This is a genomic window from Puerhibacterium sp. TATVAM-FAB25 (assembly GCF_046535855.1).
Classification (GTDB): domain Bacteria; phylum Actinomycetota; class Actinomycetes; order Actinomycetales; family Cellulomonadaceae; genus Puerhibacterium; species Puerhibacterium variabilis_A.
The window spans coordinates 1-57128 of sequence record NZ_JAXUAK010000012.1 but is presented as its reverse complement, the minus strand read 5'-3'; the positions used below and the strand labels follow the sequence as shown (position 1 = coordinate 57128).

The following is a 57128-nucleotide window of genomic DNA, read 5'->3' as shown; positions in this document are numbered from 1 at the left end:
AAGGTCGAGGGCATGAACCCGACCGGGTCGTTCAAGGACCGCGGCATGACGGCGGCGATCTCCGCCGCCGCGGACCGCGGCGCCCGCGCCGTCGTGTGCGCCTCGACCGGCAACACCTCGGCGTCGGCCGCCGCCTACGCCACGCGCGCCGGCATGACCTGCGCCGTGCTGGTGCCGGACGGCAAGATCGCGATGGGCAAGCTCAGCCAGGCGATCGCCCACGGCGCGATGCTGCTGCAGGTCGACGGCAACTTCGACGACTGCCTCGTCGCGGCGCGCAAGCTCGCCGAGGCCTACCCGGTCGAGCTCGTGAACTCGGTCAACCCCGACCGCATCGAGGGGCAGAAGACGGCGGCGTTCGAGGTGGTCGACGCGCTCGGCGAGGCCCCGGACATCCACTGCCTGCCCGTCGGGAACGCGGGCAACATCACGGCGTACTGGAAGGGCTACCGCGAGTACGCCGGGTTCGACGCGGGGGCGCGGCTGCACGCCGTGGCCAGCCGCACCCCGCAGATGTGGGGCTTCCAGGCGGCGGGCGCGGCGCCGATCGTCCTCGGCCACCCCGTGACCGAGCCCGAGACCGTCGCGACCGCCATCCGGATCGGCAACCCCGCCTCGTGGAAGCAGGCCGAGGCCGCCCGCGACGTCTCCGGCGGCGTCATCGAGGCGGTGACCGACGAGCAGATCCTGGCGGCGCACCGCGTGCTGTCGAGCGAGGTCGGCGTGTTCGTCGAGCCGGCGTCGGCCGCCGGCGTCGCGGGCCTGCTGTCGCGCGCCGAGCGCGGCCTGGTCCCGGCCGGCGCGCGCGTGGCGGTCACCGTGACGGGCCACGGGCTCAAGGACCCGGGCTGGGCGCTGCGCACGGCCGACGGCGGCGAGGTGCAGCCCACCCGCGTGGGCGCCGACGTCGTCTCGATCGCCGACGCGCTCGGCCTCTGACGCCGCGCCGGCCGGACAGGCACCAGGAGACCGCATGCAGCTCGGAGCCGACCACGTCGTGGTCCGCGTGCCCGCCACCAGCGCCAACCTCGGCCCGGGGTTCGACGCGCTGGGCCTCGCCCTCGCGCTGTACGACGAGCTCGAGGTGCGCCTCGTGGCGACCGACGACGTCGTCGTGGAGGTGTACGGCGAGGGCGCCGGCGAGGTGCCCACGGGGGAGGACCACCTGGTGGTGCGCGCGCTGCGCCGCACCCTCGAGATCGCGGGCGCGCCGCAGACCGGCCTGCGCCTGACCTGCTCGAACGCCGTGCCGCACGGCCGCGGCCTCGGGTCGTCGGCCGCCGCCGTGGTCTCCGGGATCGTCGCCGGGCGCGCCCTGCTCGCCGACCCGGCGTCGCTCGACGCGACCGCCGTGCTCGAGCTCGCGACCGAGTTCGAGGGGCACCCGGACAACGCCGCGCCGGCGATCCGTGGCGGCGCGACGGTGGCCTGGACCGGCCCCGACGGGCCGCGCGCGACCGGCCTGCAGCTCGACCCCCGGCTCACGGCGACGGTGCTGGTGCCCACCTCCCGGCTGGCCACCAGCCACGCCCGGTCGGTGCTGCCCGAGACGGTGCCGCACGCCGACGCCGCCTTCACCGCCGGCCGCGCCGCGCTGCTGGTCGAGGCGCTCGCCCGCCGCCCCGAGCTGCTGCTCGAGGCCACCGAGGACCGGCTGCACCAGCAGTACCGGGCGGGGGTCATGGCGGCGTCGGCCGAGCTGGTGCGCGCGCTGCGGGCCGAGGGCTTCGCCGCCACCGTCTCGGGCGCGGGGCCGACCGTGCTCGTGCTCGCCGCCGAGGCGCGGCTGCCCGAGCTCGACGGCGCGCTGGCAGGCCTGGTCGACGCGATGGCGGGGTGGCGCGCGCTGCGCCCGGGCATCGACGTCGACGGCGCGCGGGCGCGCCGCGTGGCCGCCCCGGCCGCGCCGCGGCGGTGATATGATCGCCTGAGCCTTCGGGTACTGGCCCGCCCCGCCGACCACGCACGATCGGACGCACCGGGGCGAGACCGGACCAGGCGCACCCCCTCCGACCGGCGACGACCCCGTGCCCCGCACGTGCGCTCCCGCCATCGCGGACGGGTGCCGCGCGTCGCGCTCGAGCCGGCGGCCCCCGCCGACCTCCAGCGCGAAGGCCACGACAACCCCCGTCAGCCGACGTCGTCGTAGCACTGATGCGAGGTTTCACGCGTCCCGGCGCTCGTGCCGGACGCCCGCCCACCGGCGGCCCCGTCGACACTCCCGGGCCGCCGCGAACGAGGGGGAAGGGTCCTTCGTGACGAACACCACCGACACCCGGAGCACCTCCGGGTCCCTGAGCTCGATGCGTCTCGCCGAGCTGCAGGCAGTGGCCTCCCAGATGGGGGTCAAGGGCACGTCGAAGATGCGCAAGGGTGACCTCGTCGAGGCCATCCGCGCCGCGCGCTCGGGGGGCGGCCAGCCCGCTCCCGCCGCCGGCGCCGGCGCCCCGGCGAAGCCCGACACCGCGGCCGCGCCCCCGGCCGAGCGGCCGCAGCGGTCGCGCCGCGCGACGCGGCCCGCCGCCGGTCCGGACGCCGCGCCGTCGGCCGCCGAGGCCGCGCGGCCGGCCGAGACGGCCGCCGCGCCCGAGCGCGACACCACGCGCGACTCCGGGCGTGACTCCGAGCGCGAGCCCGGGCGCGACTCCGGGCGTCCGGCCCGCGGCGCGGACGCGCCGGTGAACGAGGCCGACCGCGCCGCGCGCCTCGCCGAGCTCGCCGAGGCCGTGGCCGCCCCGCGCTCGCGCCGCGGCCGCGACCGCCGGGACGGCGGCGCCCGCGAGGAGCAGGCCGCGCAGAGCGGCGCCCCGGCGGGCGCCCCCGCCGGTCAGCAGGGCGGCCAGCAGGGCGGCCAGCAGGCCGACCGCCAGGACGGCCAGCAGCGCCCGGCGCGCCAGGACCGCCAGGAGCGCCTGGAGCGTCGCGACGACCGGGACGAGGACGGCGGCTCGCGCCGTCGCCGCGGCCGGGACCGGGGCCGTGACCGCAAGCGCGGTCGCACCCGCGGCGGCCAGCCCGACGTCGCCGGGCTCGAGGACATCGAGGTGCGCGAGGACGACGTGCTGCTGCCCGTCGCCGGCATCCTCGACATCCTGGACAACTACGCCTTCGTGCGCACCAGCGGCTACCTGCCGGGCGAGAAGGACGTCTACGTCAGCCTCAACCAGGTCAAGAAGGCGGGCCTGCGCCGCGGCGACGCCGTCGTCGGCGCCGTGCGCCAGCCGCGCGAGGGCGAGGAGCCGCCGCAGGGCAAGAACGCGCGCAGCAAGTTCAACGCGCTCGTGCGCCTCGACTCGGTCAACGGCATGTCGCCCGAGCAGGCCCGGCAGCGCCCGGAGTTCACCAAGCTCACGCCGCTGTACCCGCAGGAGCGCCTGCGCCTGGAGAACCCCGAGGCCACCCGCCTCACGCCGCGCGTGATCGACATCGTCGCGCCGATCGGCAAGGGCCAGCGCGGCCTCATCGTCGCGCCGCCCAAGGCCGGCAAGACGATCATCATGCAGCAGATCGCCAACGCCATCACGAACAACAACCCTGAGGTCCACCTCATGGTCGTGCTGGTCGACGAGCGGCCCGAAGAGGTCACGGACATGGAGCGGACGGTCAAGGGCGAGGTCATCGCCTCGACGTTCGACCGCCCGGCGTCCGACCACACGATCGTCGCGGAGCTGGCCATCGAGCGCGCCAAGCGGCTCGTGGAGCTCGGCCAGGACGTCGTGGTGCTGCTCGACTCGCTGACCCGCCTGTCGCGCGCCTACAACCTCGCCGCCCCGGCGTCGGGCCGCATCCTGTCCGGTGGTGTCGACGCGGCGGCCCTGTACCCGCCGAAGAAGTTCTTCGGCGCCGCCCGCAACATCGAGAACGGCGGCTCGCTGACCATCCTCGCCTCGGCGCTCGTGGAGACGGGCTCCAAGATGGACGAGGTGATCTTCGAGGAGTTCAAGGGCACGGGCAACATGGAGCTGCGCTTGTCCCGCAACCTCGCGGACAAGCGGATCTTCCCGGCGGTGGACGTCAACGCGTCCGGCACCCGCCGCGAGGAGATCCTCATGTCCAAGGACGAGCTGGGCATCGTCTACAAGCTGCGCCGCGTGCTCGGCGCGCTGGACCAGCAGCACGCGATCGAGCTGCTGCTCGGCAAGCTCAAGGACACCCGCACGAACGTCGAGTTCCTGCTCGAGGTCCAGAAGACCACGCCGAGCAGCCTGTCCGACGCCCGCGCCGGCGAGACCATCTGACGGTCCGCCCGGCCGTCCGCAGCACCGGCGCGGCGGCGGCGCGATTTCCGCGCCGCCGCCGCGCTCTGGCAGAATGACCCGTCGCCGTCCGGTTCACGGCCCGCAGTCAGCGGGGCGACCCGGAGGCACCACCACGAGGAGCATCCATGAAGTCCGGTATCCACCCCGAGTACGTCGTGACGAAGGTCGTGTGCACCTGCGGCAACGAGTTCGTCACCCGCAGCACCGAGAAGGCCGGCGTCATCAGCGCCGACGTGTGCAGCGCCTGCCACCCGTTCTACACGGGCAAGCAGAAGATCCTCGACACCGGTGGCCGCGTGGCCCGGTTCGAGGCCCGCTACGGCAAGCGCAAGTAGCGTCCCCGCAGCGCCGGTGGTCCGCCCGACAACCTCTCCAGGGGCAGTCGGAGGCCGGACCACCGGCGCTGTTGCTTTGCCCGGGACCCCTCAGCCACCCACGGAGCCCACGTGACCGACCCCTTCGCCGCCGTCCGGCCGCTGCTCGCCGAGCACGCCGAGATCGAGCGCGCGCTCGCCGACCCCGCCGTCCACGCGGACGCCGGCCGCGCCCGGACGCTGGGGCGGCGGTACGCGGAGCTGAACCGCGTCGTCGGCGCTTACCGCGCCTGGGAGTCCGCGCGCGACGACGCCGACGCGGCCGCGGAGCTGGCGGACCTGGGCGGCGACGACGGCGCGGAGCTCGCCGCCGAGCTGCCCGCCCTGCGTGCGGCGCAGGAGGAGTCCGCCGAGCACCTGCGGCGCGTGCTGGTGCCCCGCGACCCCGACGACGGGCGCGACGCCATCCTCGAGATCAAGGCCGGGGAGGGCGGCGAGGAGTCCGCCCTGTTCGCCGGCGACCTGCTGCGGATGTACCTGCGGTACGCCGAGCGCCGCGGCTGGTCCACGCAGGTCCTCGAGGCCACCGAGTCCGGGCTGGGCGGCTACAAGGACGTCCAGGTCGCGATCAAGGCGCGCTCCGTCGAGGACCCGGCCGACGGCGTGTGGGCCAACCTCAAGTACGAGGGCGGCGTGCACCGCGTGCAGCGCGTGCCCGTCACCGAGAGCCAGGGCCGCATCCACACCTCCGCGGCCGGCGTGCTGGTCTTCCCCGAGGTCGACGACCCGGGCGAGGTCGAGATCGACCCGAACGACCTGCGCATCGACGTCTTCCGGTCCTCCGGCCCCGGCGGGCAGTCGGTCAACACCACCGACTCCGCGGTGCGGATCACCCACCTGCCGACCGGCATCGTCGTGTCGATGCAGAACGAGAAGTCCCAGCTGCAGAACCGCGAGCAGGCGATGCGCGTGCTGCGGGCGCGCCTGCTCGCCGCGCAGCAGGAGGCCGCGGCGGCCGAGGCGGCCGACCTGCGCCGCTCGCAGGTACGCACCGTGGACCGCTCCGAGCGGATCCGCACCTACAACTTCCCGGAGAACCGGATCGCCGACCACCGCACCGGGTACAAGGCCTACAACCTCGACCAGGTGCTCGACGGCGACCTCGAGCCGGTGATCCGCTCCGCCGTCGACGCCGACGAGGCCGCGCGCCTCGCCGCCGCGGGCGCGTGACCCCCGAGCCGGCCGCGTCGCCGCAGCCGTCGTCGCCCGTGCCGTCGTCGCCCGTGCCGACGACGGCGGGCGCCGCCGTGCGGTGGGCCGCCGCCCGCCTCGCCGCGGCGGGGGTGCCGTCGCCGCGCACCGACGCGGAGCTGCTGCTCGCGCACGCGCTCGGCACCGACCGGGGCGAGCTGCGCCGGCTGGCGGTCCTGGACGCGGCCCTGCCGGGCGACGCGCCGGCCACGTTCGCCGCCGTCGTCGACCGGCGGGCGCGGCGCGAGCCGCTGCAGCACCTCGTCGGCACGGCGCCGTTCCGCCACCTCGAGCTCGCCGTCGGGCCCGGGGTCTTCGTGCCGCGCCCCGAGACGGAGCAGGTCGCGCAGGTCGCGGTCGACGAGGCCCGCCGCCTCGCCGAGGCGCGCGGCGCGGCCCCGGTCGTCGTCGACCTGTGCACCGGCTCCGGCGCGATCGCCCTCGCAGTGGCCACGGAGGTCCCCGCGGCGCAGGTGCACGCCGTCGAGCTCGACGCGGCCGCCCACGGCTGGGCCGAGCGCAACGTCGCCGCGGTCGCCGCCGCGAGCGGGTCGGCGGTCCGCCTCGTGCGCGGCGACGCGCGCACGGCGCTGCGCGACCTCGACGGGCGGGTCGACGTCGTGGTGTCCAACCCGCCGTACGTGCCGCCGGACGCCGTGCCCCGCGACCCCGAGGTCGCCGGTCACGACCCGGCCGTCGCCCTGTACGGCCTGGGTCCCGACGGGCTCGAGGTGCCGCGCGGCGTCACCGCCGCCGCGGCGCGCCTGCTGCGCCCGGGCGGGCTGTACGTCATGGAGCACGCCGAGGTGCAGGACGCCGCCGCGCGCGCGATGGTCGAGGCCGTCCGGGACGGCGGGGGGCCCGCGTTCGGCCCGGCGAGCACCCGCTCGGACCTGGCCGGGCGCCCCCGCATGGTCGTCGCGCGCCGCCGGGGCGACGCCTCGTCCGTGCCCCCTGACGTGCCAGACTGGAGGCCGTGAGCAGCGTGCAGGACGTCACCGACCCGAACACCTGGGGGCCGGCCCTCGACGAGGCGGTCAACACCGTCTCGCGCGGCGGGCTCGTCGTGCTCCCCACCGACACCGTCTACGGCATCGGGGCGGACGCCTTCGACGCCGCCGCCGTCGCGGCCCTGCTCGCGGCCAAGGGCCGCGGCCGCCAGATGCCGCCGCCCGTGCTGGTGCCGGACACCCGCACGCTGGACGGCCTGGCCACCGAGGTGCCGGACGGGGCGCGCCGGCTCGTCGAGGAGCTCTGGCCGGGCGGGTTCACCATCATCCTGCGGGCCCAGCCGTCGCTGCAGTGGGACCTCGGCGAGACCCGCGGCACCGTCGCTCTGCGCATGCCCGACCACCCGGCCGCCCTGGCGCTGCTGCGCCGCACCGGTCCGATGGCCGTCTCGAGCGCCAACCGCACCGGCCGGCCGTCGGCGCTCGACGCCTCCTCCGCGCGCGAGCAGCTCGGCGACTCCGTCGCGGTCTACCTCGACGGCGGCACCGCCCCCGGCGGGGTGGCCTCCACGATCGTGGACGCCACGGTGACGCCCTTCCGGGTGGTGCGCGAGGGCGCGATCGGCCTCGAGCGACTGCGCGCCGTGGTGCCCGACGTGCTCGGCCCGGGCGAGGAGCCCGCCGCGGAGGCGCCTGTCGAGGCGTCCGCCGAGGGCGCCGAGCCCGCCGCGGAGGCCCCGGCCGCCGCCGGCGAGGCCGGCGAGAGTCCCGCCGGGGCCGCCGGGTGAGGGCGTACGTCCTGCTGATGCTGGTCGCGGCGGCCGTCACCTACCTCTCGACACCCGCGGCCCGCTGGCTCGCGCGCCGCACCAACGCCATCTCGGCGGTGCGCGACCGCGACGTCCACACGCTCCCGACGCCGCGCCTCGGCGGCCTGGCGATCCTGCTCGGCATCGTCGTGGCGGTCCTGGTGGCCTCGCACATGCCGTTCCTCGAGCGGGTCTTCGACGAGCCCCAGGTGTGGGGCATCGTCGGGGGAGCGGTCATCGTCGCCGTCCTGGGCTGGGCCGACGACATCTGGGACCTCGACTGGATGACCAAGCTGGCCGGCCAGGTGCTCGCGGCCGGCTTCATGGCGGTCATGCAGGTCCAGCTCGTGACCTGGCCCATCCCCGGCACGCTGACCATCCCGTCGTCGCGGGTGTCGCTGTTCGTGACCGTCCTGATCATCGTCGTCGCGATGAACGCCGTGAACTTCGTCGACGGCCTGGACGGGCTCGCGGCGGGGATCGTCGCCATCGGCGGCACCGCGTTCTTCCTGTACACCTACGGCCTGACCGCGCAGCAGAGCCCGATGGACTACTCCGACCTGTCGGCCATGACCATGGCCGTGCTCGTCGGGGCGTGCCTCGGCTTCCTGCCGCACAACTTCTTCCCGTCGCGGATCTTCATGGGCGACTCGGGGTCGATGGTGCTGGGGCTCGTCTTCGCCGGCGCCACGATCTCCGTGACGGGCCGGGTCGACCTGTCCACGTCCGGCGCGGCGAACGTGCCCGCCTTCATCCCGCTGCTGCTGCCGATCGCCGTGGTGCTGCTGCCCCTGCTGGACATGGGCATGGCGGTGGTCCGGCGCGTGGCCGCCGGCAAGTCGCCGTTCCACCCGGACCGCATGCACCTGCACCACCGGATGCTGGCGCTGGGGCACTCGCACCGCCGCGCCGTCGTCATCCTCTACGTGTGGACGGCGGTGTTCTCGTTCGGCGCCGCGGCGCTGGTGCAGTGGCACTGGACCGGCGTGCTGGTCGGGATCGCCGTCGCCGTCGTCGCCGCCCTGGCCGCCACGCTGGGCCCGCTGCGCACGCGCGGGCGCTTCCTCGACGACGACGTCGCCACCAGCGCCGCGCTGGCGGAGGCCGAGCCCGTGGCCGGCGTCGTGCCGGCGCCCGGCGCCGGACCCGCCCCGCTCCTGGTCGTGGAACCGCCTGCGACCGACCCCGCCAGCCCGGTGCCCCCGGGCCCCGTCCCCACCACCACGACCGAAGGACGCCCCCGGTGACGACCTCTCCCGACCCCCGGCCCGCCGAGCCCACCCCGGACCCGACGCACGCCGCCGGCGAGCCCGCCGCCGCCCCCGACCGCGGGGAGCCCGAGCGGCGCGTCCTGCGCACCGCGCTGCGCGACACCCTGCTGCTGCTGGCGGGTCTCGCGGTGGTCGGCGTCGTCGTCGGGGTGCTGGTCTCGGGCGCGGCCGGCGTGTGGGGCGCCCTCGTGGGCGTCGCGCTCGCGGCGTTCTTCTGCGGCGTGACCATCTGGTCCATGGCGCGCACCGTCGGCGCGAGCCCGGCGGCCACGGGCGCCGTGGTCATGGGCTCGTGGATCGCCAAGATCGTGGTGTTGGTCGTGGTGCTCGCCGTGCTGCGCGGCCAGGACTTCTACGACCGGTGGGTGCTGATCGCCGTGCTGGCCGTGGGGGCGATCGGCTCGGCGCTGCTCGACTACCGGGCCGTGCAGCGGGGCCGCGTGCCCTACGTCCAGGCCTGACCGACCCCCGCCGGGCCCGTCCCGGCGGGCCCGGCCCCGCCGCCGCTCGTGCCTTCGTTCACAAGCCCCGGTTTTCCGCCGGGGACCTGGCAAGACCGGGTCCGGGCATCCCCGAACATCCGGTAGAGTTACCGGCGAATCCATGACGGCCAGGTCCGATGGCGTGCCCGCACAGCGGCGACTCGGACCTCTGACCAACGGGAGTCCTCCTGTCCACGTCAGTGAACACCCTGCTTCTCGCCGCCGACGAAGGTGAGGGTGGTTTCCACGCGCCGACGATCGCGGACTTCTTCCCGGACGCGATCCTCTTCGAGGGCACGGTCTTCCAGATCGACCGCCACTGGATCATCCGCATCGTCGCGACGATCGCGCTGCTGACGGTCTTCATCGTCGCCGCCCGTCGCGCCCGCCTCGTGCCGGGCCGGTTCCAGGCCGGCGTCGAGTTCCTGCTCGACTTCGTGCGCGTGCAGATCGCGGAGGAGGTCCTCGGCAAGGCGAACGCCCGCCGGTTCCTGCCGATGCTGACGACGATCTTCCTGACGATCCTGGCGTTCAACCTCACGGGCATCATCCCGGGGCTGAACCTGGCCGTCACCTCGCGCATCGGCGTGCCGCTGCTGCTGGCGCTGTGGGTCTTCGTGACCTACTGGGCCGTGGGCATCAAGAAGCACGGCCTCGGCGGGTACCTGAAGAACAACCTGTTCCCCCCGGGCGTCCCGTGGCCGATCTACTTCATCCTCACGCCGATCGAGCTGCTGCAGCTCCTGGTCATCCGGCCGGGCTCGCTCATGGTGCGACTGGTGGCCAACATGGTCGCCGGCCACATCATGCTCGTCCTGTGCTTCGCGGCGACGCAGTTCTTCCTCCTCGAGGCGGACGGCGCGCTCCGGGCCTTCGGCGTGCTCACGCTGGGCGGCGGCATCTTCATGACGCTGTTCGAGCTGCTGGTCGCGTTCCTGCAGGCGTACATCTTCGCCCTCCTGGCCGCGGTCTACATCAACATGTCGCTGGAGGAGGAGCACTGACCGCTCCTTCGGGCGGCGCTCCTCGCACCACCTGAAACCCGCGACGGGCGCAGCGAAGCCCGCCGCACCCAGCCGACGTCGGTCCGACCGGGCCGACGCCAACCGGAAGGAAAGCAAGTGGACGTCACCACTCTCGCCGAGGTCTCGGGCAACCTGAACGCGGTCGGCTACGGTCTCGCCGCCACGGGCCCGGGCATCGGCCTCGGCATCCTCATCGGCAAGACGATCGAGGGCATGGCTCGCCAGCCCGAGGTCGCCGGCCAGCTGCGCGCCACCATGTTCCTGGGTGTCGCGTTCGTCGAGGTGCTCGCCCTGCTCGGTCTCGTCGCCGGCTTCCTCTTCGTGTGATGACGGCGCTGACTAGCGCCGCCGTGGTGGTGGCGCAGACGGAGGGCCCGCAGGGCATCGACCTGTTCCTGCCCGCCTCGTACGACCTGCTGTGGTCGGCCGTGGTGCTCGTCATCATCGCCTTCGCGTTCTACAAGCTCATCCTGCCCCGCATGCAGGCGGTGCTCGACGAGCGCGCGGAGAAGATCGAGGGCGGCATCGCCAAGGCGGCCCAGGCGCAGGAGGCGGCGGACCAGGCCCTGGAGGAGCAGCAGCGCCTGCTCGCCGAGGCCCGTTCCGACGCGGCGAAGACCCGCGAGGAGGCGCGCGAGGAGGGCAAGGCCATCGTCGCCGAGCTGCGCGTCAAGGCGAGCGAGGAGGCTGCTCGCATCACCGAGACGGCGCACCGCCAGATCGAGGCGGAGCGCCAGGCCGCGGCCGTGCAGCTGCGCGCCGAGGTGGGCGAGCTCGCCACCGAGCTGGCGTCCAAGATCGTCGGTGAGTCGCTGGACGACTCCGCGCGCCAGTCGCGCGTGGTGGACCGCTTCCTCGACTCGCTCGAGGCCTCGCAGACGGCGGCCGCCGCCTCGGGCAAGGAGAGCTGATGCGGGGAACGAGCGGAGCATCGCTGGCCGCGGCGCGCGAGCGCTTCGAGCCGGTGCTGCGCGACGCGGGTGACGCGGGCCTGACGCTCGGCGAGCAGCTGTTCGTCGTCGTCGACGCCCTCGACTCGTCGGGCGCCCTGCGCCGCACGCTCTCCGACCCGTCGACGCCGGGCGAGGAGAAGGCGGCCGTCGTGGCGCGCGTCCTCGCCGGCGGCTTCGACGGGCGCGTGGTCGACCTCGTGGCGGGCCTGGCCCGCTCGCGCTGGTCGGCCGAGGCGGACCTGGCGAACGCCGTCGAGCGGCTCGGCGTGGACGCGGTCCTCGCCGCGGCCGAGTCGCGCGGCGCGCTCGAGGCCGTGGAGGACGAGCTGTTCCGCGTCACGCGGGCGCTGTCGGGTGCCCGCGAGGCGCGCGAGGCGCTGTCCGACGCGTCGACCGACCCGCGGCGCCGTGCCGCGCTCGTCGACGCGCTCCTCGAGGGCAAGGCGGACGCCGCGACCCTCGTCCTGGCCCGGCGTGCGACGACCGCTCTGCGCGGCCGTCGGTTCGTCGCGGCGCTGACCGAGATCGGCGAGGTGGTCGCGGAGCGCCGCAAGCGCCTGGTGGCCTCCGTCACCAGCGCCGTCGTGCTCACGCAGGCGCAGACGGACCGGCTCGGGGCCCTGCTCGAGCGGTCGTACGGCCGTCCCGTCCAGCTCAACGTGTCCGTGGACCCGTCCGTGCTGGGCGGCCTGCGCATCCAGGTCGGCGCCGACGTCGTCGACTCCACCGTGCTGTCCCGCCTGGCCGACGCGCGTCGCCGGCTGGCCGGCTGATCCCACGAGGCACAGCCGGCCCGCGTCCGACGCGGACCCCCGGCACCGACAACGAACGTGAGGCCGCCGATCCTGCGGCCACGACAGGAGCAGAACAATGGCTGAGCTGACGATCCGGCCGGAGGAGATCCGCGCCGCTCTGGACAGCTTCGTGAAGTCCTATGAGCCCACGGGCGCGGCGACCGAAGAGGTCGGTCGCGTCACCTACGCCGCGGACGGCATCGCCTACGTCGAGGGCCTGCCGGGCGCCATGGCCAACGAGCTGCTGCGCTTCGAGGACGGCACGCTCGGCCTCGCGCAGAACCTGGACGTCCGCGAGATCGGTGCCGTCGTGCTCGGCGAGTTCGCCGGCATCGAGGAGGGCCAGGAGGTCCGGCGCACGGGCGAGGTGCTCTCCGTCCCGGTCGGCGAGGGCTACCTCGGCCGCGTCGTGGACCCGCTGGGCAACCCGATCGACGGCCTCGGCGAGATCGCGACCGAGGGCCGCCGCGCCCTCGAGCTCCAGGCGCCCGGCGTCATGGCGCGCAAGTCGGTGCACGAGCCGCTGCAGACCGGCATCAAGGCGATCGACTCGATGATCCCGATCGGCCGCGGCCAGCGTCAGCTGATCATCGGCGACCGCCAGACCGGCAAGACCGCGATCGCGATCGACACGATCATCAACCAGAAGGCGAACTGGGAGTCGGGCGACCCGACCAAGCAGGTCCGCTGCATCTACGTGGCGATCGGCCAGAAGGGCTCGACCATCGCCTCCGTGCGCGGCGCCCTCGAGGACGCCGGCGCGCTGGAGTACACGACGATCGTCGCCGCCCCGGCCTCCGACCCCGCCGGCTTCAAGTACCTGGCGCCGTACACCGGCTCGGCCATCGGCCAGCACTGGATGTACCAGGGCAAGCACGTCCTGATCATCTTCGACGACCTGTCGAAGCAGGCCGAGGCCTACCGCGCCGTGTCGCTGCTGCTGCGCCGCCCGCCGGGCCGCGAGGCGTACCCCGGCGACGTGTTCTACCTGCACTCCCGCCTGCTCGAGCGCTGCGCGAAGCTGAGCGACGAGCTGGGTGCGGGCTCGATGACCGGTCTGCCGATGATCGAGACCAAGGCGAACGACGTCTCGGCGTACATCCCGACCAACGTCATCTCCATCACGGACGGCCAGATCTTCCTGCAGTCCGACCTCTTCAACGCCGACCAGCGTCCCGCCGTGGATGTCGGCATCTCGGTGTCCCGCGTCGGCGGCGACGCCCAGATCAAGGCCATGAAGAAGGTCGCCGGCACGCTGAAGCTCGAGCTCGCCCAGTACCGCTCGCTCGAGGCGTTCGCGATGTTCGCGTCCGACCTCGACGCGGCCTCCCGCGGCCAGCTGGCCCGCGGCGCCGCGCTCATGGAGCTCCTCAAGCAGCCGCAGTACACCCCGTACCCGGTCGAGGAGCAGGTCGTGTCCATCTGGGCCGGCACCAAGGGCAAGCTGGACGACGTCCCGCTCGAGGACATCAAGCGCTTCGAGTCCGAGCTGCTCGACCACATGCGTCGCCGCACGGACGTCCTGACCACCATCGCGTCCACGGGCAAGCTGGAGTCGGACACGGAGGCCGCGCTCGCCGCCGCCGTCGACGAGTTCCGCCGTGAGTTCGTCAAGAGCGACAGCACGCCGCTCGTGGGTGGCGAGAGCGACGTCGACGTGACGGTCGAGCAGGAGCAGATCGTCACGGGCAAGAAGGCCTGACGCATGGCCGGAGGATCCCAGCGCGTCTACAAGCAGCGGATCAAGTCGACGCAGTCGCTGAAGAAGATGTTCCGCGCGCAGGAGCTCATCGCCGCGTCGCGCATCGGCAAGGCCCGTGCGCGCACCGCGGCGGCGACGCCCTTCGCGCAGGCCATCACGCGGGCCGTGTCCGCGGTGGCGACCCACGCGTCGGTCGAGCACCCGCTGACGAGCGCGCGCAACGACACCAACCGGGTGGCGATCCTCGTCGTCTCCTCGGACCGCGGCATGGCCGGGTCGTACTCCTCGGCGATCATCCGCGAGGGTGAGCGCCTGCGCGAGAGCCTCGAGCGCGAGGGCAAGCAGGTCGAGCTGTACGCCACGGGCCGCCGCGCGATCTCGTACTACCGCTACCGCGGGCGTCAGCTCGCCGGCGAGTGGTCGTACGGCTCCGAGCGCCCGTCGGCCGAGGACGCCGAGGAGATCTCGGAGACGCTCCTCGGCCGGTTCATGGCACGGGCCGACGAGGGTGGCGTCGCCGAGCTGCACGTGGTCTACACGCAGTTCGTCAACATGGTCACCCAGCGCCCTCGCGTCGCGCGGCTGCTGCCGCTCGAGGTGGTCGAGGGCGTCTCCGAGCAGGGCGACGTCGCGCCGCTGTACGACTTCGAGCCGTCGCCCGAGGTCGTGCTCGACACGCTGCTCCCGCGCTACGTGCGCAGCCGCATCTTCAGCTTCCTGCTGGACGCGGCCGCGTCCGAGCTCGCCTCGCGCCAGCGGGCGATGCACACGGCGACGGACAACGCCGAAGACCTGATCCGTACCTACACGCGGCTGGCCAACCAGGCGCGCCAGGCGGACATCACCCAGGAGATCAGCGAGATCGTCTCGGGTGCCGACGCCCTCGCCGCGTCGGCGTAGCGGACCACCGCACGCCGTCGCGCGACGACCAGACTGACACCCAGACGACCTTTTCGAAGCGAGGCAAGCAATGACCGCCACCACCGTGGAAGCCCCGGTCGAGCGCCAGAGCGGTCCCGGCGTGGGCCGTGTCGCGCGCGTGATCGGCCCCGTCGTGGACATCGAGTTCCCCGAGGACGCGATCCCCGACATCTACAACGCGCTCACGGTCGACATCGACCTCTCCTCGCAGGGCGAGGGCGAGAAGACCTTCACGCTGACCCTCGAGGTCGCCCAGCACCTCGGTGACTCGCTCGTGCGCGCCATCGCGCTCAAGCCCACCGACGGCCTGGTGCGCGGTGCGCTCGTCACCGACACCGGCGCCCCGATCTCGGTGCCGGTCGGCGACATCACCAAGGGTCGCGTGTTCGACGTGACCGGCAACGTGCTCAACCTCAAGGAGGGCGAGCAGTTCGAGGTGACCGAGCGGTGGCCCATCCACCGCAAGGCCCCGGCCTTCGACCAGCTCGAGTCGAAGACCACGATGTTCGAGACCGGCATCAAGGTCATCGACCTGCTCACCCCGTACGTGCAGGGTGGCAAGATCGGCCTCTTCGGTGGTGCGGGCGTCGGCAAGACGGTCCTCATCCAGGAGATGATCCAGCGCGTCGCCCAGGACCACGGCGGTGTGTCGGTGTTCGCGGGCGTCGGCGAGCGCACCCGTGAGGGCAACGACCTCATCCACGAGATGGAGGAGGCCGGCGTCTTCGACAAGACGGCCCTGGTCTTCGGCCAGATGGACGAGCCGCCGGGCACGCGCCTGCGCATCGCCCTGACCGGCCTGACGATGGCGGAGTACTTCCGCGACGTCCAGAAGCAGGACGTGCTGCTGTTCATCGACAACATCTTCCGCTTCACGCAGGCGGGCTCCGAGGTGTCGACGCTGCTCGGCCGCATGCCCTCCGCCGTGGGCTACCAGCCGAACCTCGCCGACGAGATGGGCATCCTCCAGGAGCGCATCACCTCGACGCGCGGCCACTCGATCACCTCGCTGCAGGCGATCTACGTCCCGGCCGACGACTACACCGACCCGGCGCCGGCGACGACGTTCGCCCACCTGGACGCGACGACGGAGCTCTCCCGCGAGATCGCGTCGAAGGGTCTGTACCCGGCGGTGGACCCGCTGGCCTCGACCTCGCGCATCCTCGACCCGCGCTACGTGGGCCAGGAGCACTACGAGGTCGCGACCCAGGTGAAGTCGATCCTGCAGCGCAACAAGGAGCTGCAGGACATCATCGCCATCCTCGGTGTGGACGAGCTCTCGGAGGAGGACAAGACGATCGTCGCGCGTGCGCGCCGCATCCAGCAGTTCCTCTCCCAGAACACGTACATGGCGGAGAAGTTCACCGGCGTCGCCGGCTCCACCGTGCCGCTGTCGGAGACCATCGAGGCGTTCAAGAAGATCGCCGAGGGCGAGTTCGACCACATCGCGGAGCAGGCCTTCTACAACATCGGTGGCCTCGAGGACCTCGAGCGCAACTGGGCCCGCATCCAGAAGGAGTACGGCGCCTGACGCCCCCGTCCGGCCGGCCGCTCGCGAGAGCGGCCCGCCGGACGCCGGACAACCCACGGCGCTCCGCCGTCCGCCGACCGGCGCGACGCGGGGCGCCGCCCCCGAGAGGAGTTCCCCTGTGGCAGAGCTGAGCGTGGACCTCGTGGCCACCGACCGCAAGGTCTGGTCCGGCACGGCCGACCAGGTGAGCGCGCCGTCGGTCGACGGCCAGGTCGGCATCCTCGCCAACCACACGCCGCTGCTCGCGGTGCTGCGCCCGGGCACCGTCAAGGTCAGCACGTCGCACGGCGAGTCCGTCGAGGTGCACGTCAGCGGGGGCTTCGTCTCCGTGGACGACAACCTGGTGACGATCGTCGCGGACGACATCGAGCCGGTGGCCCCGGCCGAGTCCCGCCTCGCCTGAGGTTCACCGCCGTGCCGTTCGCCGCCTGGGTCGCCATCGCCGTCGTCGCGCTGCTGGCACTCCTGGCGGCGACCGGCGCGTGGCGGCTGCGCGCGCTGTCCCACCGGGTCGGGTCCTTCCCGTGCCACGCGCGGGCGGCCGACCCGAGCGCAGCGTTCACCCTGGGCATCGCGCACTACGCCGTCGGGCGCATCGACTGGTACCGCTGCTGGTCGCTCGCGCCGCGGCCGGCGCGGACCTGGTCGCGCGACCGGCTCGAGGTCACCGGCCGGGTCCCGCTGGACCAGGCCGGCCAGCCCGACCAGTACCTCGTGCGCTGCCGGTACGACGGGACGGACTTCGAGCTGTCCATGTCGACCGGCGCCTACTCCGGCCTCGCCTCGTGGCTCGAGGCCGCCCCGCCCGGCCGCCGCGACCTGGTGCTCTGACGCACCCGGCGCCCGCGGGCGCCCGGCCCGCGGCCCTACCGCCGCACCCTTCCCTCACCACCCGACCGACCGCTGGAGCTTTGTGCGCCTCGTCGTCGCCCAGTGCTCGGCCCGCTACACGGGCCGCCTGACCGCCCACCTGCCCCTGGCCACCCGCCTCGTCGTCGTCAAGGCCGACGGCAGCGTGCTGCTGCACTCCGACGGGGGCTCCTACAAGCCGCTCAACTGGATGAGCCCGCCCTGCACCCTGCGGGCGGGGGAGCCGGACGACGCGGCGCGGGAGCGGGGCGTCACCGCGGTGTGGACCGTCCAGCACGCCAAGTCCGACGACCGCCTCGAGATCGAGCTGCACGAGGTGCTGCACGACTCCAGCCACGACCTCGGCGTGGACCCCGGCCTGGTCAAGGACGGCGTCGAGGCGCACCTGCAGCAGCTGCTCGCCGAGCAGATCGCCCTCCTCGGCGACGGGCACACCCTGGTGCGCCGCGAGTACATGACGGCGATCGGCCCGGTCGACATCCTGGCCCGCGACGCCACCGGCGCCACCGTCGCCGTCGAGATCAAGCGCCGCGGCGACATCGACGGCGTCGAGCAGCTCACCCGCTACCTCGAGCTGCTCAACCGCGACCCGCTGCTGGCCCCGGTGCGCGGCGTGTTCGCCGCGCAGGAGATCAAGCCGCAGGCCCGGGTGCTCGCCACCGACCGCGGGATCGCGTGCGTGGTGCTCGACTACGACGCCATGCGCGGCGTCGACGACGTCGACTCGCGCCTCTTCTGACGGCCCGGCGCCGGCCGGCTTGGCGCTGCCCCGCACCGCGCCCCGCGTGCGGGAGGATGGCGCCATGACGCGCACCTCCTCCACCGGCACCGTCGTCCTGCGCGGCCGCGTGGTCACCCCCGACGCGGTGGTCGACGACGGCGTCGTCGTCCTCGACGGCGACCGCATCGTGCTGGCCGGGTCGGTCGGCGACGTCCTGCGCGCGGGCGCGGCGCCCGACGTCGTGGCGGCCGTCGCCGCGGGGGCGCCCGCGCCGGGGACCACGCTCCTGCCCGGCCTGGTCGACCTGCACAACCACGGCGGGCACGGGGCGAGCTTCCCCGACGCGACCACGCCGCAGGAGGCGCGCGTCGCCGTGGCGGAGCACCTGCGGCACGGCACGACGACGATGCTGGCCTCGCTGGTGACGGCCGGTCGCGAGACGCTGCTCGCGCGGGCCGAGCTGCTCGCCGGGCTGGCCGAGGCGGGGGAGATCGCCGGGATCCACGCCGAGGGGCCGTTCCTGTCGTACGAGCGGCGCGGCGCGCAGAGCCCCGAGCACCTCGCGGCCGGCGACACCGGGTTCGTGCGCGAGCTCGCCCGGGCGGCGCGCGGGCACCTGCGCACCATGACCGTGGCGCCGGAGGTGCCCGGCGTCGCCGGCCCCGGCGGCGCGGCGGAGGCGCTGGTGGCCGAGGGCGTCGTGCCGTCGCTCGGTCACACGGCGGGCACGACCGAGCAGGCCGACGCGCTGGTGGCACAGGTGGCGGGGGCGCTGCGCGCGACCGCCGCCGGGGGAGGGCCGGCGCGGGAGATGACCGCGACGCACCTGTTCAACGGCATGCCGCCCCTGCACCACCGGGCGCCGGGGCCGGTGGCGGCGTGCCTGGCCGCCGCGGCCCGCGGCGACCTCGTGGCCGAGCTCATCGGTGACGGCGTGCACCTCGCGCCCGCCACGGTCCGCTCGGTGATGGCGACCCTGGGCGCCGACCGGGTCGCGCTCGTCACCGACGCGATGGCCGCCGCCGGGATGCCCGACGGCACCTACGAGCTGGGCCCCATGGCGGTGACCGTCCGCGCCGGCGTCGCCCGGCTGACCGACCCCGAGGACCCGGACGGCGGCTCGATCGCCGGCGGGACCGCGCACCTGCTCGACGTCGTGCGCACCGCGGTGGAGGCGGGGGTGCCGCTCGCCGACGCGGTGCGGGCGGCGTCGTGGGTGCCCGCGCGCGTGCTCGGCCGGCACGACGTCGGCGGCCTCGTGCCGGGGCGGCGCGCGGACGTGCTCGTCACCGACGCGGACCTGCGGCCGGTGCAGGTGCTGCGCGCGGGCGTGCCGGTCGCCTGAGGGTCACAGCGGCGTGACGGACCAGGCCGCCGCCGCCTCGTCCTCCCGGACGACCGCGACCTGCCCGGGCTCCAGCACGATCCCGTCGTCGGTGCGGGCGTCCTCGACCAGGTCGAGCCCCGGTCCCTTCACGCGCACGGCACGGTCGCCGTGGTGCAGCAGGAAGAGGTAGCTGCCGCTCGCGGCACGACGGCGGACGGCCTCCACCCCGGTGCCGACGGCGGCGGGGACGGCCGCCGCGACGCCGTGCTCGGCGAGGAGGCTCGCGACGAACCGGTCGAGCGACCGCTGCACCAGCCGGGTCGAGAGGTAGGTGACCGAGCCGGACCCGACGGCGCGGCGCGTGACGGCCGGGCCGCCCGCGAGGTCGCCCTCGGCGTAGGTGGCGACCGGTTCCGCACCCGCGAGGTGCACCCGCTCGGTCCACTGCTCGACCACCGAGCCGTCGCTGAGCGCCAGCGTCTCGCCGTCACCCAGCGGGCGCAGCTCCTCGACCCGCACGCCGAGCAGGTCCCGCAGGACGCCCGGGTACCCGCCGGGGACGACGCGCTGGTGCTCGTCCGCGACACCGGTGAAGCGGCCCACGACCAGGTGGCCGCCCGACTCGACGTACCGGGCGAGCCAGGCGGCCGTCCCGGCGTCCATCGCCATGTGGCTGGGGACGAACAGCACGCGGTGCCGCGAGACGTCACCGCCGGGCGGCACGAAGTCCACGGCGACCCCTGCCCGCCACAGCGCACGGTGCGTCGCACGCACCTCGCTCGCGTAGTCCAGGCCGTCGTGAGGCAGGTGCGAGGTCTCGAGCGACCACCAGCCGTTCGCGTCCCAGAGGACGGCGGCGTCCGCCTCGACCACGGGTCCGTCGGCGGGCGGTGCGGCGACCTCGCCGATGCGGTCGAGCAGCGCGCCGAGCCGGACGGCGCCGTCGAAGACCCGGCTGTCGGCCCCGGCGTGCGGCACGAGCGCGCTGTGCCACGTCTCCGCGCCGCCGAGCGAGGCGCGCCACTGGAAGAACAGCGCGCCCTGCGACCCGCGCGCGACGTACCCCAGGGAGTTCCGGATCATCCGGTCAGGGTCCTTGAACGCCTGGCGGTCGCCGACGCGGATGCCGCTCGCGCTCTGCTCCATGAGCAGCCACGGACCGCCGGCCCAGGACCGGGTGAGGTCGGCGCCGTAGGCGACGTGCGCCTCGCCGTCGGGGCCGGTGGTGTCGAGGTAGTGGTCGACGGACACGAGGTCGAGGTGCTCGCGCCACGCCCACTGGTCGAGGTGGTTCCAGGTGGGGAGCATGAAGTTGGTGGTCACCGGCGCCGCGGAGCCGGCGGCGCGGATCTCGGCCTTCTGCTCGAGGAACGCCGCGAGCATCTCGTCGGAGGAGAACCGCCGGAAGTCCACCACCTGTGCAGGGTTGGCGAGGTACTGCGTGGCACGAGGCGGCGTGATGTCGGCCCAGTCGCCGTAGTGCTGGGACCAGAACGCGGTGCACCACGCGTCGTTCAGCGCGGCCAGGGTGCCGTACCGGCGGCGCAGCCAGGACCGGAAGGCGGCCTCGGCGTGCGGCCCGTGGTCGAGGGTCCCGTACTCGTTGTGGACGTGCCACCCCCGCAGGCGGGGGTGGTCCCCGTACCGCTCGGCGAGGAAGCGGGCCACGCGCCGTGCCGCCTGCCGGTAGGCCGGTGCGCTGATCGCGTAGGTGTCGCGCGACCCGTGCGTGAGCCGGGTCCCGTCAGGACGGACGGGCAGGGCGTCGGGGTGCGCTCGGGTGAACCACGGCGGCGGGGAGGCCGTCGGTGTGGCGAGGAAGAAACCGACCTCCGCCTCGTCGAGCATGCCGACGACGTCGTCGAGCCAGGCCGCGTCGTACTCGCCCTCCCGGGGCTCCAGCAGCGCCCAGGAGAAGACGCCGATGGTCACCGTGTCGACGCCGGCGCGCCGCATGAGCGCCATGTCCTCGACCCACACGTCGCGCGGCCACTGCTCAGGGTTGTAGTCCCCGCCGAAGTGGAGGCGGGTGACGTGGTCGGGCATGGAGGACTCCTCGGCTCGGTGGGCGGGCTGTCCGCTCGCGGGATGCATCAGCGGCCGTGCGGCCCGGCCCAGTGCGACGGGCCGGGCCGCACGGCGTCGAGCTCGTCCCAGACCCCGTCGGGGACCGGGAGCGCCGCCCAGGCCAGCACCTGCTCCAGCTGGGCGGGGGACGAGACGCCGACGATCGTCCCCGCGACGCGCGGGTCCCGGGTGCTCGAGCGCAGCGCGAGCGCGCCGACCGGAACCCCCGCGTCGGCGGCGATCGCGCGGATCCGCAGGACGGCCTCGCGCTGCACGTCGTCGACGGGCCGGTAGTGGTAGTCGCGCACCGGCCCGTCGTCGGTGGCCAGCGCGGCTCCGCCGAAGGGTGCGGCGTTGAGCAGGCCCACGCCCCGGTCGGCGCACTCGTCGAGCAGCGGCTCGGCGGAGCGGTCGAGGAGCGTGAACCTGTTGTGGGTGACCACCGCCTCGAACTCTCCGGTGCGCACGAACCGGCGCAGGAGCTCGACCGGCCCGCCGGCGACGCCGACGTGGCCGACGGTCCCGGCGTCACGCAGCGCCAGCAGGGCGCGGACGGGGCCGTCGGGCGCCATCGCCTCCTCGAACGGCGTGCGCTCCGGGTCGTGCAGGTGCACCAGCGGCAGACGGCCGACGCCGAGGCGGTCCAACGACTCCTGCACGGAGGCGCGCACGCGCGCACCGGAGAAGTCGGTGGTCCCCGGTGCGGGGTCCACCTTGGTGAACACCTGCACCGCGCCCTCGATGCCCGGCAGCACCGCGCCGATCCGCGACTCGGCGTCCCCGTACTCGTTGCTGGTGTCCCACGTGCGCCAGCCCGCGTGCGCGGCGCGACGGAGGACCTCGTGGGCCGCGTCCCGCTCGACGTGCCTGCCGAGCGCCGCCGTGCCGAGGACGACGGCGGGTACCCGCAGGCCCGTGCCACCCAGGTCGTGCACCTCGTCCAGAGGGCTCATCCCTTGAGACCTCCGCTGATCAGGTCGAGGCGCCAGTAGCGCTGCAGCACGAGCATCATCACGACGAGCGGGATGATCGCCACGGCGGCGCCGATGATCGCCAGGCTGTAGAGGGACGGGGTGCCCGAACCCTTCGACAGCAGCGTGTACAGCCCGACGGTCAGGGGATACATCCGTTCGTCCGACAGCATGATGAAGGGCAGCAGGAAGTTGTTCCAGATGCCCACGAACTGCAGCAGGAAGACGGTGACCATCCCCGGGACCAGCATGGGCAGGGCGACCGAGGCGAAGATGCGGGCGTCGTTCGCGCCGTCGATGCGTGCGGCCTCCATCGTCTCGGTCGGGACGGCCGACGCCGCGTACACGCGGGCGAGGAAGATGCCGAACGGAGAGATGAGGCAGGGCAGCAGCACCGACCAGTACGTCCCGGCGAGCCCCACCTTGGACATGAGCAGGTACTGGGGCACCGCGAGGGTGATCCCCGGCAGCAGGACGCCGCCGAGGATCGCGTAGAACGCGACCTGCCGTCCGGGGAAGTCGTACTTCGCGAGGGCGTAGCCGGCCATCGTCGAGACCAGGGTGCACGCGACCGCGCCGACGCCGGCGAAGACGATGCTGTTGAGCACCCACTGCAGGTACTGCCCGTCGCCGTATGCCAGGAGGTCGCGGAGGTTCTCGAGGAGCCCCGAGCCGGGCAGGAACGTGAACGTCGAGAAGAGCTCCGAGCTCGACTTCGTCGAGGCGACGAGAACCCATGCGACCGGCACGAGGCAGTAGAGGGCGCCCAGCAGGAGCGCCACCGTCGGCAGGACGGCCGCGTGTCGTGACGCGGGGCGGGGCCCGTCGGGGGCGAGGCGCCGGGTCGGGGCCGGCCGGGGCGTGGTGGCGACGGTGCTCATCGGGACTCTCCGAAGGAACGCTTCTGCGTCACGCGCAGCAGGACGACGGACACGACGAGCGTGCCGAGGGCGAGGGCGACCGACGACGCCGCGGCCAGCGAGAGGTCGTCACGGGTGAACGCGTCGCGGTAGATGGTCATCAGCGGCACCCAGGTCTGGGAGATCGCGCTCGTCATCGGACGCAGCGTGGTGGGCTCGCCGTAGACCTGGAGCGTGCCGATGAGGGCGAAGAGGCCGGTGAGCACGAGCGCCGGCCCGACGAGGGGGATCTTGATGCGGTACGCGATGTGCCACTCGTTCGCGCCGTCGAGCCGGGCGGCCTCGTAGACGTCCGACGGGATGCCCCGCAGCGACGTGTACAGGATGATCATGTTGAACCCGACGCCGCTCCAGATCGCGATGTTCGCGACCGACGGGTACAGCATGCCGCCGTGCAGCATGTCGGGGCCCTCGAGCCCCACGGAGCGCAGGAGCCAGTTGCCAGGGCTGGTGGACGGCAGGTAGAGGAAGCCCCACAGCAGCGTGGCCACGACGCCCGGCACGGCGTACGGCAGGAAGATCGCCGTGCGCGAGAAGCGGGCCCCCCGCACCCGGGGGAGGTCGAGCAGGAGCGCGAACGTGAGCGCGAGCCCGAGCGTCAGCGGGACGGCGATGATCCCGTAGATCGCGAGGCGGCCGAAGCCCGCGAGGAACTCGGGGTCGGTGAACGCCGCGGCGTAGTTGTCGAGACCGACCCAGGTCTCCTGGCGGGCGCCGAAGGGGCCGCCGCCCGTGACGCGCAGCCCACGGAAGCTCAGGTACAGCGCGTAGCCGACGGGGATCGCGAGGAAGGCGACGAACAGCAGGGCGGCCGGCAGGAGGAAGAGCCAGGGTGCTCCCCAGCGCCTGCGGGTCCGGCGTGACGTGACCGCCGCGGCTTCGGTGACGAGGCTCATCTCGGTGGTTCCTCTCGTGCGGCGGGACCGGCGGCGCGCGCCGCCGGCCCCGCGGGGGGTCACTTCTGCGTGACCTCGAAGCCGGTCTTCTCCATGTCGGCGACGACGACGTCCTCGGTCTCGGTGAGCGCGTCGCGCAGCGGCGTCCCGTTCGTCACGGCCTTGGACATGGCGTCCTGGAAGGCGCTGGAGGCGACGTTGACGTTCGGGCCCCAGCTGATCTCCGGGATCGTGTCCTGCGTGATGTCGGCCGCGACCTGCCAGTAGTCGTCCTGCTGCGGCATCAGCAGGGGAGGGTCGCTCTCGAGCGTGAGCTCCTGGCCCGCGAGCGAGGCGGGGTACTGACCCTGCTCGATCTGCGCCGCCGCCGCCTCGTCGCTGCTGCCCATCCAGCGGGCGAACTCGGCGGCGGCCTCGGGGTGCTCCGCCGACGTCGTCACCACGACGGCCGAGCCGCCCTGGAAGGCGACCGCGGAGTCGCCCTCCTCCCACTGCGGGAGCGGCGCCATGGCCCAGTCGCCCGCGCTGTCCTCGGCGACGCCGTACAGCACGCCGGCGGCCCAGAGCCCGGCGGGCCAGGAGAGGATCTTGCCCTCGTTGAGCTTGGCGTTCCACTCGGGCGTCAGCAGCGGCTCCGCGAGGACGAGGTCGCGGTCGACGAGGTCCTGCCAGTAGTCGGCGACGGCCACGGAGGACTCGTCGTCGAAGTTCACCGACCACGCGTCGCCCTCGACCGACCACCACTCGGCGCCGGCCTGCTGGGCGAGCCCGGCGAACCCGCCGAACTCCGCGGGGGCGAAGGTCGTGATGTAGGCCTCCGGGTCGGCCTCGCGCACCTTCTCGGCCGCCGCGGCGAACTCCTCCCAGGTGGTGGGGACCGCGATGCCGAGCTCGTCGAACCGTGCCTGGTTGTAGGTGAGGGCCTGGGGGCCGGCGTCCTGCGGGACGCCGTACGTGGCGCCGTCGAAGGTGACCTGGTTCCACACGCCGGGAGCGAACTCGGCGTCGAGACCGTCGACGTGCTGCGAGATGTCGGCGGCGACGCCGGCGACGATCATCGCGGGCAGGGTGTTGTACTCGACGATCGCCACGTCCGGGGCGTTCTCGGCGCGGGTGGCGGTCACCAGCTTCGCCGAGGAGTCGGTGCCCCCGCCGGCGTCGGTGAGCTTGACCTGGACGTCCGGGTGGGACGCGTTCCACGCGTCCACCATCGGCTGCTGCGCCGTGCCCCATGCCCAGTAGTCGAGGGTGATGGGGCCGTCGCCCTCCGCCGCTGCGCCGCCGTCGCCGTCGCCGCCCGAGGAGCAGGCGGCGAGGACGAGGGCGAGCGCGGAGGCGGTGGCGACGGCGGTGACTGTCTTGCGCATGCTCACATCTCCCTTGACGTGCTGCAGAAGCGCTATTCGGCCGACGGTGGCGAAGCGCTTCGATAGTGGACGAGATCATGGCCGCGCCAGGTCGTGCTGTCAATCGGTGCCCGCGAATCCTCAGGTCAGCGGTGGCCAGCGTTGTGGGGCGCTCTGTCGTCGAAGCGATTCGACGAAGAAGGGGCCCCGTGTGTGGCGCCGTCCGCTCAGCCGCGGGGAGCGGCGGTGCTCCCGCGGTCCGTCAGGGTGGCGCGGACCAGCCGGGTCTGGGGCTCGAGCTCGCCGCGCAGCGTGGCGACCGCCATGTCGACCGCGGCCCCGCCGATGCTCTGCGCCGGGATCTCGATCGACGTCAGCGGCACGACCTGCTGCTCGGCGATGTTCGGCGGGCACACCACGACCAGCGACAGGTCCTCGGGCACCCGCAGCGAGCGGTCGCGCAGGACGTCCAGGACGGCGGGCAGCGCCGCCTCGTTGTGCACGACGAGCGCGGTCGCGGGCGTCGGCCCGTCCAGCGCCTCGGCGAGCGCGGCGGCGACCGAGTCGCGGCGAGCCGTGGTCAGCGTGAGCCGGAACTCCACGCCCGCCGTGTGCGACTGGGTGCGCAGGCCGTGCAGCATCCGGTCGGCGTACGACGTGTGCCGCTCCAGCACGACGGGCGGCGGCCCGACGAGCGCCACGCGCCGGTGGCCGAGCTCAGCCAGGTGGCGCACCGCCAGACGGCCGGCGCCCTCGAAGTCGAAGTCGACACAGCTCAGGCCGTGCGGGTCGGCCGGCATGCCGATGAGGATGGCAGGCGTCCGGGAGCGCGCGACGCCGGGCAGGCGCGCGTCCTCGCTCTCCACGTCCATGACGATCAGCGCGTCCGCCGACGAGCCGGCCGACACCCGGCCGAGCGCCGTGGGGTCGTCGTCGGTGAGTAGGAGGACGTCGTAGCCCAGGGCCCGGGCGCGGGGGAGGACGCCGGCGACGAACTGCATGATGACGTTGACGTCCACGTCACCGCGCAGGGAGGCGTCGGCGTCGAGCCGCAGCGGTACGACCAGTGCCAGGACGTCGGTGCGCGACGAGGCCAGCGCCCGCGCACCCGCGTGCGGGTGGTACCCGAGCTCGGCGACGGCCTGCTCCACGCGCGACCGCGTCGCAGGGGAGATCGAGCGCTTCCCGGACAGGACGTACGAGACGGTCGACGCGGCGACCCCCGCCCGCTTGGCGACGTCCTCGATCGTGGCCATGACGCACCGTCCCTCCGCCGATGATGAGCGGCTCCATTGTGCCGGTGCGCAGGGGATGCTCTCGCCGCGGAGCGACGCGGGATCGTGCGGAGTTGACGGCCGCGGTCGGGCGCCCGCATACTCGTCGACGGTTTCGAAGCGCTTCGACGGAGCGCTTCGACGAAACGCTTCGACCATGTGCGTCGGGGGCGGCCCGGGCACGACGACGACGCCCACGACACGGGGAGGTGACCGCATGGCGACGATGCAGGACGTGGCGCAGCGCGCGCAGGTCTCGCTGAGCACGGTCTCCTACGCCCTCTCGGGCACCCGGCCGGTCTCGGCGGAGACGCGCCGCCGCATCGAGGAGGCCATGGCCGAGCTCGGCTACCAGCCGAACGCCATGGCGCGGGGCCTCGCCTCGCGGCGCAGCAACGTGCTCGCCCTCATCTACCCGGCCATGGAGCGCGGGCTCGGCGGCACCGTCGCCGAGTTCGTCGACGCTGCGGCGGTCACGGCGCGGGAGAACGGCCACCACCTCGTGCTGTGGCCCTTCCGCACCACCCAGGCCCCGGAGATCCGCGACCTGGTCCGCCAGGGCATGGCGGCCGGCGTCCTGCTCATGGAGGTCTCGCTCGACGACGCTCGGGTGGACACCCTGCAGGAGGCCGGCGTCCCGTACACGATGATCGGCCGCACGCGGGACCTCGCGGACCGCCCCAGCGTCGACATCGACTTCGAGCGGACCACCGAGGACGCCGTCGCGCACCTCGCCGGCCTCGGCCACCGGCGCATCGGCTTCGTCAACCACTCGCTCGCCAGCCGCGAGGCCGGCTACGCGCCCACCTTCCGGGCGCAGGAGGGCTTCGAGGCGGCGATGCGCGCCCGCGGCCTGGAGCCGGTGGTCGTGCACAGCGACGAGTCGCCGCGCGCCGGCCGCGCCGCCGTCGGCGAGCTGTTCGCGCTGGAGCCGGGCCTGACCGCGCTGGTCACGATGAACGAGATCGCGACCTTCGGCGTGATGGCCGAGCTGCAGGCCCGGCGCATCGACGTGCCGGACCAGATGTCGATCCTGTCGATCGTCACCTCGCCGGGCGTCGGCGAGATGAGCAACCCGCCCCTGACCACCATGCACGCCCCCGGCGCGGAGCTCGGACGCCTCGGCGTCCTCAAGCTCCTGTCGCTGGTGGACGCCAGCCGCCCGGCCACGCCGGACGTGCTCATCCCGTGCGCCCTCGAGCCCGGGGGCAGCGTCGCGCCCGCCCCCGGCGCGGCGCCCGGCACCCACCCCGACGGCCCGGGCAGCGCCGTCGACGGTGACCCCGCGTCGTCCTGACGCACCCCGCGACCCGACGACGGGCCGCGTCCATCCCACCGGGCCACGGCCCGGGACCCCGGCCCCGGCCGGACTCGACGAGGAGGACCCGCGATGAAGCGAACCCGCAAGGGCTCGATGATCGCCGCCCTGGCGGTGCTGCCGCTCGCCCTGACGGCGTGCGTCGGTGGAGGCACGGGCGGCGGTGACGTCGCCGGCGGCGGTGGCGACACCGACGACTCGACGCTGACGATCTGGCACTACGAGAACGACGACTCCGCGATGGGCCAGGCCTGGGCCCGGGCCATCGAGATCTTCGAGGAGGAGCACCCGGACGTCGAGGTCGTCGTCGAGAAGCAGACGTTCGAGCAGATCCAGAAGAACGCCAAGATCGTGCTCACCGGCGACGACGTGCCGGACGTCATGGAGTACAACAAGGGCAACGCCACCGCCGGCCAGCTCGCGGCGCAGGGCCTGCTCGCGCCGCTCACCGACGTCGCCGAGGAGAAGGGCTGGGCCGACAAGCTGCCCGGCTCGCTGCAGACGACCGCGACGTACGACGAGAACGGGCTCATGGGCTCGGGCGAGTGGTACGGCGTGCCGAACTACGGCGAGTTCGTGCAGGTCTACTACAACAAGGCGATGTTCGCGGAGCACGGCGTCGAGGTGCCCACCACCCTCGAGGAGCTCGAGGCCGCGCTGCAGACCTTCAAGGACGCCGGCATCACGCCGCTCGCCGAGGCCGGCGCCGAGTACCCGCTGGGGCAGCTGTGGTACGAGCTGGTGCTCGCGAACGCCGACCGCGGCCTGGTCGACCAGTACCAGCTGTTCGACGGCGACGTGGACTTCCACGGCCCGGAGATGACCGCCGCCACCGAGAAGCTCGACGAGTGGATCAAGGCCGGCTACATCGCCCCCGACTCGGCGGCGCTGACGGCCGAGGACATGGGCGTGTCGTTCATCAACGGCACCTACCCGATCATGGTCTCCGGCTCCTGGTGGTTCGGCCGCCTGGCCACCGAGATGCAGGACGACTGGGGCCAGTTCAACTTCCCGGGCAACACGCTGCACCCTGGCTCGTCCGGCAACCTGTGGGTCGTGCCGGCCAACGCCGACTCGAAGTCGCTGGCCGAGGAGTTCATCGACATCACGCTGCGTCCCGAGGTGCAGGACGTCCTGGCGGAGAAGGGCGGCCTGCCCGTGGCCGGCGACGCCTCGACGATCACGGACGAGCGCACCAAGGAGCTCACCGAGAACTTCCAGGCGATCCTCGACCAGGACGGCCTGGCGTTCTACCCCGACTGGCCGGTGCCCGGCTACTACGACGTCGTCGTCAGCCAGCTGCAGTCCCTGGTGAACCAGTCGAAGGCGCCCGCCGAGGTGCTCGACGGGCTCGAGTCCGCCTACGTCGAGGGCAAGTCCGACCTGACCGGCGAGTGACCCGGCGCGGGGGCGGCCGACGCCGGCCGCCCCCGCCCGGTCCGCGCCGCGGGCGACCTGCGGGCCGCCTGGAGGCCGCCCGCAGGCCGCCTCGCGCCGGCCCCCGTGCCGGCCCGTGAACGAGGAGCTGGAGATGACCGCAACGGTCGAGTCCCGACCCGAGTCCCGACCCGGGTCCCGACCCGGGTCCCGACCCGAGTCCCGTCAGCGCCGACGCCGCCGCCCGGCGTGGGTGCCCTACCTGCCGTACCTGATCCCGGGGGCCGTGGCGTTCGTCGTCGTGATCGGCTACCCGTTCGTCACCAACGTCTACATCAGCCTCTTCTCGTGGCGCGGCGGCATGTCACCGCTGCGGTGGGTGGGCCTCGGCAACTACGCCGAGCTGATGCAGGACACCGCGTTCTGGACGTCGTTCACCAACTCCGTGGCGATGATCGCCGCGATGGTGGTGGCGCCCACGCTCATCGGCCTGGTGCTCGCGGCGGTGCTGTTCGACTACCTGGGCCGCCGGTTCGGCGGCCGGGTCGCCGCGGTGCTGCGCGCCACCTACTACCTGCCTCAGATCCTGCCCGTCGCCGTCGCCGGCGTGCTGTGGAACTGGATCCTCAACTCCCAGACCGGCGCGCTCAACGTGGTTCTGCGGAGCCTGGGCGTCGACAGCCCGCCGAACTGGCTGGGCGACACCTCCACGGCCCTGCCGACCGTGGCCGCCGTGCTCGTGTGGGTGCAGATCGGCTACCCCGTCGTCATCTTCATGTCCGCGCTGCAGCGCGTGGACCCGGAGCTGTACGAGGCCGCGGAGCTCGACGGCGCCGGCTGGTGGCGGCGCTTCCGCGCGATCACGCTGCCGCAGATCCGTCCCGAGACCTTCGTCGTGACCCTCACCTGCACCGTGGCGGCGCTCAAGGTGTTCGGCCCGATCTACGTGCTGACCCGCGGCGGCCCCGAGAGCTCGACCCTCGTGCCGAGCTACTACTCGTACCTGAACTTCTTCGACAAGTCGAAGGTGGGCTACGGCGCCGCCGTCGCCACGGTGCTGACGCTCGTGATCATCGTCGTGGCCGTCGTCATCCTCGGCCTGCAGAACCGCGCCCAGCGGCGCGAGGAGGAGGGGCGCTGATGTCCACGCTCACCGCACCCGTGACGGCCCCGGCGCCGTCCACCCCGTCGAGGACCCGCCGCCCCTCGCGCCAGGACGAGCGGCACCGCCGCGGCGTCGCCCGCTGGTTCGTCCTGGCGGCGGCGGTCCTCGCGGCGCTGGTCATGCTGGCGCCGTTCGTGATCATGGTGCTCAACGCGCTCAAGTCGCCGCAGGACTACTCCCAGAACGGCCCGCTCAGCCTGCCGACGCAGCTGTACCTGGACGGCGTCACGACCTTCTGGGAGCGCACGGAGTTCCCGGTCAAGCTGTGGAACTCGTTCTTCATCTCCGGCGTCGTGGCGCTGCTGGGCACGCTGCTGTCGCTGCTGAACGCCTACGCGATCGGCGTCGGGCGCATCAAGGGCCGGCTGTGGATCGTCACGCTGTTCCTGCTGGCGAACATGCTGCCGCAGGAGGCGCTGATCTACCCGCTGTTCGACATGGCCCAGAAGGTCGGCCTGTCCAACTCGCAGTGGTCGGTGATCATCATCTTCACCGTCATCCAGTCGGCGTTCGGCACCTACCTGCTGGCCTCGGTGCTCGGCACGTTCCCGCCCGCGCTGCTCGAGGCCGCGGCGCTCGACGGCGCCGGCCGCTGGCGCATCCTGTGGAAGGTCGTCTTCCCGATCGTGCGCCCCACCCTCGGCGTGCTGATGATCTTCTTCTTCATCTGGACGTGGAACGAGTTCTTCATCCCGCTGGTCATGCTGACCACCGGCGACACCCAGACCGTGCCGATCGCGCTCGCCTCCCTGCAGGGCGACCGGATGATGGACGCCCCGACGACGAACGCCGGCGCGCTGATCTCCCTGCTGCCCGCGCTGGTCTTCTTCCTCATCTTCCAGCGCACGCTGACCCGCGGCGTCACCGCCGGCTCCGTGAAGTGACCGGCCCGGCGTGACCGCAGCATTCCTCACCGACGAGACCCGAGAGGGTGACGCATGAAGTTCACCGACGGCTACTGGCAGACCCGCCGTGGCATCAGTCCGCTCTACGCCGTGGAGGTCGACGACGTCCGCGTCGACGAGGCCGCGGGCACCATGACGGTGTACGCGCCGACCGCGGTGATCCGCGGCCGGGGCGACACGCTCAACCGGCCGATGGTGACGGTGACGTACTCGTCGCCGGCGCCGGGCGTCGTGGCCGTGGACGTCGTCCACCACGCCGGCGCGGCCGCGCCGGGCCCCGCCTTCGCCGTCACCGGCGCCGCCGGCTTCCGGCCGGTGGTCAAGGTCGACGAGGCGGCCGGCGTGCTGGAGACCGGCGGGCTGACCGTGCGGGTGCACCGCGGCGGCCGCTGGCACGTCGACTTCGAGCAGGACGGGCGGGTGCTGACCTCGAGCCTGCCGAAGTCGGTGGGCGTGATGACGGCCGAGGCCGGCGAGCAGGCGGGCACCTCCTGGGTGCACGAGCAGCTCACGCTCGACCCGGCCGAGCACGTCTACGGCCTGGGCGAGCGGTTCGGCCCGTTCGTCAAGAACGGCCAGGTCGTCGACGTCTGGAACGAGGACGGCGGCACCTCCAGCGAGCAGGCCTACAAGAACGTGCCGTTCTACGTCACGAGCAAGGGCTACGGCGTCTTCGTCGCCCACCCGGAGAAGGTCTCGCTCGAGGTCGCCTCCGAGGTCAACACCCGCGTCCAGCTCTCGGTCGAGGGCCAGCGCCTGCGCTACTACCTCGTCGGCGGGCCCACGCCCAAGGACGTGCTGCGCCGGTACACCGCCCTGACCGGCCGCCCCGCCCGGGTGCCCGGCTGGTCCTTCGGCCTGTGGCTGTCGACGTCGTTCACCACGAGCTACGACGAGGCGACCGTCACGAGCTTCATCGACGGCATGGCCGAGCGCGACCTGCCGCTGAGCGTCTTCCACTTCGACTGCTTCTGGATGCGCGAGTACCAGTGGTGCGACTTCGAGTGGGACCCGCGCACGTTCCCGGACCCCGAGGGCATGCTCGCCCGCCTGCACTCCCGGGGCCTCAAGGTCTGCGTGTGGATCAACCCGTACATCGGCCAGCGCTCGCCGCTGTTCGCCGAGGGCGCCGCCAAGGGCTACCTGGTGCGCACCACCGACGGCGGCGTGTGGCAGTGGGACATGTGGCAGGCCGGCATGGGCCTGGTCGACTTCACGAACCCCGAGGCCACCGCCTGGTACCTCGGCCACCTCGAGCGCCTGCTCGACCAGGGCGTCGACTGCTTCAAGACCGACTTCGGCGAGCGCATCCCGGTCGACGACGTCGTCTGGCACGACGGCTCGGACCCGCGCAAGATGCACAACTACTACGCGCACCTGTACAACGAGGCGGTCTTCCGCCTGCTGGAGCGCAAGCGCGGCACCGGCGAGGCCGTGCTGTTCGCCCGCTCCGCCACGGCCGGCGGCCAGCAGTTCCCCGTGCACTGGGGCGGCGACTGCGACTCCACCTACGCCTCCATGGCCGAGTCCCTGCGCGGCGGGCTGTCCCTGGCGATGTCCGGCTTCGGCTACTGGAGCCACGACATCGGCGGGTTCGAGGGCACGCCCGACGCCGGGGTGTTCAAGCGGTGGCTCGCGTTCGGCCTGCTGTCGAGCCACTCGCGGCTGCACGGCTCCGGCTCCTACCGGGTGCCGTGGGCGTTCGACGACGAGGCGGTCGAGGTCACCCGGAGGTTCACGCGCCTCAAGCTCTCGCTGATGCCGTACCTGGGCCGGCTGGCCGAGGAGGCGCACGCCGAGGGCGTGCCGATGATGCGGCCGATGGTGCTGGAGTTCCCGGCCGACCGCGGGGCGCAGCCGGTGGACATGCAGTACATGCTCGGCGACGCGCTGCTGGTGGCCCCGGTGTTCACCGCGGACGGTACGGTCGAGTACTACGTGCCCGAGGGCACGTGGACGCGGCTGGTCGACGACGTCGACGGCTCGCACGCGGCCACGGTGACGGGCCCGCGCTGGGTGACGGAGGAGCACGGCTTCACGTCGCTGCCGGTGCTGGTGCGGCCGGGCACGGTGCTGCCGGTCGGCGCGCGCGACGACGCGCCGGAGTACGACTGGGCGGACGGCGTGACGCTGCGCTGCTTCGAGCTGCCCGTAGGACACGACGAGGAGGTCACGGTGCCGGGTGGGACAGGACGGGACGCGGCGTTCCGGGTGCGACGGACGGCGGACGCCGTCGTCGTCACGACGACGGACGCGCCGGGGGAGTGGGGCGTCGAGGTCGCGGGCCGGCAGGCCCGGGCGACCGGCGCCGGCGAGCTGCGGGTGGTGGTCGCGTGAGCGCGCAGGCGCAGGCGCAGGGCGGGACGCCGGGCGGCCGGACGTTCCCCGACGACTTCGTGTGGGGCACCGCCACGGCGGCCTACCAGATCGAGGGCGCCGCCGCGGAGGGCGGCCGCGGCCCGTCCATCTGGGACACCTACTCGCACACGCCGGGCCGCACGCTCGGCGGGGACACCGGGGACGTGGCCGACGACCACTACCACCGGTGGGAGGAGGACGTGGAGCACCTGGCCCGCCTCGGCGTCGACGCCTACCGGCTGTCGATCTCCTGGCCGCGGGTGCAGCCCGGCGGACGCGGGGAGCTCAACGCCGAGGGCGTGGCGTTCTACGTGCGGCTGCTCGACGCGCTGATCGCGCGCGGCATCCGCCCGGTGGTGACCCTGTACCACTGGGACCTGCCGCAGGAGCTGGAGGACGCCGGCGGCTGGGCGAACCGGGAGACGGCGTACGCCTTCGCCGAGTACGCCCGCCACATGGCGCGCGAGCTGGGCGAGCGGGTGGACACGTGGACCACGCTCAACGAGCCCTGGTGCTCGGCCTACCTGGGCTACGGCTCGGGCGTGCACGCCCCGGGGCGTACGGAGCCTGAGGCGGCCCTGCGCGCGGTGCACCACCTGAACCTGGCCCACGGCCTGGCCTCGGCCGCGGTGCGGGACGTGCTGGGCGAGGGCACGAGCACGTCGGTGACGCTCAACCTGCACGTGGTGCGCCCGGAGGACCCGGAGCGCGACGCGCTCGCGGTGCGGCGCATCGAGGCGCTGGCCAACGGGGCGTTCCTGGGCCCGATGCTCGAGGGCGCCTACCCGCAGGACCTGCTCGACACCACGGCGGCCGTGAGCGACTGGTCGTTCGTGCAGCCGGGCGACCTCGAGCTGGTCCGCCAGCCGATCAGCGTGCTCGGCGTGAACTACTACTCCCCGGTCACCGTGCGGCTGTTCGACGGCACGGGGGAGCGCTCCGAGGACGATGGGCACGGCGCCTCGGCGCACACCCCGTGGATCGGGGTCCAGGACGTGGAGTTCGTCCAGGTGCCCGGCCCGCGCACGGCGATGGGCTGGGGCATCGACGCCACGGGCATGTCCGAGCTGCTGGTCTCGCTGGCCAAGCGGTACCCGGACGTGCCGCTCATGGTCACGGAGAACGGCGCGGCGTTCGACGATGAGGTGACCGTCGAGGCGGACGGCACGCGGCGGGTGCACGACCCGCGGCGGGTGGCCTACCTGCACGACCACGTGGCCGCCGTGGGCGACGCCCGCGACGCCGGCGCGGACGTGCGCGGGTACTTCGCCTGGTCGCTGATGGACAACTTCGAGTGGGGCTACGGCTACTCCCGGCGCTTCGGGCTGCTGCACGTCGACTACGGCACGCTCGAGCGCACCTGGAAGGACTCCGCGCACTGGTACCGCCGCCTGGCCGCCACGGGCACCCTGCCCGCGGTGACCGACGTCGACCCGCAGCCCTGACGCGCGCCCGGCGCGCCGGTCCACCCCGGTGGCCGGCGCGCCGAGCGGGTGATCTTTCGCACCACCGGACGGCCCGGAGCGCCCCCGCGCGGCGAGCTCCGGGCCGTCGTCGCGCCCGGGTGCCGGCACGCCGCCACGGGCCGGGTCTCGCGCTCCGAGACGCCCGCGGATCCCCACACCCTGTGGACCTCGCGCGTGCACCGGCTGTGGACGACCGCGCCCGAACGGCGGCGCGGCGCGGCCCGCGCGGGCCGGGCCCTGTGCACACCGGGGCGCGGACCGTGCACGGCGCGGTGGACGGCGCGCGACGGTGCCGGCGGGGCCGCCGACGGCGAGACGCGCCGGCGCCGCCACGGGGCCGTGTCGGTGGCCGGTGGGACGATGAAGCATGGACCGACAACGAGGACGCGACACGCCGCGACCACAACATCTCGTTGTTGCCTCGGCTCCGGGCACTAGGTGTAGTGTCTGAGTCCTGAGGGGCCACCAGGCCCTTCCGCGAACCACATCACTGTAGTTTCACGGCCGTCGTTCCTCCCGCAGCCCTCCCGCCGCCGCCCGTCCACCGGGTCCGGCCGGGGCCCGCGGGGCACGCGGGACGGGCCGGGAACCACCACCGACCAGCACCCGCGAGGGGCTCAGACAGGAGACGGACATGAGCGTCACGGTCTACAGCAAGCCGGCCTGCGTGCAGTGCGACGCGACCTACCGGGCCCTCGACAAGAAGGGCGTCGAGTACACGGTCGTCGACATCACGCAGGACGCCGAGGCGCTGGAGATGGTCCGTGGCCTCGGCTACCTGCAGGCGCCGGTCGTCGTCTCCGGCGACGACCACTGGTCGGGCTTCCGCCCGGACAAGATCGGCGCTCTCGCGAGCGCCCGCCAGGCCGCGACGGCCTGATGACCGCGGGCCGGGCCTGCGGGCCCGGCCCCTGCGCTCCGCGCGAGCGCCGCGGCCCGCGGGCCGCCGTCACGAGTCCGTGCGTGCCCCCGGGCACGCGCCGGGGACACGGGTCAGGGGAGGGGTGACATGACGGCTCTCGTCTACTTCTCCAGCGTGTCGGAGAACACGCACCGCTTCGTCCAGCGCCTCGGCCTCGAGGAGCTGGGCATGGCGGTCCACCGCATCCCGCTGCGTCCCGCGGACGGCTTCCTGACCGTCGACGAGCCTTACGTGCTCATGGTGCCCACCTACGGCGGGGGCAACGAGGGCGGGTCCGTGCCGCGGCAGGTGGTCAGGTTCCTCAACGACGCGCACAACCGCTCGTTCATCCGCGGCGTCATCGCCGCGGGCAACACCAACTTCGGCGCTGCGTACTGCATCGCCGGCGACATCATCTCGGCGAAGTGCCAGGTCCCGTACCTGTACGCCTTCGAACTCCTGGGGACAGCCGAGGACGTCACGCGCGTCCGAAGCGGATTGGGACGATTTTGGCAACGACAGTCTCTGATCTCGGCGTGAGCGCGACGCCGGCCGCCGCGGGCGAGCCGGTGGCGGTCCAGAACCTGCAGATGGACTACCACGCGCTCAACGCGATGCTGAACCTCTACGGTCCGGACGGGAAGATCCAGTTCGAGAAGGACCGCGAGGCCGCGCGCCAGTACTTCCTGCAGCACGTCAACCCGAACACGATCGAGTTCGACACGCTCGAGGACAAGCTGCGCTACCTCGTCGAGAACGAGTACTACGAGGGCGAGGTCCTGGCGAAGTACTCGCCGGCGTTCGTCAAGGAGCTGTTCCAGCTCGCGTACGCGCACAAGTTCCGCTTCGACACGTTCCTCGGCGCGTTCAAGTACTACACCTCGTACACGCTCAAGACGTTCGACGGCAAGAAGTACCTGGAGCGCTTCGAGGACCGCGTGAGCATGGTCGCGCTCGGCCTGGCCGACGGCGACGAGCAGCTGGCCCGGGACATCGTCGAGGAGGTCGTCACCGGCCGCTTCCAGCCCGCGACCCCGACGTTCCTCAACGTGGGCAAGAAGCAGCGCGGCGAGTTCGTCTCGTGCTTCCTGCTGCGCATCGAGGACAACATGGAGTCCATCGCGCGCGGCATCAACTCCGCCCTGCAGCTGTCCAAGCGCGGCGGCGGCGTGGCCCTGCTGCTGAGCAACATCCGCGAGTACGGCGCGCCGATCAAGCAGATCCAGAACCAGTCGTCCGGCGTCATCCCCGTGATGAAGCTGCTCGAGGACTCGTTCAGCTACGCCAACCAGCTCGGCGCGCGCCAGGGCGCCGGCGCGGTGTACCTGCACGCCCACCACCCGGACATCCTGCGGTTCCTGGACACCAAGCGCGAGAACGCGGACGAGAAGATCCGCATCAAGACGCTGTCGCTCGGCGTCGTCATCCCGGACATCACGTTCGAGCTGGCGAAGCAGAACAAGCCGATGCACCTGTTCAGCCCGTACGACGTCGAGCGCGTCTACGGCCAGCCGTTCGCCGACATCTCCATCTCGGAGAAGTACGACGAGATGGTCGCGGACGACCGCATCCGCAAGACCACCATCGACGCCCGCGACTTCTTCCAGACGCTGGCCGAGCTGCAGTTCGAGTCGGGCTACCCGTACATCATGTTCGAGGACACGGTGAACAAGGCGAACCCGATCAAGGGCCGCATCACCCACTCGAACCTGTGCTCCGAGATCCTCCAGGTCTCCACGCCGTCGACCCTCAACGAGGACCTGTCCTACGACGAGGTCGGCCGGGACATCTCCTGCAACCTCGGCTCCCTCAACATCGCCAAGGCGATGGACTCCGCCGACTTCGGCAAGACCATCGACACGGCGATCCGCGCGCTGACCGCGGTCTCGGACCAGTCCAGCATCGAGTCGGTGCCGCCGGTGCGGAAGGCCAACGAGATGGGCCACGCCATCGGCCTGGGCCAGATGAACCTGCACGGCTACCTGGCGCGCGAGCGGATCTTCTACGGGTCCGAGGAGGGCGTCGACTTCACGAACATCTACTTCTACACGGTGGCCTTCCACGCCATCGCCGCGTCCAACCGCCTCGCCATCGAGCGCGGCCGGGCGTTCGGCGGGTTCGAGGACTCGAAGTACGCCACGGGCGAGTACTTCGACAAGTACACCGAGCAGGAGTGGAAGCCGGCCACGGCGCGCGTCGCGCAGCTGTTCGCCGACGCCGGCGTGCACATCCCCACGCAGGACGACTGGCGCGCGCTCAAGGCCTCGGTCATGAAGCACGGCATCTACAACCAGAACCTGCAGGCCGTGCCGCCGACGGGCTCGATCAGCTACATCAACAACTCCACGTCCTCGATCCACCCGGTCCCGGCGAAGATCGAGATCCGCAAGGAGGGCAAGCTCGGGCGCGTCTACTACCCGGCGCCCTACATGACGAACGACAACCTGGAGTACTACCAGGACGCGTACGAGATCGGCTACGAGAAGATCATCGACACCTACGCCGCGGCGACGCAGCACGTCGACCAGGGCCTGTCGCTGACGCTGTTCTTCCCGGACACGGTCACCACGCGCGACGTCAACAAGGCGCAGATCTACGCCTGGCGCAAGGGCATCAAGACGCTGTACTACATCCGCCTGCGGCAGATGGCCCTCGAGGGCACCGAGGTCGAGAACTGCGTCAGCTGCATGCTCTGACCCGACCCCACGCCTGACGACGGGCCGGGGGGGGGGCGCCCCCCCGCCCCCCCCCCCCCCCCCCCGGCGCCCCCCCCCCCCCCCCCCCCCCCCCCCGCCCCCCCCCCCCCCGGGCCCCCCCCCCCCCCCCCCCGCCCCCCCCCCCGCCCCCCCCCCCCCCCCGCGCGCCCCCCCCCCCGCCGGCGGCCCCCCCCCCCCCCCCCCCCCCCCCCCCCCCCCCCCCCCCCCCCCCCCCCCCCCCCCCCCCCCCCCCCCCCCCCCCCCCCCCCCCCCCCCCCCCCCCCCCCCCTTCTCCCCCCCCCCCCCCCCCCCCCCCTGTGCCTTGGGGGTTTGTGTGTTTTTGGGGTGTGGTCGGCCCCGCGGGGGCGGGGGGGGGGGGCGCCCCCCCCCGGCCCCCCCCCCCCGACCGGCCGTCGTCGCCCCCCACCTCCCGCCCCACGTCGAAAGCACACAGGGACCATGTCACCCACGGGCAAGCTCAAGCTCATCGACCGCGTCACCGCGATCAACTGGAACCGCCTCGAGGACGAGAAGGACCTCGAGGTCTGGGACCGCCTGGTCGGCAACTTCTGGCTGCCCGAGAAGGTGCCGGTGTCCAACGACATCCAGTCGTGGGCGACGCTGTCCGAGGCCGAGAAGCTCATGACCACGCGCGTGTTCACGGGCCTGACGCTGCTCGACACCATCCAGGGCACCGTGGGCGCGGTCTCGCTCATCCCGGACGCGCTGACCCCGCACGAGGAGGCGGTGTACACCAACATCGCGTTCATGGAGTCGGTGCACGCGAAGAGCTACTCCTCGATCTTCTCGACGCTCATCTCCACGCGCGAGATCGACCAGGCCTTCGAGTGGTCGGAGAACAACCCGAACCTGCAGCGCAAGGCCGAGATCGTCCTCGACTACTACCGCGGCGACGACCCGCTGAAGCGCAAGGTCGCCTCGACGATGCTCGAGTCGTTCCTGTTCTACTCGGGCTTCTACGCGCCGATGTACTGGTCGAGCCGCGCCAAGCTCACGAACACGGCCGACCTCATCCGCCTGATCATCCGCGACGAGGCCGTCCACGGCTACTACATCGGCTACAAGTTCCAGAAGGGGCTGCAGCTGGTCAGCCAGGCCGAGCAGGACGAGCTCAAGGCCTACACGTTCGAGCTGCTCTTCGAGCTGTACGAGAACGAGGTCGAGTACACCGAGGCGCTGTACGGCGAGCTCGGGCTCACCGAGGACGTCAAGAAGTTCCTGCGGTACAACGCCAACAAGGCGCTGATGAACCTCGGCTACGAGCCGCTGTTCCCCAAGGACGAGACGGACGTCAACCCGGCGATCCTCGCCGCGCTGAGCCCGAACGCCGACGAGAACCACGACTTCTTCTCGGGCTCCGGCTCGTCCTACGTCATCGGCAAGGCCGTCGACACCACGGACGACGACTGGGACTTCTGAGACTTGTCTCAGACCCGGTAGCCGTACCGGCTGGCCAGAGGCCCGGAACCGCAGAATTCTGCGGTTCCGGGCCTCTTTGCGTGCCGGCTCTCCATGGACACCGATGAGTGCCCGCGCCGTGGCCGGAGGAACATGATCACCATCAGCGGCGCCCACTGCAGTGCTTCGGGCAGATACCGCGGTTCGGCTGCGACCGCGAGGATGGCGAACGGCACATAGCTGAGCAGCGAGGGGGCGGCCGCGCCGGCAAGGGCCCACCACAGGACGGACAGCACGGGCCGAGGCTAGAGCGCCGTGCTCCCGGGTCCTCGCAGGCCGACGTGCAACGGCCGGGTGGTGGCTGATGTGGCCGTCACGACGGCCCCACCGCGGCCATGCAGCGGGGCGATCAGGGCCATCTGATGTCGAGCAGCGTCAGCAGCGCCGCGATCGCGTAGGGCACCGATCCGGCGGCCAGACCGGTACCGAGAGCCACCAAGAAGATCCGACGTCGGGTGATCCACAGGCGCGTGCCGACGAGCGCGATCACGATGCCGGCAGCAGGAGCGCTCCAGAACAGCATGGGGGACGTGAGCAGTCCGGCGGCCGTAGCCACCCAGAAGACCCGGCTCCGCAGGAGTGCTTCCCCGACGCCCGGGGTCTGATCGGCTCGCCCCTGAACCATGTCCACAGTCTGACGGGGAATGGGGCATGGTCGCGGCGCGATCCCGCGGTAGTCGCTGCGGGCCTCGTGGCCGACGGGATCGCGGTGCCGGGCATCTGTGCGTGTCTAGCCCGAGCTCGATGTCTCCCTCAGCTCGGCGGCCCCGTCGCGCACCCAGAGCTCCTGTCCGGGACAGAGGTCACCTCGCACCTCGATGATCCTCCCGTCGGGGTACGTCACCAGGAAGGGGCCGTCGTAGCACGTGCTCGACGGGATGCTCGCGCCACCCGTCGCGGGGACGTCCACGACGCCGTCAGCACCGAGGTCGGCCATGGCCTCCTCGTCGGTGAACCGGACGGACACGTCGTCCTCGGTGTCGTTCCGCAGGTCGACGTGCCCGGTCTCGGCGCATCCCGCGAGGAGCAGTGCACCCAGCACGGCGACTGCCCCTGCTGCTCGAACGTCTCTCACGGCCACTGCGGTCTTCCTCAACCATGGTCGGGACGAGGTGAAACGTAGCTCGCGGACCGGCGGCGGCAGCGGCTTGACCCGTGGTGATCCTGCGAGGGCTTCGGAACGCCGTGGGAGGAAGTCCGGGAGGTCAGGTCCCTGCCTCCGCGATCGCTCGCGTGCCCGCGCCGATCGACGTCGCGGCGTCGGCGGCCCGTGCGGCGAGGTCCTCCACGGCGTCGATGGCCGCCTCCGCCTCCGCGAACGTCTCGAACACCAGGATCCGCCGGGTGCCGTCGATGCGGTCCATCAGCTCCGCGGAGCCCGCGATCTCGGCGGCGAGGTCGCGGCCGACGTCGGTCGTGGCGACGTCTGGCGCCTCGTGCAGGGCGATCTGGGCGACGAACCCTGCGCGCCACAGGTCACGGCCCGACGTCGCCGCCGCGGTGGCGGCGTCCCGGTACTCCTGCGCGTAGGCCTCGAGCCGTCGCTCGGTGGACGCGTGCACGCCCATGACGACGCCCACGGCACCGACCGCCGCGACCAGGCCGGCGGCGAGCGCCCGCCGCGCGCGCCGGACCTGCCCACGGGTCTGGGCCTCGTCGGCCTCCGGCGCCTCTGCGCTCAGCGGCACCTGCACGGGCGGTCCCGACAGTGCCGTCCCGCGCGGCCGGACCACCACGACGTCCTCCACGGACGCGAGTCTGCCCGGAGCGGTGCGAAGCTCACGCCCGACACCCCGCGCGGCGCCGCGCCTCGCCAACCTGGTGCCACGTCTCCGCTCCGGCGACCTGGCACAGCGCGCGGCGCAGCGAGGCCCCGGGTGGTGCACGCCTGGCTCAGGCAGCGTCCTGCGGACGGCGTGCCGCCCTCGCGGCGAGCGCGAAGCCGCCCCGTGCGACGGACGCGACGGCGGTGAGGAGCCGCAGCGGCTCGTCGAGGGTGGCGCGCAGAGCGCTGTCGGCAGCGAGCTCGTCGAGCAGCGCGGCCCCGGCCGCCAGCCCCTCCCGGGCCTGCGCGGCCGAGGTGGGCTCAGCTCCTGTCCGACGGGCCGCCGTCCGCGTCCACGTCCTCCTGGACGACCAGGGCCAGGCCGCCGAACGGGCCCAGGGAGACCCGGAAGCTGCCCAGCTCGTCGACGTGCGCCACCACCTCGTCGGTGGTCAGGTCGACGACGCGTGCGCCGGCGGGCAGCACCTGCGACATCACGGTGCCGCGCAGCTCCTCCTCCGCGAAGTTCAGCACCGTGACCTGCAGCGTGCCGGCGGCGAGCCGGTTGACGAGCACCAGCATCGCGGCGTGGCTGCCGTCGGGGACGTCCAGCAGCGTGCCGGTCGCGATCCCGGCGGACTCGCGGACGGCCAGCAGGTCGCTCAGGCGGGAGGCGAACGACCGCGGGTCGTCCAGCTGCTCGGGCAGCGTGCCGTACAGCGACGTCGCGCGCGGCATGCCCGAGGCGGACTGGTGCGTGTCCGGGTTCCACCCCATCAGGTCGTGCGCGCCGCGCTCCAGCCACCGGGTGTCGCCGGTGCGGATGAGGCTCTTCACCTGGTCGCGGGGGAGCGGCAGGGTGCCGCACAGGTCCCAGCCCGAGAGCGCGAAGACCCCGGGCTGCCAGGCGTTGTACATCGCCAGCAGCAGGTGGGCCGAGCGGACCCGCTCGACGTCGTCGGCGCTCAGCGCCTCGAGGTCGCTGATCTCGAGCGAGGCGGTGATCACCGAGGCGGTGGTACAGGCGATGCCGTTGTGCGTGAAGATCGCGTTGTACGGCCCGGCCTCGCCGGTGAGCTTCTGTCGCAGCGTCTCGCGCACGTGCTCGGCGAGGTCGGCGCCGGCCATCTCGACCCCGCCCAGGGTGTAGACGTCGTCGCTGTGGGTGGTGGCGAAGTGCACCAGCTCGTAGGTGAGCTCGTCGTGGTTCTGCAGCGCGTGCACCAGGGACGCCTGGTCGATGCCGGTCTTGAGCCCCTCGCGCAGCACCAGCCGCAGGAACTCCGTGTCGCCCGTGGCGAGGGCGTGGTGGTAGGCGGGCCGGGTGACGAAGTCGTAGGACAGGTCGGGGCCGGACTCCGAGGTCGCCTTGATGGCGTCCATCGTCAGGTTCAGCTCCTGGAAGGTGAAGCCGCCGACCTTGCGCACCATCGAGCCGATCAGCTGGTTGGCGGCCTCGGACAGCGGGTGGCCCTCCGACCAGGCCGGCGACTCCTCGGCCGAGCGCTCGACGCCGAGGAACCCGTTGGCGTCCAGCCGCAGGCCTCCCGAGCCGAGGTCGAGCAGGGAGTGCAGGGCGTCGCCCATCACCAGCCGCATCCCGGCGAAGGTGGGGTCGAGCCAGTTGATCGAGGGCTGGCCCGCCTTGAAGTAGTGCAGGTACACCCAGCGGCGGCGCCCGCCCTTGGTGTCCGTGACCGGGGCGGTGGCGCTCCAGTTGGTCTCCTTGACGCCGGGCTCGTAGAAGATCACGCGCTGCAGCTGGCCGATGATGTAGCCCGCGTCCTGCAGCTTGCGCTCGGTCTCGGCGTCGAGGTTGACCGAGTCCTGCCCCTCGGGGACGTCGGGCAGCAGGTGCCAGTCGTCCTCGGGGATCTCGACCATGTGATAGATGCCCGGGTAGTCGCGGTAGTTCATCTCGGCGAGCCGGAAGTCCGCGCCCTTGCCGGTGTGCCCGGGGACGATGTCGTCGATGATCGTGCCGCCGTGCAGCGCGGCGCTCTCGCACATCGCGCGGAACTCGTCCTCCGTGCCGAACAGCGGGTCCATCGCCATCGCGATCCGGTCGAAGTGGCCGTCGATGCTCGGCGTCGGCTCCCAGCCGGTGATGCCGCCGGCCATCTTCACCGGCCCGGTGTGCACGGCCTTGATCCCGATCCGCTCGAACGCCCGCCACAGGTCGTCCGACCCGAGCGCGCTGAGGAAGGACTGCCCCCGGCCGGTGATCAGCGACAGGGGATAGGCGGTGAACCACACCGAGGCGGTCTCGACGGCCTGGCGCGGGTTCGGGTGGGCGTACGGGTTGTTCCACATGCTCGACTGGCCGGCGAGCTGGCGCGCCATCATCGTGGCGTCGCCCAGCATCGACTGGTTCACCAGCCACTCCACGTAGGCCTTGTTCGTCCCGACCGGTTCCAGGGGCGGGGTCAGGTCACCGGTGAAGGTGAGCTTGCGGCGGGCGCGCGGGCGCAGCGAGCGCGGACGGGCCGGGTAGAACTGCTCGTCGAAGTTGACCTCCGGGACGCCGTCGCCGTCGTCCCCGGGACCCTCGACGCCCGGTGCCGGGATCGGCGCCATCCCCTCGACGACGGGCTCCTCCGGCGACGGCTCCGACCTCACGCGTCCACTCCCTTCGTCACGGCTGTCACGAAATGCACCTCATCGAACCATGCAGGTCGCACGCCTGCGCGGGCAGGCGCGCGGAGGCCGGTGACGGAGGATGTGTACGATCGTACCAACGCGGCGCCGGCCGGCCCGCCGTGCCCGACGCCCGAAAGGCAGCCCACAGAGCCGTGTACTCGCTCCTCCTCGCGATCATCTACATCGCCTTCGTGAGCCTCGGGCTCCCGGACTCCCTCGTCGGGGCCGGCTGGCCGGTGATGCACCAGGACCTCGGCGTCCCCGTCGCCTTCGCCGGCATCGTCACGATGATCATCGCGAGCGGCACCATCCTGTCCAGCCTCGCGTCCGAACGGGTCACGCGCCGGTTCGGTGCGGGCGCCGTCACGGCCGTCAGCGTGGGTCTGACCGCTGCCGCCCTGGTGGGCTTCTCCGCCTCCGGCTCCTTCTGGATGCTGTGCCTGTGGGCCGTCCCCTACGGGCTGGGAGCAGGTGCGGTCGACGCGGCCCTCAACAACTACGTGGCCCTGCACTACGCCGCGCGACACATGAACTGGCTGCACAGCTTCTGGGGGCTGGGTGCGTCGATCAGCCCGTTCGTCATGAGCTACGCGCTCACCTCGAGCCTGGGCTGGTCCGGCGCCTACCTCGTCATCGGCGTCGTCCAGGCCGCCCTCACGGTCGTCCTGCTCGCCAGCCTCCCGCTGTGGGGGAAGGTCAACCCGGTCCTCCCGGCCGGGCGCGCCGCCGACGCCGGGGCGGCGGACGACGCCGGGAGGGAGCCGGCGTCCGGCGGCAGCGCTCACGTCCCGCTGGCGCAGGCGCTGCGCATCCCCGGCGTCGTCCTGGTCCTGACCGCCTTCTTCGCCTACTGCGCGCTCGAGAGCACCTCGATCCTGTGGGCGTCGACGTACCTGGTCACCGATCGCGGGGTCGACCCTGCCACCGCGGCGGCGTTCGCCTCGCTCTTCCTGCTGGGGATCACGTGCGGGCGGTTCCTGGCCGGCTTCTTCGCCGACCGGGTCGGCGACAAGCAGCTGATCCGTGGTGGCTTCGCGGCGGTCGGCCTCGGGGTGCTGCTGATCGCCGTCCCCGTGCAGACCGACGTGCTGGCGCTGGCCGGGCTCGTGGTCGCCGGGCTCGGGTGCGCGCCGGTCTACCCGGCGATCATCCACTCCACGCCGGCCAACTTCGGCCGCCACAGCTCGCAGGCCGTCATCGGCATCCAGATGGCCGCGGCGTACACCGGCTCCACCCTCGCGCCACCGCTGTTCGGCGTGCTGTCGGGCTGGGTGGGGGCGTGGGTCTTCCCGCTGTTCCTCGCCGTGCTCGTGGTGCTCGGGCTGCTCATGTCCGAGCGCCTCAACCGGCTCGTCGCGCGCCGAGCACGGGCCGACGACGTGGTCCTGCGGTCCTGAGGCGACCGCCGCCGGGCCTGGCGTCGACCTCGGCGTCGACCTCGGCGGGGGCGTCAGCGGGGCTCGCCGGCCAGGGCGCCCCGCAGGGCCGAGGTGAGCGTGGGCCGCGGGTCGGTCGGGTCGCGGCGCGCCACGGCGTGCAGCAGCAGCCCCTCGGAGGCGGCGGCGACGGCGACGAACGCCGCCTGCGGGTCCGGCGCCCCGAGCCGCGCCAGCACCGGCACGGCCCAGGCGGCGAGGGCGGCGCGGCCGCGCGTCGCGCGCTCGCGCAGGTCGGGGTCGTGGCTGGCCTCGAGGAAGATGGCGAGGCGCGCGGTGGTGGCGACGATGTCGGGACCGGTCGCGTGGGCGTACCAGGCGCACAGGACGTCGACCAGCTCGTCCGGGGTCTGCGGCTGCGGCACCGACCCGACGCCCGCGAGGTCGCGGGCGGCCAGCTCGTCGGCGACGCCCGCCAGCAGGGCGGCGCGGGTGCGGAACCAGTTCGACGTCGACCCGCGGGGCAGGCCGGCGCGCTCGTCGACGCGGGCGTGCGTGAGCGCGCGCACGCCGGCCGTGCCCACCAGGTCGATCGCGGCGTCGAGCGCCCGCGTCCGCGTGGTGGGCAGCGCCGGGGCCGGCGACGGCGAGGCTGCGGGTGGCGGCACGCGAGCACTCTAGCGTTGGTGCGCCTCCGCTACTACAGAGATAGTAGACACGCCACTACGGCAGTAGTAGCGTCGTGGCATGGACGGCACCACGAGCCGCGCGGGCGGGGCCGCGGCACTCCCCGGAGCCCCCGCCGTGCCGGCGCTGGAAGGCGTGCGGCACGAGTACGTCCAGGTCGGCGACCTGCGGATGCACGTGGCCGAGGCCGGGCCCAGCGACGCGAGCGCCACGACGTCGGACGCCACGCCGGTGCTGCTGCTGCACGGGTTCCCCGAGCACTGGTGGCAGTGGCGGGCGGTCATCCCGCTCCTGGCCACCGACCGTCGGGTGATCTGCCCCGACCTGCGGGGCTTCGGCTGGACCGACGCGCCGCGCGACGGGTACGACATCGCGACGCAGACGGCTGACGTCGTCGGCCTGCTCGACACGCTCGACCTGCCGCGGGTGCACGTCGTGGCGCACGACTGGAGCGCCCTCGTCATGTTCCAGGTCGCGCTCGAGACGCCGGAGCGGGTGGCGAGCCTCGTCAGCCTCACCGTGCCGCACGTGTGGCTGCGGTTCGACCTCCGCCTGCTGGCGCTCCTGCGGCACTCGTGGTGGAGCCCTCTCCTGGCGACGCCCGGGGTCGGGGCGTGGGCGCTCCGCGGCGGTCGCCAGCGCCTGCAGCGGCACCTGCTGTCGTCCTACCGGGACGTGCCCGGGGCGATCGGGCCGCAGGACGAGGAGCTGTACCTCGAGCGGCTGCGCGACCCCGCCCGGGCGCGTGCGGGGTCGGCGCTCTACCGGGACCTGATCCTGCGCCAGGAGGTGGCCATCCTGCGGGGCGACTACGCGGGCCGCCGGCTCGAGGTGCCGACGATCGCGCTGATCGGGGCCGGCGACGTGCTCTCCGACGTCAGCCTCCTGGGCGGTCACGAGGACCACGCCGACGACTTCGTCCTCGAGCGGCTCGAGGACACCGGGCACTTCGTGCCGGAGGAGCGCCCCGAGCGTGTCGCCGACGCCGCGCGCAGCCTGTTCGCGCGGGCCGCCTGACCGCGGCCGCGCCGTCAGGCCTTGGCGGCCGTGGCGCCCTCGACCGGCGGCTCGGCCGACCACGGGAAGGTGATCCAGCGGTCGGTCAGGCGCCAGGAGAAGTCCGGCGCGAAGACGGACGCGGGCTTGGTGTACAGCACGGCGCTGCGCACCTGCGCCCCGTGGCCGTCGAGCATCTCCATGACCAGCTTGAGGGTGCGCCCGGAGTCCGCGACGTCGTCGACCACCAGCACGTTGGCGCCCGGCAGCTCGGCGGTGTCCATGAGCGGCGGCAGCACGCGCGGGTCGGGCAGCGTCTTGCCGATGTCGGTGTAGAACTCGACGTTCATGGTGCCCACGCCCTTGGTGCCGAGCGCGTAGGCGACGGCGCCGCCGGGCACGAGCCCGCCGCGGGCGACCGCCACGACGACGTCGGGCACGAAGCCGCTGGCGACGACCTGGCGCGCCAGGTCCCGCACCGCCACGGCGAACGCGTCCCAGGTGAGCACCTCGCGCTCGGCGGCCGCGGGCGCCTCGGCCGGAACCTCGGACGGCGCCGCCGCCGGGGGAGTCTCGGGGGAGGTCATGGCCCGACGGTACGCGCGCCGCCCGGGGATCACGAAAGCGGCGACCGCGGGTGCGCGGTCGCGAGGGCCGGGACGACGACGGCGGGCACCCCGGGCCGGGGTGCCCGCCGTGGTCGGGCGGTCGGTCCGCGCCGCGCGGCGCGGACGCGGGCTCAGCGTGCCGTCACTGTGCCGTCACTGTGCCGTCACTGTGCCGTCACTGGGCGTCGAGGATGTCCACGACGAAGATCAGGGGCGAGTTCGCCGGGATCGCGCCGCTGGCCTGGTCGCCGTAGGCCTGGTCGGCCGGGACCACGAGCAGCACCTGCGAGCCGACGGTCTGGCCGGCGAGGCCGTCCGTCCAGCCCTTGATGACCCCGTTCAGCGGGAAGCTCGTCGGGGCGCCGCGCTCCCAGGAGGAGTCGAACTGGGTGCCGTCGAGGAGCCAGCCGCTGTACTGCACAGTGACGGTCTGGTCGGCCGCGACCTCCGGGCCCGAGCCCTTGATGAGCGGCTGGACGACGAGCTCGTCCGGGGCCTCGTAGCCCTCGGGGATCTCGATGCTCGGCTTGCCGGAGTCGTCGAGCGTGACGGTCGGCAGGCCCTCGGCCGGCGTGACGGCCTCGCCCTCCGCGCGGGTGGGCACGGTGCGGGCGTCGGTCACCTCGCCCACCGTCACGTACGTCACCGCGTTGCCCGAGGCGTCCTGCGCCGGGTTGGCGAAGACGAAGCGCGCGCCGACGTGCTTGCCGGACAGCGCCTCGTACAGCTGCGGGATGATGACGTTCTGGTCCAGCAGCACCGACTCGGCGCTGTCGTCGGCGTACGTGTCGCCGAGCTGGCTGGCGTCGGCGCCCGAGTAGACCACCGAGTGGATCGTCAGCGACTGGCCGTCCTCGAACTCGGCGCCGTCGCCGTCGGACACCACGTGCACCGTGCCGGTGGAGACGGTCAGCGGCGCGGTGAACTCCACCGTCGGCGCCTTGCCGGCGTCGCCGGAGACCTCGACCGACTCGACGGCCGCGACGTCCTCGGCCGTGGGGGCCGGCGCCTCGGAGGCGGAGGCGGAGGCGGACGGCGACGCCGAGGGCGAGGCCCCGTCGTCGGAGCCGCAGCCGGACAGGACGAGCGCGGCGCCGAGAACGACCGCTGCCGCGGCGCCGGGGATGCGGAGCTTCACAGGTGCTTCCTTCGATCGGGGTCTCGTGCACCCTACCCGCCGAAGCCGGACGTCCCGTGCGGCCCGTGTGCGGGCCCCGTGCGGACCGGGCGCCGCCGCGCGCGGGCGCGCGACAATGGACGCATGCCCTCCTCGCGACGCTCCTCCCGGCGCCCCTACGGCACCGAGCACGTGCCGGTCGACGTCGAGCGCGCCCTCGGCGGCGTCCGCCACGTCTCGGACGGCGACGGCGAGTGGACGGTGCGGCGCGTGACAGGGGACAAGACCTACCGCTGCCCGGGCTGCCAGCAGGAGATCCCGCCCGGCACGCGGCACGTCGTGGCGTGGGCGCGCGACGCCATCGGCGGGGAGGTCGCCGGCCTCGAGTCGCGGCGGCACTGGCACGCGAGCTGCTGGGAGCGCCGGTCGCGGCTGCGCTGAGACGTCCGCCCGCCCGCGGCCCGGGGCGCCCCGCCGCGGCGCGCGCGCAGGATCGCTAGGCTCGAGACGATGAGCTCCCAGACGCACGAGATCCGCTCGATGACCGTCCTGCCGGCCCGCCGGGAGGACGTCGAGCTGCACACGGCCGACGGCCTCACCCTCGTCGGCGAGCTGGCCCTGCCGCGGGACCGCGACCCGGTCGCGACGCTGCTGACCCTCCACCCGTTGCCGACGCACGGCGGGTTCATGGACAGCCACGTGTACCGCAAGGCGGCGTGGCGGTTGCCGGCGCTCGCGGACCTGGGGGTGCTGCGGTTCAACACCCGCGGCACGAGCTCGCCGCGCGGCACCTCCGAGGGCGCGTTCGACGGCGGCGAGGCGGAGCGGTACGACGTCGCGGCGGCCCTCGAGCTGGCCGAGTTCCGCGAGCTGCCGCGGCCGTGGCTCGTCGGCTGGTCGTTCGGCACCGAGCTGGTGCTCAAGCACGGCGCCGACCCGAGCGTGGAGGGGGCGGTCCTGCTGTCGCCGCCGCTGCACCGGGCCACCGACGCGGACCTCGACCGCTGGGCCCAGTTCGGCCGCCCGCTCGTGGTGCTCGTGCCGGAGCTCGACGACTACCTGCGCCCCGACGAGGCCCGCCGCCGGTTCGCCCGCGTGCCGCAGGCCGAGGTGATCGGCGTCGACGGCGCCAAGCACCTGTGGGTGGGAGAGCCCGCCGTGCGGCGCGTGCTCGACGAGATCGTCCAGCACGTGCTGCCGGGCCACCCGCCCCTGCCGACCACCTGGGACGGCGACGTCGCGCACGCCGGTGCCGCGGCGGCGACCACCCCGGGGGCCCCGTCCACCACGGCCTGAGAGGACGACGATGACCTCCACGACCCTCGCCCTGCACGAGCTCCACGACGGCGGCGGGGTGCCGCTCGTCCTGCTGCACGGGTTCCCGCTCGACCATCGCATGTGGGCCCCGCTCGCCGGGCACCTGCCGCCGGGCATCCGGGCGCTGGCGCTCGACCTGCCCGGTGCCGGCCACAGCCCGCTGGGCAGCATGGCCCCCAGCCTGGACGCCGCCGCGGCGGCGGTGCACCGCACCCTCGTCGGCGCGGGGGTGGCGAACGGGATCGTCGTCGGGATGTCCATGGGCGGGTACGTGGCCCTCGCGCTCACCGAGCGGCACCCCGGCTTCGTCGACGGGCTCGCCCTGGTCGACACCAAGGCGAGCGCCGACCCGGAGGAGGTCCGCACCCGGCGCCTCAAGATCGCGCACGAGGTCGAGATGAACCAGACGGTCGACCCCGTGCTCGCCATGCCCGCGACCCTGCTGGGCGCCACCAGCCTGCAGCGCCGCCGGCCCCTGCTCACGACGCTGGAGACCTGGGTGCGCGGGCAGTCGCCCGCCGGGGTGGCGTGGGCGCAGCGCGCGATGGCCGACCGCCCCGACCGCACCCACGTGCTGCAGCAGTTCGACGGCCCGGTGTCCGTGGTCGTGGGCGCCGAGGACGCGATCACCCCGCCGGCCGAGGCCGAGCAGATGGAGCGCGCCGCGCGGGACGCCGCCCTGACGGTGGTGCCGGGCGCCGGGCACGCGAGCCCCGTGGAGGACCCGTCGGCGGTCGCCGCGGCGCTGGCGCTGCTGCACCGGCGCGTCGTGCGCCACCGCTGACCCCCGCGCACGACGAAGGCCGTGGACCCGGAGCGGTCCACGGCCTTCGTCCTCCCCGGCGCGACGGCGCCGGGGGTGTCGGCGCTCGGCGGCGTCAGCGCTTGGCGGCGGCCTTCGCGTCGGCCTCGGCCTCGGCGTCGACCTCGGCGTCGGCCGGCGTGACGGCCGTTGCGCCCTCCGCGGGCGCGGTCCCGGCGTCGCTGTCGGCGTCGGCCGCGTCCTCGGCCGGCACCACCGCGGGCTCGGCGGCCTCGGGCTCGGCCGCCTCCTCCGGCGGTGCGGGGACGGGACGCTCGGCCGGGCGGGCGCCGTCCTGCGTCGCCCGCGCCGCGGCGGCGCGGGCTGCCTGGGCGGGGGTGCTGCCGGCCACCGCGGAGACCGACCCCACCGGCACCGCACCGCTGACGGCGGGCGCCTCGGGCGACGCCGGGGCCTTCTCGCCCAGCAGGCCGCGCAGCTCGTCGAGGTAGGTGTTGATCGACTCGTGCTTGCGCGTGAGGTCCTGGAGCTGGCGCTGGGCGGTGCCGCGCTGCTGCTCCGCCTCGACGCGGGCGTCGTTCACCGTCTGCTCGGCGAACTCGCGCGCCTCGGCGACGATGCGGTCGGCGGTGCGGCGGGCGTCCGCCACGAGCTGCTTGACGTACGCGTCGGACTCCGAGCGGACCTTCTCGGCCTGCTGCAGCGCCGTGGCGACGCGCTTCTCGGCCTCGGCGGCGTGCTCCTCGGCGGTGCGGATGAGCTTCTCCGTCTCCGCCTTGGCGGTGGCGTGCCGCTCGGCGGCCTCGCGCTCCACGTCCTCGCGGCGCTGCGCGGCCTCGAGCTCGGCGTCGGCGAGGGTGCGGCGGGTCTGCTCGCGCAGCCGCTCCAGCTCGGCGGTCACCTCGTTCGACGCCTCGGCCGCCTCGTGCTTGGCGTCGGCGATGATCCGGGCGGCCTCGCGGCGGGTGCTCTCGAGCAGCTCGGTGGACTCGCGCTCGGCGTCGTCGCGCAGGGCCGCGGCCTCGGCGGCGGCCTGCGCGCGCAGCTGCGCGGTCTCCCGCTCCGCGTTGACGCGCAGCTCGGTCACCTCGCGCTCGGTGGTCGAGCGCAGCACGCCCAGCTCGCGCTCGAGGCTGGCCCGGCGCTCCGACTCCTCGGCCTGCACCGTGCTCGTGATCAAGGCGGCCTCGCGCTCGGCCGAGCCGATGAGCTCCTCGGCGCGGCGCTGGGCGGCCAGCAGCGTGCCCTCGGCCTCGGCCGACGTCGTCGTGCGGATCTCCTCCGCCTCGCGGCGGGCGCTGGCGAGCATCTCCGCGACCTCGCCCTCGGCGCGCGAGCGGACCTGGCCGGCCGACAGCTTGGCGCGCGCCATGACGTCCGCGGACTGCTGGTTGGCCTGCGTGAGCACCGCCGCCGACTGCTCCTCGGCGGAGCGCAGGAGCTGCTCGATGCGTGAGCCGAGCCCGGAGTAGGTGGGGCGGTCCGTCTCGCGCAGCTGGCGCTGGGCCTCGGCGAGCTCCGACTGCAGCTGCATCGCACGGGCGTCGGAGGCCTCCACCTGGCGGCGGGCCTCCTCGACGGACTGCTCCAGGCGTGCGATCTGGTTCTCGACCTGTGCGCGGTCGTAGCCGCGCATGGTGATCGGGAAGAGCGAGCGCTCGTCGGACACGAGGGGACCTCCGATGGGGTTCTGGGAAGGCTGGCGACAGCCACGCCGGTTCGCTCGCGTCAGCCTAGTGGCCGGTCAGCCGCCCCGTCACCGCGGCCCGGCGCGCCGCTCCCGCGCGCCGCGCCCCGGTGAAGGGATCGTGCAGATAGCGTCCCCGCCGTGCGAGAGGGCGCCGAGGGTCGCCCCTCGGTGGACCGGCACCTGCCGTCCGTCCCTATCCTGGGATGTCACCCTCTCCCGTGACGTCGTCTGGATGTCACCCTCGAGCGCCAACCGGAAGGGAACCACTCGGTGCTGCGAAAACTGCTCGGGACGGTCCTGATCGTCCTCGGACTGGTGGCCGCCGGCCTCGGCGTCGCCTCCGCGACCGTCTGGCGGCAGTCGGACACCGTGGTGGCGACGGCGTCGCCCCAGGGCGACGGCGCGCTGGTGGTCACCGACCCCGGCGTCCTGGAGCTCGTCGACGACAGCGTCACGGTGCGGGCGACCGCGCCCGGCGGCGGCACGGTGACCCTCGCGGTCGGCCGCGACGTCGACGTGGCCGGCTGGGTCGGCGACGAGCCGTACTCCCGGATCACCGGCCTGTCCGACTGGGACGCTCTCGCCGTCGCCGCGGGCGCGCCGACGGCTTCGCCGTCGCCCACCGCCGAGGGCGAGGAGGCCGCGCCCGCCGAGCCGGCCGAGCCGAGCGGCGCCGACCCGGCGAACAACGACATGTGGGTCGCACAGGCGTCGGGCGAGGGCTCGGCGACGCTGCGCTGGAGCGACCAGCCCGGCCGCTGGTCGCTGCTCGCTGCCGGCGTCGGCGACGGCGCCCAGGCGCCCACGGTCGAGCTGACCTGGCCGCGCACCGTGACCACCCCGTGGCTGTGGCCCGGCGTGATCGCCGGCGCCGTGCTGGTGCTCGCCGGCCTGGCCGTGCTGCTGGTCCGCCGCCGGCGCCGCGGCGCGCCGACCGCGCCCGACCAGGGCGACGAGGCCGCCCCGCCCGCCGGCACCACGCCCGCCGCGGGCGACGCGGGCGCGGCCCGCGCCGAGGACCGCGGCGGCGAGAGCCTCGAGTCCCGCGCCGAGGGCCCCGCCGGGACCGGAGCCGGGACGGGAGCCACGAGCGGCGCCGCGACCGCAGCCGCGACCGGTGCGGCCGTCGCCGCCGCGGGCGGCGAGGACGGCCCGCAGCGCGACGAGCGGCGCGGCGTGCCGTTCGTCGGGCGCCGCTCGCGGCGCGCGGGCGACCCCACGACCACGCAGGAGCCACCGGCCGCCCCCGCCTGGCCGGCGACGACCGGTGCGGCCCCGTGGCCGGCACGCCCCGGGGCCGAGGCCGCGCGCCCGGACGCCCAGGGCCCGGCCGCGACGCCCGGCACCGCGGACGCCGCGCAGCCCACGACCGCCGCGATCGAGACCACGGAGCCGCCCACGACGACGGGCGCCATCCGCATGACGCGGCGCGAGCTGCGCGCCCTGGAGGAGGAGGCCCGCCGCGGCCCCGCCCGCCCCATCACCGGCCGGCTTCGCGCCCTGACCGGCCAGATCCCGGTCGTCGGCCGGGGCCAGCAGCCCGGCAGCGACCCGCAGGCGGCCTCCGCCGAGGGCGCCGCGTCCCGCGCCGGCCGCGCCGCGGCCTGGCGCGCCACCTGGGGGTTCGACGGCGGGGCGCCCCGCCCGGCCACCCCCCAGGACGCCCCGCAGGACGGCGACGGGAACGTCGCCGGCACCCACGACTCCACCGAGGGAGGCTCGCGATGACCGCCCGTCCCGCCCGCCGTGCCCGGGCCGCCGTGGCCGCCGGCGCGCTGACGCTCGTGCTCGCCCTGACGGGCTGCGCGGCGGAGCCGCCCGCGCCGAACCCGGACCCGCAGGCCAGCGGCCCCGTGCTCACCGAGGACCAGGACACCCACGTGCTGGGGGAGGTGAACGCGGTGCTCCAGGCGGCGTCGGAGAGCAACGACCCGGCGCAGCTCGAGCCCCGCCTGACCGGCCCGGCGCTGGCGATCCGCAAGAGCCAGCTCGAGGTGGCCAAGGAGCGCGGCAACGCGGACCTGGTCACGGACATCCCCGGCGAGTACCAGCAGCTCATCGTGCCGACCAACGACACGTGGCCGCGCACGTCGTTCGCCATCACCGTGCAGACGGAGGAGCTGCAGACGCCGCGCCTGCTCGCGCTGGACCAGGCGTCGCCGCGCGAGCCGTACAAGCTGTGGGGCTGGGTGCAGCTCGCCTCGGGCATCACGATGCCGGCGTTCGCGGACGCCGAGCTCGGCAGCGAGAACCTCGCCGCCGACGACGACACGCTGCTGCTGAGCCCGCAGGACGCCGTCAACCAGTACGCCGACGTGCTCACCACGGGCCGCGGCTCGGCGTTCAAGGGCACCTTCGAGGACGACGCGTTCCGCCAGCTGCTCGGGAACTTCGCCAAGACGCAGAAGGAGACGCTCGACCAGCCGAACGTCGACGGCACCTACACGATCAAGGTCACGCCGACCGAGGGCCAGGACATCAAGGCGGTGCGCACCGCCGACGGCGGCGCGATGGTCATGGCCGCGCTCACGGTGACCGAGACGATGACCGCGGTCGAGGGCGCGAAGCTGACGCCGCCGACGCGGTCCGGCAAGGCGCTGCTCGGGGACGAGGAGCCGACGAACAAGCTCGTCGACGGCTACTCGGACATGGTGGCGCTCTACGTGCCGCCGAAGGACGCCGACGCGCAGGTCAAGCTGCTCGGCTACTCCCACATCCAGACGTCCGTCTCCACGGAGTGACGCCCGGTCGTCCTTAGGATGTGCGCATGAGCAACCCGACTCCCCAGCCGAGCTTCAGTGCGCGCGGCGCCGTCGACCTGTCGGCGCTGAACCGCCCGCAGTCGCCGCCGCCCGGCGAGCCCGGCGGCGCTCCGGCCGCCGGTGGCTACGTGCTCGAGGTCACCGAGGACAACTTCCCGCAGCTGGTGCAGGACTCGGCGACGTACCCCGTCGTCGTGCTCCTGTGGATCCCCACCGACCAGGCGAACGCCGAGCTCGGCACCACGCTGGGCCGGCTCGCCGACGAGTACGCGGGCCGCTTCCTGCTGGGCCGCGTCGACGCGCAGCAGCACCCGCAGATCGCCGCCGCCTTCCGCGTCGAGGGCGTGCCCACCGTGGTGGCGGTGCTGCAGGGCCAGCCGCTGCCGCTGTTCGCCGGGGCCGCCCCGGAGGAGCAGGTGCGCGCCGTGCTCGACCAGGTGCTCGCCGCGGCCGAGCAGAACGGTGTCACCGGCCGGGCCCCGGCCCAGGGCGCGGACGGCACGCCCGCCGAGGTGCCGGAGGTGCCCGCCGAGCCCGAGCTGCCGCCGCTGCACCAGGAGGCGTACGACGCGATCGAGCAGGGCGACTACGACGCCGCCATCGCCGCGTACACCAAGGCGCTCAAGCAGGACCCGAAGGACGCCATGGCCTCGGCCGGCCTCGCCCAGGTGCGCCTGCTGGAGCGGACCCGCGACACGGACCTCCAGGCGGTGCGCGCCGCCGCCGCGGCCGCCCCGACGGACGTCGCGGCGCAGCTGGCGGTGGCCGACACGGACATGCTCGGCGGCAAGGTCCCCGACGCGTTCGACCGGCTGCTCGAGCTGCTGCCGAACCTCGACGCCGAGGGCAAGGAACAGGTCCGGGTGCGCCTCGTCGAGTACTTCGAGGTGGTCGGCCTGACCGACCCGCGCGTCATCAAGGCGCGGCAGCGGCTGGCGCTGTACCTGTACTGACCGGCACTCACCGCCGGCACGACGCGGGCCCCGGGGGGGGCGGCACCCCCGGCCCGCCCCGCGCGCGCGGGTAGGGGGGCGGGGGCGGCAGCGGGGGGGGGGGGGGGCCCCCCCGGGGGGGGCCGGCGCCGGGGG

The 57128-nt window shown here is 73.7% G+C and carries 53 protein-coding genes (1 of these 53 running past the window's edge); 38 read left to right on the top strand and 15 right to left on the bottom strand.

Going from position 1 to position 57128, the window contains the following annotated elements:
• The 20 genes from thrC to U5M74_RS11795 all read left to right on the top strand — a co-directional run.
• Positions 1–939, top strand: the 3' portion of a protein-coding gene (thrC, locus tag U5M74_RS11890) for a threonine synthase (RefSeq protein WP_069983784.1). It extends 159 nt beyond the left edge of the window; the window shows 939 of its 1098 coding nt (coding positions 160–1098); its start codon lies beyond the left edge, outside the window; the stop codon is at positions 937–939.
• Positions 940–973: 34 nt separating this feature from the next.
• Positions 974–1918, top strand: coding sequence for a homoserine kinase (thrB, locus tag U5M74_RS11885; protein ID WP_410909160.1), 945 nt, complete (start codon positions 974–976; stop codon positions 1916–1918).
• A 337-nt stretch (positions 1919–2255) separates the two neighbouring features.
• Complete coding sequence (rho, locus tag U5M74_RS11880) at positions 2256–4238, top strand: transcription termination factor Rho (protein WP_410909159.1); 1983 nt, start codon at positions 2256–2258, stop codon at positions 4236–4238.
• Between the two features lie 146 nt (positions 4239–4384).
• Positions 4385–4594: a 50S ribosomal protein L31 gene (gene rpmE / locus U5M74_RS11875; protein WP_410909158.1), complete on the top strand. Its 210-nt coding sequence runs from the start codon at positions 4385–4387 to the stop codon at positions 4592–4594.
• Between the two features lie 111 nt (positions 4595–4705).
• Positions 4706–5803, top strand: a complete 1098-nt coding sequence (gene prfA, locus U5M74_RS11870) for a peptide chain release factor 1 (RefSeq protein WP_410909157.1) — start codon at positions 4706–4708, stop codon at positions 5801–5803.
• A 77-nt stretch (positions 5804–5880) separates the two neighbouring features.
• A complete protein-coding gene (prmC, locus tag U5M74_RS11865; RefSeq protein ID WP_410909201.1) occupies positions 5881–6804 on the top strand; it encodes a peptide chain release factor N(5)-glutamine methyltransferase in 924 nt (307 codons plus the stop codon).
• On the top strand, positions 6801–7562 hold the full coding sequence (locus U5M74_RS11860) for an L-threonylcarbamoyladenylate synthase (RefSeq protein WP_410909156.1): 762 nt from the start codon (positions 6801–6803) through the stop codon (positions 7560–7562). The genes prmC and U5M74_RS11860 overlap by 4 nt, the downstream gene beginning before the upstream one ends.
• Positions 7559–8830, top strand: a complete 1272-nt coding sequence (locus U5M74_RS11855; RefSeq protein WP_410909155.1) for a glycosyltransferase family 4 protein — start codon at positions 7559–7561, stop codon at positions 8828–8830. The genes U5M74_RS11860 and U5M74_RS11855 overlap by 4 nt, the downstream gene beginning before the upstream one ends.
• Positions 8827–9315 carry a hypothetical protein gene (locus U5M74_RS11850; protein WP_410909154.1) on the top strand — a complete coding sequence of 163 codons (489 nt, stop codon included), beginning with the start codon at positions 8827–8829 and terminating at the stop codon, positions 9313–9315. Before U5M74_RS11855 ends, U5M74_RS11850 begins: the two co-directional genes overlap by 4 nt.
• A 221-nt stretch (positions 9316–9536) precedes the next feature.
• Complete coding sequence (gene atpB, locus U5M74_RS11845) at positions 9537–10340, top strand: F0F1 ATP synthase subunit A (RefSeq protein WP_410909153.1); 804 nt, start codon at positions 9537–9539, stop codon at positions 10338–10340.
• A gap of 117 nt (positions 10341–10457) precedes the next feature.
• The gene (locus U5M74_RS11840; RefSeq protein ID WP_069982893.1) at positions 10458–10688 is read left to right on the top strand and encodes an ATP synthase F0 subunit C; all 231 of its coding nucleotides are present in this window, start codon (positions 10458–10460) and stop codon (positions 10686–10688) included.
• Entirely contained in the window at positions 10688–11272 is a 585-nt protein-coding gene (locus U5M74_RS11835; protein ID WP_410909152.1) for a F0F1 ATP synthase subunit B, read from the top strand. The genes U5M74_RS11840 and U5M74_RS11835 overlap by 1 nt, the downstream gene beginning before the upstream one ends.
• The gene (locus U5M74_RS11830; protein WP_410909151.1) at positions 11272–12087 is read left to right on the top strand and encodes a F0F1 ATP synthase subunit delta; all 816 of its coding nucleotides are present in this window, start codon (positions 11272–11274) and stop codon (positions 12085–12087) included. The genes U5M74_RS11835 and U5M74_RS11830 overlap by 1 nt, the downstream gene beginning before the upstream one ends.
• Positions 12088–12184: 97 nt before the next feature.
• Positions 12185–13810: a F0F1 ATP synthase subunit alpha gene (atpA, locus tag U5M74_RS11825; RefSeq protein WP_410909150.1), complete on the top strand. Its 1626-nt coding sequence runs from the start codon at positions 12185–12187 to the stop codon at positions 13808–13810.
• A 3-nt stretch (positions 13811–13813) separates the two neighbouring features.
• Positions 13814–14710 (top strand): F0F1 ATP synthase subunit gamma, encoded by an 897-nt coding sequence (locus U5M74_RS11820; RefSeq protein ID WP_410909149.1) that lies wholly within the window; start codon positions 13814–13816, stop codon positions 14708–14710.
• A 70-nt stretch (positions 14711–14780) separates the two neighbouring features.
• A complete protein-coding gene (gene atpD / locus U5M74_RS11815; RefSeq protein ID WP_410909148.1) occupies positions 14781–16262 on the top strand; it encodes a F0F1 ATP synthase subunit beta in 1482 nt (493 codons plus the stop codon).
• Positions 16263–16380: 118 nt separating this feature from the next.
• Positions 16381–16665 carry a F0F1 ATP synthase subunit epsilon gene (locus tag U5M74_RS11810; RefSeq protein WP_069982899.1) on the top strand — a complete coding sequence of 95 codons (285 nt, stop codon included), beginning with the start codon at positions 16381–16383 and terminating at the stop codon, positions 16663–16665.
• Between the two features lie 11 nt (positions 16666–16676).
• Positions 16677–17093 (top strand): DUF2550 domain-containing protein, encoded by a 417-nt coding sequence (locus tag U5M74_RS11805; protein ID WP_410909147.1) that lies wholly within the window; start codon positions 16677–16679, stop codon positions 17091–17093.
• Positions 17094–17175: 82 nt separating this feature from the next.
• Entirely contained in the window at positions 17176–17871 is a 696-nt protein-coding gene (gene nucS, locus U5M74_RS11800; RefSeq protein WP_410909146.1) for an endonuclease NucS, read from the top strand.
• A 64-nt stretch (positions 17872–17935) separates the two neighbouring features.
• The gene (locus tag U5M74_RS11795; protein WP_410909145.1) at positions 17936–19198 is read left to right on the top strand and encodes an N-acetylglucosamine-6-phosphate deacetylase; all 1263 of its coding nucleotides are present in this window, start codon (positions 17936–17938) and stop codon (positions 19196–19198) included.
• A 3-nt stretch (positions 19199–19201) separates the two neighbouring features.
• Here the strand turns inward: U5M74_RS11795 and U5M74_RS11790 are convergent, their stop codons facing one another.
• The 6 genes from U5M74_RS11790 to U5M74_RS11765 form a co-directional block, all read right to left on the bottom strand.
• Positions 19202–21226: a beta-galactosidase gene (locus tag U5M74_RS11790; protein ID WP_410909144.1), complete on the bottom strand. Its 2025-nt coding sequence runs from the start codon at positions 21224–21226 to the stop codon at positions 19202–19204.
• Positions 21227–21273: 47 nt separating this feature from the next.
• Positions 21274–22200, bottom strand: coding sequence for an aldo/keto reductase (locus tag U5M74_RS11785; protein WP_410909143.1), 927 nt, complete (start codon positions 22198–22200; stop codon positions 21274–21276).
• The gene (locus tag U5M74_RS11780; RefSeq protein WP_410909142.1) at positions 22197–23099 is read right to left on the bottom strand and encodes a carbohydrate ABC transporter permease; all 903 of its coding nucleotides are present in this window, start codon (positions 23097–23099) and stop codon (positions 22197–22199) included. The genes U5M74_RS11785 and U5M74_RS11780 overlap by 4 nt, the downstream gene beginning before the upstream one ends.
• Positions 23096–24034 (bottom strand): carbohydrate ABC transporter permease, encoded by a 939-nt coding sequence (locus U5M74_RS11775; RefSeq protein ID WP_410909141.1) that lies wholly within the window; start codon positions 24032–24034, stop codon positions 23096–23098. Before U5M74_RS11775 ends, U5M74_RS11780 begins: the two co-directional genes overlap by 4 nt.
• 59 nt (positions 24035–24093) lie before the next feature.
• A complete protein-coding gene (locus tag U5M74_RS11770) occupies positions 24094–25401 on the bottom strand; it encodes an extracellular solute-binding protein (RefSeq protein WP_410909140.1) in 1308 nt (435 codons plus the stop codon).
• A gap of 206 nt (positions 25402–25607) precedes the next feature.
• On the bottom strand, positions 25608–26636 hold the full coding sequence (locus tag U5M74_RS11765; RefSeq protein WP_410909139.1) for a LacI family DNA-binding transcriptional regulator: 1029 nt from the start codon (positions 26634–26636) through the stop codon (positions 25608–25610).
• 235 nt (positions 26637–26871) lie between these two features.
• Between U5M74_RS11765 and U5M74_RS11760 the strand changes: the two genes are divergently transcribed.
• The 10 genes from U5M74_RS11760 to nrdF all read left to right on the top strand — a co-directional run bounded on the left by U5M74_RS11760 (position 26872) and on the right by nrdF (position 40280).
• Positions 26872–27951 (top strand): LacI family DNA-binding transcriptional regulator, encoded by a 1080-nt coding sequence (locus U5M74_RS11760; RefSeq protein ID WP_410909138.1) that lies wholly within the window; start codon positions 26872–26874, stop codon positions 27949–27951.
• Positions 27952–28044: 93 nt separating this feature from the next.
• On the top strand, positions 28045–29370 hold the full coding sequence (locus U5M74_RS11755; RefSeq protein ID WP_410909137.1) for an ABC transporter substrate-binding protein: 1326 nt from the start codon (positions 28045–28047) through the stop codon (positions 29368–29370).
• Between the two features lie 133 nt (positions 29371–29503).
• Positions 29504–30490: a carbohydrate ABC transporter permease gene (locus U5M74_RS11750; protein ID WP_410909136.1), complete on the top strand. Its 987-nt coding sequence runs from the start codon at positions 29504–29506 to the stop codon at positions 30488–30490.
• Positions 30490–31398: a carbohydrate ABC transporter permease gene (locus U5M74_RS11745; protein WP_410909135.1), complete on the top strand. Its 909-nt coding sequence runs from the start codon at positions 30490–30492 to the stop codon at positions 31396–31398. The genes U5M74_RS11750 and U5M74_RS11745 overlap by 1 nt, the downstream gene beginning before the upstream one ends.
• Before the next feature lie 54 nt (positions 31399–31452).
• A complete protein-coding gene (gene yicI, locus U5M74_RS11740; RefSeq protein WP_410909134.1) occupies positions 31453–33756 on the top strand; it encodes an alpha-xylosidase in 2304 nt (767 codons plus the stop codon).
• A complete protein-coding gene (locus U5M74_RS11735) occupies positions 33753–35222 on the top strand; it encodes a GH1 family beta-glucosidase (protein WP_410909133.1) in 1470 nt (489 codons plus the stop codon). Before yicI ends, U5M74_RS11735 begins: the two co-directional genes overlap by 4 nt.
• Positions 35223–35877: 655 nt before the next feature.
• Positions 35878–36123: a glutaredoxin-like protein NrdH gene (nrdH, locus tag U5M74_RS11730; RefSeq protein WP_069983025.1), complete on the top strand. Its 246-nt coding sequence runs from the start codon at positions 35878–35880 to the stop codon at positions 36121–36123.
• Positions 36124–36252: 129 nt separating this feature from the next.
• On the top strand, positions 36253–36684 hold the full coding sequence (gene nrdI / locus U5M74_RS11725) for a class Ib ribonucleoside-diphosphate reductase assembly flavoprotein NrdI (RefSeq protein WP_410909132.1): 432 nt from the start codon (positions 36253–36255) through the stop codon (positions 36682–36684).
• Positions 36685–36734: 50 nt separating this feature from the next.
• On the top strand, positions 36735–38840 hold the full coding sequence (gene nrdE / locus U5M74_RS11720) for a class 1b ribonucleoside-diphosphate reductase subunit alpha (protein WP_410909200.1): 2106 nt from the start codon (positions 36735–36737) through the stop codon (positions 38838–38840).
• A 459-nt stretch (positions 38841–39299) separates the two neighbouring features.
• Positions 39300–40280: a class 1b ribonucleoside-diphosphate reductase subunit beta gene (gene nrdF / locus U5M74_RS11715; protein WP_159794971.1), complete on the top strand. Its 981-nt coding sequence runs from the start codon at positions 39300–39302 to the stop codon at positions 40278–40280.
• An 8-nt stretch (positions 40281–40288) separates the two neighbouring features.
• On the opposite strand, the gene U5M74_RS11710 is transcribed toward nrdF, so the two are convergent.
• The 5 genes from U5M74_RS11710 to treS all read right to left on the bottom strand — a co-directional run bounded on the left by U5M74_RS11710 (position 40289) and on the right by treS (position 44661).
• Positions 40289–40555, bottom strand: coding sequence for a hypothetical protein (locus U5M74_RS11710; RefSeq protein ID WP_410909131.1), 267 nt, complete (start codon positions 40553–40555; stop codon positions 40289–40291).
• Between the two features lie 113 nt (positions 40556–40668).
• Positions 40669–40944 carry a hypothetical protein gene (locus U5M74_RS11705; RefSeq protein WP_410909130.1) on the bottom strand — a complete coding sequence of 92 codons (276 nt, stop codon included), beginning with the start codon at positions 40942–40944 and terminating at the stop codon, positions 40669–40671.
• Positions 40945–41049: 105 nt separating this feature from the next.
• Positions 41050–41361 (bottom strand): hypothetical protein, encoded by a 312-nt coding sequence (locus tag U5M74_RS11700; RefSeq protein WP_410909129.1) that lies wholly within the window; start codon positions 41359–41361, stop codon positions 41050–41052.
• A 163-nt stretch (positions 41362–41524) separates the two neighbouring features.
• Complete coding sequence (locus U5M74_RS11695; RefSeq protein ID WP_410909128.1) at positions 41525–42067, bottom strand: hypothetical protein; 543 nt, start codon at positions 42065–42067, stop codon at positions 41525–41527.
• A gap of 338 nt (positions 42068–42405) precedes the next feature.
• Positions 42406–44661, bottom strand: coding sequence for a maltose alpha-D-glucosyltransferase (treS, locus tag U5M74_RS11690; RefSeq protein WP_410909199.1), 2256 nt, complete (start codon positions 44659–44661; stop codon positions 42406–42408).
• A gap of 215 nt (positions 44662–44876) precedes the next feature.
• Between treS and U5M74_RS11685 the strand changes: the two genes are divergently transcribed.
• On the top strand, positions 44877–46121 hold the full coding sequence (locus U5M74_RS11685; protein WP_410909127.1) for an MFS transporter: 1245 nt from the start codon (positions 44877–44879) through the stop codon (positions 46119–46121).
• 53 nt (positions 46122–46174) lie between these two features.
• Here U5M74_RS11685 and U5M74_RS11680 read toward each other — a convergent pair whose 3' ends face one another.
• Positions 46175–46768: a TetR/AcrR family transcriptional regulator gene (locus U5M74_RS11680; protein ID WP_410909126.1), complete on the bottom strand. Its 594-nt coding sequence runs from the start codon at positions 46766–46768 to the stop codon at positions 46175–46177.
• A gap of 79 nt (positions 46769–46847) precedes the next feature.
• Between U5M74_RS11680 and U5M74_RS11675 the strand changes: the two genes are divergently transcribed.
• On the top strand, positions 46848–47804 hold the full coding sequence (locus tag U5M74_RS11675) for an alpha/beta fold hydrolase (protein ID WP_410909125.1): 957 nt from the start codon (positions 46848–46850) through the stop codon (positions 47802–47804).
• 14 nt (positions 47805–47818) lie between these two features.
• Here the strand turns inward: U5M74_RS11675 and U5M74_RS11670 are convergent, their stop codons facing one another.
• Positions 47819–48370 carry a phosphoribosyltransferase gene (locus tag U5M74_RS11670; protein ID WP_410909124.1) on the bottom strand — a complete coding sequence of 184 codons (552 nt, stop codon included), beginning with the start codon at positions 48368–48370 and terminating at the stop codon, positions 47819–47821.
• 196 nt (positions 48371–48566) lie between these two features.
• Entirely contained in the window at positions 48567–49529 is a 963-nt protein-coding gene (locus U5M74_RS11665; RefSeq protein WP_410909123.1) for an FKBP-type peptidyl-prolyl cis-trans isomerase, read from the bottom strand.
• A gap of 123 nt (positions 49530–49652) precedes the next feature.
• On the opposite strand from U5M74_RS11665, the gene U5M74_RS11660 reads away from it, so the two are divergent.
• From U5M74_RS11660 to U5M74_RS11650, 3 genes are all read left to right on the top strand, one after another.
• Positions 49653–49949: a hypothetical protein gene (locus U5M74_RS11660; protein ID WP_410909122.1), complete on the top strand. Its 297-nt coding sequence runs from the start codon at positions 49653–49655 to the stop codon at positions 49947–49949.
• A gap of 69 nt (positions 49950–50018) precedes the next feature.
• The gene (locus U5M74_RS11655) at positions 50019–50804 is read left to right on the top strand and encodes an alpha/beta hydrolase (RefSeq protein ID WP_410909121.1); all 786 of its coding nucleotides are present in this window, start codon (positions 50019–50021) and stop codon (positions 50802–50804) included.
• 10 nt (positions 50805–50814) lie between these two features.
• Positions 50815–51609 (top strand): alpha/beta fold hydrolase, encoded by a 795-nt coding sequence (locus tag U5M74_RS11650; RefSeq protein ID WP_410909120.1) that lies wholly within the window; start codon positions 50815–50817, stop codon positions 51607–51609.
• Positions 51610–51703: 94 nt separating this feature from the next.
• On the opposite strand, the gene U5M74_RS11645 is transcribed toward U5M74_RS11650, so the two are convergent.
• Positions 51704–53257 (bottom strand): hypothetical protein, encoded by a 1554-nt coding sequence (locus U5M74_RS11645; RefSeq protein ID WP_410909119.1) that lies wholly within the window; start codon positions 53255–53257, stop codon positions 51704–51706.
• Positions 53258–53548: 291 nt separating this feature from the next.
• On the opposite strand from U5M74_RS11645, the gene U5M74_RS11640 reads away from it, so the two are divergent.
• The 3 genes from U5M74_RS11640 to U5M74_RS11630 are packed head-to-tail and all read left to right on the top strand — an operon-like array spanning position 53549 to position 56993.
• Positions 53549–55006, top strand: coding sequence for a hypothetical protein (locus tag U5M74_RS11640; protein WP_410909118.1), 1458 nt, complete (start codon positions 53549–53551; stop codon positions 55004–55006).
• Entirely contained in the window at positions 55003–56019 is a 1017-nt protein-coding gene (locus tag U5M74_RS11635) for a hypothetical protein (protein WP_410909117.1), read from the top strand. The genes U5M74_RS11640 and U5M74_RS11635 overlap by 4 nt, the downstream gene beginning before the upstream one ends.
• 26 nt (positions 56020–56045) lie before the next feature.
• A complete protein-coding gene (locus tag U5M74_RS11630) occupies positions 56046–56993 on the top strand; it encodes a tetratricopeptide repeat protein (RefSeq protein ID WP_410909116.1) in 948 nt (315 codons plus the stop codon).
• The last annotated feature ends 135 nt before the right edge of the window (positions 56994–57128 follow it).

Coding starts and splice junctions, on each gene's coding strand:
- thrB (WP_410909160.1), top strand. CDS start 974: ATGCAGCTCGGAGCCGACCACGTCGTGGTCCGCGTGCCCGCCACCAGC.
- rpmE (WP_410909158.1), top strand. CDS start 4,385: ATGAAGTCCGGTATCCACCCCGAGTACGTCGTGACGAAGGTCGTGTGC.
- U5M74_RS11835 (WP_410909152.1), top strand. CDS start 10,688: ATGACGGCGCTGACTAGCGCCGCCGTGGTGGTGGCGCAGACGGAGGGC.
- U5M74_RS11830 (WP_410909151.1), top strand. CDS start 11,272: ATGCGGGGAACGAGCGGAGCATCGCTGGCCGCGGCGCGCGAGCGCTTC.
- atpA (WP_410909150.1), top strand. CDS start 12,185: ATGGCTGAGCTGACGATCCGGCCGGAGGAGATCCGCGCCGCTCTGGAC.
- U5M74_RS11820 (WP_410909149.1), top strand. CDS start 13,814: ATGGCCGGAGGATCCCAGCGCGTCTACAAGCAGCGGATCAAGTCGACG.
- atpD (WP_410909148.1), top strand. CDS start 14,781: ATGACCGCCACCACCGTGGAAGCCCCGGTCGAGCGCCAGAGCGGTCCC.
- U5M74_RS11795 (WP_410909145.1), top strand. CDS start 17,936: ATGACGCGCACCTCCTCCACCGGCACCGTCGTCCTGCGCGGCCGCGTG.
- U5M74_RS11790 (WP_410909144.1), bottom strand. CDS start 21,226: ATGCCCGACCACGTCACCCGCCTCCACTTCGGCGGGGACTACAACCCT.
- U5M74_RS11785 (WP_410909143.1), bottom strand. CDS start 22,200: ATGAGCCCTCTGGACGAGGTGCACGACCTGGGTGGCACGGGCCTGCGG.
- U5M74_RS11780 (WP_410909142.1), bottom strand. CDS start 23,099: ATGAGCACCGTCGCCACCACGCCCCGGCCGGCCCCGACCCGGCGCCTC.
- U5M74_RS11775 (WP_410909141.1), bottom strand. CDS start 24,034: ATGAGCCTCGTCACCGAAGCCGCGGCGGTCACGTCACGCCGGACCCGC.
- U5M74_RS11770 (WP_410909140.1), bottom strand. CDS start 25,401: ATGCGCAAGACAGTCACCGCCGTCGCCACCGCCTCCGCGCTCGCCCTC.
- U5M74_RS11765 (WP_410909139.1), bottom strand. CDS start 26,636: ATGGCCACGATCGAGGACGTCGCCAAGCGGGCGGGGGTCGCCGCGTCG.
- U5M74_RS11760 (WP_410909138.1), top strand. CDS start 26,872: ATGGCGACGATGCAGGACGTGGCGCAGCGCGCGCAGGTCTCGCTGAGC.
- U5M74_RS11755 (WP_410909137.1), top strand. CDS start 28,045: ATGAAGCGAACCCGCAAGGGCTCGATGATCGCCGCCCTGGCGGTGCTG.
- U5M74_RS11750 (WP_410909136.1), top strand. CDS start 29,504: ATGACCGCAACGGTCGAGTCCCGACCCGAGTCCCGACCCGGGTCCCGA.
- U5M74_RS11745 (WP_410909135.1), top strand. CDS start 30,490: ATGTCCACGCTCACCGCACCCGTGACGGCCCCGGCGCCGTCCACCCCG.
- yicI (WP_410909134.1), top strand. CDS start 31,453: ATGAAGTTCACCGACGGCTACTGGCAGACCCGCCGTGGCATCAGTCCG.
- nrdH (WP_069983025.1), top strand. CDS start 35,878: ATGAGCGTCACGGTCTACAGCAAGCCGGCCTGCGTGCAGTGCGACGCG.
- nrdI (WP_410909132.1), top strand. CDS start 36,253: ATGACGGCTCTCGTCTACTTCTCCAGCGTGTCGGAGAACACGCACCGC.
- nrdE (WP_410909200.1), top strand. CDS start 36,735: ATGGACTACCACGCGCTCAACGCGATGCTGAACCTCTACGGTCCGGAC.
- nrdF (WP_159794971.1), top strand. CDS start 39,300: ATGTCACCCACGGGCAAGCTCAAGCTCATCGACCGCGTCACCGCGATC.
- U5M74_RS11705 (WP_410909130.1), bottom strand. CDS start 40,944: ATGGTTCAGGGGCGAGCCGATCAGACCCCGGGCGTCGGGGAAGCACTC.
- treS (WP_410909199.1), bottom strand. CDS start 44,661: ATGGCGCCGATCCCGGCACCGGGCGTCGAGGGTCCCGGGGACGACGGC.
- U5M74_RS11675 (WP_410909125.1), top strand. CDS start 46,848: ATGGACGGCACCACGAGCCGCGCGGGCGGGGCCGCGGCACTCCCCGGA.
- U5M74_RS11670 (WP_410909124.1), bottom strand. CDS start 48,370: ATGACCTCCCCCGAGACTCCCCCGGCGGCGGCGCCGTCCGAGGTTCCG.
- U5M74_RS11660 (WP_410909122.1), top strand. CDS start 49,653: ATGCCCTCCTCGCGACGCTCCTCCCGGCGCCCCTACGGCACCGAGCAC.
- U5M74_RS11655 (WP_410909121.1), top strand. CDS start 50,019: ATGAGCTCCCAGACGCACGAGATCCGCTCGATGACCGTCCTGCCGGCC.
- U5M74_RS11650 (WP_410909120.1), top strand. CDS start 50,815: ATGACCTCCACGACCCTCGCCCTGCACGAGCTCCACGACGGCGGCGGG.
- U5M74_RS11635 (WP_410909117.1), top strand. CDS start 55,003: ATGACCGCCCGTCCCGCCCGCCGTGCCCGGGCCGCCGTGGCCGCCGGC.
- U5M74_RS11630 (WP_410909116.1), top strand. CDS start 56,046: ATGAGCAACCCGACTCCCCAGCCGAGCTTCAGTGCGCGCGGCGCCGTC.